At 42.5% G+C, this 57671-nt stretch carries 41 protein-coding genes, 1 tRNA gene and 1 pseudogene; 35 read left to right on the forward strand and 8 right to left on the reverse strand.

Going from position 1 to position 57671, the window contains the following annotated elements:
- The 11 genes and pseudogenes from I6E84_RS11595 to I6E84_RS11645 form a co-directional block, all read left to right on the forward strand.
- A pseudogene (locus I6E84_RS11595) lies at nucleotides 1-91 on the forward strand (elongation factor Tu); the annotation flags it as partial.
- A 381-nt stretch (nucleotides 92-472) separates the two neighbouring features.
- Nucleotides 473-548 (forward strand) — tRNA-Trp (locus I6E84_RS11600).
- Between the two features lie 51 nt (nucleotides 549-599).
- On the forward strand, nucleotides 600-1085 hold the full coding sequence (gene secE / locus I6E84_RS11605; protein WP_110924117.1) for a preprotein translocase subunit SecE: 486 nt from the start codon (nucleotides 600-602) through the stop codon (nucleotides 1083-1085).
- A gap of 94 nt (nucleotides 1086-1179) precedes the next feature.
- Nucleotides 1180-1710 carry a transcription termination/antitermination protein NusG gene (gene nusG, locus I6E84_RS11610; protein ID WP_110924116.1) on the forward strand — a complete coding sequence of 177 codons (531 nt, stop codon included), beginning with the start codon at nucleotides 1180-1182 and terminating at the stop codon, nucleotides 1708-1710.
- 90 nt (nucleotides 1711-1800) lie between these two features.
- Nucleotides 1801-2232: a 50S ribosomal protein L11 gene (gene rplK, locus I6E84_RS11615; RefSeq protein WP_110924115.1), complete on the forward strand. Its 432-nt coding sequence runs from the start codon at nucleotides 1801-1803 to the stop codon at nucleotides 2230-2232.
- Nucleotides 2233-2934: a 50S ribosomal protein L1 gene (gene rplA, locus I6E84_RS11620; RefSeq protein WP_110924114.1), complete on the forward strand. Its 702-nt coding sequence runs from the start codon at nucleotides 2233-2235 to the stop codon at nucleotides 2932-2934.
- 432 nt (nucleotides 2935-3366) lie between these two features.
- Entirely contained in the window at nucleotides 3367-3894 is a 528-nt protein-coding gene (gene rplJ / locus I6E84_RS11625; RefSeq protein WP_110924113.1) for a 50S ribosomal protein L10, read from the forward strand.
- Nucleotides 3895-4020: 126 nt separating this feature from the next.
- Entirely contained in the window at nucleotides 4021-4392 is a 372-nt protein-coding gene (gene rplL, locus I6E84_RS11630) for a 50S ribosomal protein L7/L12 (RefSeq protein WP_011514491.1), read from the forward strand.
- Between the two features lie 706 nt (nucleotides 4393-5098).
- Nucleotides 5099-9217 carry a DNA-directed RNA polymerase subunit beta gene (rpoB, locus tag I6E84_RS11635; RefSeq protein WP_197102260.1) on the forward strand — a complete coding sequence of 1373 codons (4119 nt, stop codon included), beginning with the start codon at nucleotides 5099-5101 and terminating at the stop codon, nucleotides 9215-9217.
- Nucleotides 9218-9405: 188 nt separating this feature from the next.
- Entirely contained in the window at nucleotides 9406-13623 is a 4218-nt protein-coding gene (rpoC, locus tag I6E84_RS11640) for a DNA-directed RNA polymerase subunit beta' (RefSeq protein ID WP_110924111.1), read from the forward strand.
- Nucleotides 13624-13914: 291 nt separating this feature from the next.
- On the forward strand, nucleotides 13915-14442 hold the full coding sequence (locus I6E84_RS11645; RefSeq protein ID WP_197218134.1) for a DUF6586 family protein: 528 nt from the start codon (nucleotides 13915-13917) through the stop codon (nucleotides 14440-14442).
- A 166-nt stretch (nucleotides 14443-14608) separates the two neighbouring features.
- Here the strand turns inward: I6E84_RS11645 and I6E84_RS11650 are convergent, their stop codons facing one another.
- Nucleotides 14609-17221 carry a penicillin-binding protein 1A gene (locus I6E84_RS11650; protein WP_197218135.1) on the reverse strand — a complete coding sequence of 871 codons (2613 nt, stop codon included), beginning with the start codon at nucleotides 17219-17221 and terminating at the stop codon, nucleotides 14609-14611.
- Nucleotides 17222-17414: 193 nt separating this feature from the next.
- Between I6E84_RS11650 and I6E84_RS11655 the strand changes: the two genes are divergently transcribed.
- The 11 genes from I6E84_RS11655 to I6E84_RS11705 all read left to right on the forward strand — a co-directional run bounded on the left by I6E84_RS11655 (nucleotide 17415) and on the right by I6E84_RS11705 (nucleotide 34173).
- Nucleotides 17415-18470 carry a pilus assembly protein PilM gene (locus I6E84_RS11655; protein WP_110924108.1) on the forward strand — a complete coding sequence of 352 codons (1056 nt, stop codon included), beginning with the start codon at nucleotides 17415-17417 and terminating at the stop codon, nucleotides 18468-18470.
- Entirely contained in the window at nucleotides 18470-19123 is a 654-nt protein-coding gene (locus tag I6E84_RS11660) for a PilN domain-containing protein (RefSeq protein WP_197102256.1), read from the forward strand. Before I6E84_RS11655 ends, I6E84_RS11660 begins: the two co-directional genes overlap by 1 nt.
- Nucleotides 19120-19839, forward strand: a complete 720-nt coding sequence (locus I6E84_RS11665; protein ID WP_197218137.1) for a type 4a pilus biogenesis protein PilO — start codon at nucleotides 19120-19122, stop codon at nucleotides 19837-19839. The genes I6E84_RS11660 and I6E84_RS11665 overlap by 4 nt, the downstream gene beginning before the upstream one ends.
- Nucleotides 19839-20372 (forward strand): pilus assembly protein PilP, encoded by a 534-nt coding sequence (locus I6E84_RS11670; protein ID WP_110924105.1) that lies wholly within the window; start codon nucleotides 19839-19841, stop codon nucleotides 20370-20372. The genes I6E84_RS11665 and I6E84_RS11670 overlap by 1 nt, the downstream gene beginning before the upstream one ends.
- Nucleotides 20373-20398: 26 nt before the next feature.
- The gene (gene pilQ / locus I6E84_RS11675; RefSeq protein WP_197218138.1) at nucleotides 20399-22708 is read left to right on the forward strand and encodes a type IV pilus secretin PilQ; all 2310 of its coding nucleotides are present in this window, start codon (nucleotides 20399-20401) and stop codon (nucleotides 22706-22708) included.
- A 191-nt stretch (nucleotides 22709-22899) separates the two neighbouring features.
- Nucleotides 22900-23466 (forward strand): shikimate kinase AroK, encoded by a 567-nt coding sequence (gene aroK, locus I6E84_RS11680; protein WP_197102250.1) that lies wholly within the window; start codon nucleotides 22900-22902, stop codon nucleotides 23464-23466.
- An 86-nt stretch (nucleotides 23467-23552) separates the two neighbouring features.
- Complete coding sequence (gene aroB, locus I6E84_RS11685; protein WP_197218139.1) at nucleotides 23553-24656, forward strand: 3-dehydroquinate synthase; 1104 nt, start codon at nucleotides 23553-23555, stop codon at nucleotides 24654-24656.
- A gap of 129 nt (nucleotides 24657-24785) precedes the next feature.
- Nucleotides 24786-25868 carry a hypothetical protein gene (locus I6E84_RS11690; protein ID WP_197218140.1) on the forward strand — a complete coding sequence of 361 codons (1083 nt, stop codon included), beginning with the start codon at nucleotides 24786-24788 and terminating at the stop codon, nucleotides 25866-25868.
- 876 nt (nucleotides 25869-26744) lie between these two features.
- A complete protein-coding gene (gltB, locus tag I6E84_RS11695) occupies nucleotides 26745-31208 on the forward strand; it encodes a glutamate synthase large subunit (RefSeq protein ID WP_197218141.1) in 4464 nt (1487 codons plus the stop codon).
- A gap of 140 nt (nucleotides 31209-31348) precedes the next feature.
- A complete protein-coding gene (locus tag I6E84_RS11700) occupies nucleotides 31349-32770 on the forward strand; it encodes a glutamate synthase subunit beta (protein ID WP_197218142.1) in 1422 nt (473 codons plus the stop codon).
- Between the two features lie 188 nt (nucleotides 32771-32958).
- Nucleotides 32959-34173, forward strand: a complete 1215-nt coding sequence (locus I6E84_RS11705) for an FUSC family protein (RefSeq protein ID WP_197218143.1) — start codon at nucleotides 32959-32961, stop codon at nucleotides 34171-34173.
- An 86-nt stretch (nucleotides 34174-34259) separates the two neighbouring features.
- Here I6E84_RS11705 and I6E84_RS11710 read toward each other — a convergent pair whose 3' ends face one another.
- A complete protein-coding gene (locus tag I6E84_RS11710) occupies nucleotides 34260-35393 on the reverse strand; it encodes an ABC transporter substrate-binding protein (protein ID WP_265090869.1) in 1134 nt (377 codons plus the stop codon).
- A gap of 315 nt (nucleotides 35394-35708) precedes the next feature.
- Here I6E84_RS11710 and I6E84_RS11715 point away from each other — a divergent pair, with 315 nt between their 5' ends.
- The 3 genes from I6E84_RS11715 (at nucleotide 35709) to I6E84_RS11725 (ending at nucleotide 38764) form a co-directional block, all read left to right on the forward strand.
- Nucleotides 35709-36515 (forward strand): 3-oxoacyl-ACP reductase, encoded by an 807-nt coding sequence (locus tag I6E84_RS11715; RefSeq protein ID WP_227681485.1) that lies wholly within the window; start codon nucleotides 35709-35711, stop codon nucleotides 36513-36515.
- A 53-nt stretch (nucleotides 36516-36568) separates the two neighbouring features.
- Nucleotides 36569-36832, forward strand: a complete 264-nt coding sequence (locus I6E84_RS11720) for a hypothetical protein (protein WP_197218145.1) — start codon at nucleotides 36569-36571, stop codon at nucleotides 36830-36832.
- Nucleotides 36833-37144: 312 nt separating this feature from the next.
- Nucleotides 37145-38764 carry an AbgT family transporter gene (locus I6E84_RS11725; protein WP_197218147.1) on the forward strand — a complete coding sequence of 540 codons (1620 nt, stop codon included), beginning with the start codon at nucleotides 37145-37147 and terminating at the stop codon, nucleotides 38762-38764.
- Nucleotides 38765-38868: 104 nt separating this feature from the next.
- Here the strand turns inward: I6E84_RS11725 and I6E84_RS11730 are convergent, their stop codons facing one another.
- Nucleotides 38869-39705, reverse strand: a complete 837-nt coding sequence (locus tag I6E84_RS11730; RefSeq protein WP_197218148.1) for an HAD family hydrolase — start codon at nucleotides 39703-39705, stop codon at nucleotides 38869-38871.
- 310 nt (nucleotides 39706-40015) lie between these two features.
- Between I6E84_RS11730 and I6E84_RS11735 the strand changes: the two genes are divergently transcribed.
- The 4 genes from I6E84_RS11735 to I6E84_RS11750 all read left to right on the forward strand — a co-directional run bounded on the left by I6E84_RS11735 (nucleotide 40016) and on the right by I6E84_RS11750 (nucleotide 42760).
- Entirely contained in the window at nucleotides 40016-40522 is a 507-nt protein-coding gene (locus I6E84_RS11735) for a hypothetical protein (protein WP_197218150.1), read from the forward strand.
- Between the two features lie 440 nt (nucleotides 40523-40962).
- Complete coding sequence (locus tag I6E84_RS11740) at nucleotides 40963-41442, forward strand: BLUF domain-containing protein (RefSeq protein WP_181416323.1); 480 nt, start codon at nucleotides 40963-40965, stop codon at nucleotides 41440-41442.
- Between the two features lie 250 nt (nucleotides 41443-41692).
- A complete protein-coding gene (locus tag I6E84_RS11745; RefSeq protein WP_197218152.1) occupies nucleotides 41693-42157 on the forward strand; it encodes a BLUF domain-containing protein in 465 nt (154 codons plus the stop codon).
- Between the two features lie 123 nt (nucleotides 42158-42280).
- Entirely contained in the window at nucleotides 42281-42760 is a 480-nt protein-coding gene (locus I6E84_RS11750; protein WP_197218154.1) for a BLUF domain-containing protein, read from the forward strand.
- Nucleotides 42761-42845: 85 nt separating this feature from the next.
- Here I6E84_RS11750 and I6E84_RS11755 read toward each other — a convergent pair whose 3' ends face one another.
- The 3 genes from I6E84_RS11755 to parC form a co-directional block, all read right to left on the reverse strand.
- Nucleotides 42846-43373, reverse strand: coding sequence for a DUF805 domain-containing protein (locus I6E84_RS11755; protein ID WP_197218156.1), 528 nt, complete (start codon nucleotides 43371-43373; stop codon nucleotides 42846-42848).
- Nucleotides 43374-43457: 84 nt separating this feature from the next.
- On the reverse strand, nucleotides 43458-44315 hold the full coding sequence (locus tag I6E84_RS11760; RefSeq protein WP_197218157.1) for a hypothetical protein: 858 nt from the start codon (nucleotides 44313-44315) through the stop codon (nucleotides 43458-43460).
- Nucleotides 44315-46621: a DNA topoisomerase IV subunit A gene (parC, locus tag I6E84_RS11765; RefSeq protein ID WP_197218158.1), complete on the reverse strand. Its 2307-nt coding sequence runs from the start codon at nucleotides 46619-46621 to the stop codon at nucleotides 44315-44317. The genes I6E84_RS11760 and parC overlap by 1 nt, the downstream gene beginning before the upstream one ends.
- A gap of 266 nt (nucleotides 46622-46887) precedes the next feature.
- Here parC and I6E84_RS11770 point away from each other — a divergent pair, with 266 nt between their 5' ends.
- The 6 genes from I6E84_RS11770 to I6E84_RS11795 all read left to right on the forward strand — a co-directional run bounded on the left by I6E84_RS11770 (nucleotide 46888) and on the right by I6E84_RS11795 (nucleotide 55756).
- A complete protein-coding gene (locus I6E84_RS11770) occupies nucleotides 46888-48696 on the forward strand; it encodes a vWA domain-containing protein (RefSeq protein ID WP_197218159.1) in 1809 nt (602 codons plus the stop codon).
- Between the two features lie 349 nt (nucleotides 48697-49045).
- Nucleotides 49046-50773, forward strand: coding sequence for an AMP-binding protein (locus I6E84_RS11775; RefSeq protein ID WP_197218160.1), 1728 nt, complete (start codon nucleotides 49046-49048; stop codon nucleotides 50771-50773).
- Between the two features lie 691 nt (nucleotides 50774-51464).
- Nucleotides 51465-53237 (forward strand): AMP-binding protein, encoded by a 1773-nt coding sequence (locus I6E84_RS11780; RefSeq protein WP_197218161.1) that lies wholly within the window; start codon nucleotides 51465-51467, stop codon nucleotides 53235-53237.
- A 275-nt stretch (nucleotides 53238-53512) separates the two neighbouring features.
- Nucleotides 53513-54229, forward strand: coding sequence for a ribonuclease PH (gene rph / locus I6E84_RS11785; protein ID WP_110924083.1), 717 nt, complete (start codon nucleotides 53513-53515; stop codon nucleotides 54227-54229).
- 124 nt (nucleotides 54230-54353) lie between these two features.
- Nucleotides 54354-54845, forward strand: coding sequence for a hypothetical protein (locus I6E84_RS11790; RefSeq protein ID WP_197218162.1), 492 nt, complete (start codon nucleotides 54354-54356; stop codon nucleotides 54843-54845).
- Nucleotides 54846-55108: 263 nt separating this feature from the next.
- On the forward strand, nucleotides 55109-55756 hold the full coding sequence (locus tag I6E84_RS11795) for a hypothetical protein (protein WP_227681487.1): 648 nt from the start codon (nucleotides 55109-55111) through the stop codon (nucleotides 55754-55756).
- A gap of 159 nt (nucleotides 55757-55915) precedes the next feature.
- On the opposite strand, the gene hemJ is transcribed toward I6E84_RS11795, so the two are convergent.
- Together hemJ and bioB are read right to left on the reverse strand one after the other, a co-directional pair.
- On the reverse strand, nucleotides 55916-56350 hold the full coding sequence (gene hemJ / locus I6E84_RS11800; RefSeq protein WP_197218164.1) for a protoporphyrinogen oxidase HemJ: 435 nt from the start codon (nucleotides 56348-56350) through the stop codon (nucleotides 55916-55918).
- Between the two features lie 146 nt (nucleotides 56351-56496).
- Entirely contained in the window at nucleotides 56497-57648 is a 1152-nt protein-coding gene (gene bioB / locus I6E84_RS11805) for a biotin synthase BioB (RefSeq protein WP_197102224.1), read from the reverse strand.
- Nucleotides 57649-57671: the final 23 nt, after the last annotated feature.

Genomic DNA, 57671 nt, shown 5'->3' on the forward strand with positions numbered 1-57671 from the left:
CCCAATCGCTATGGACAAAGGTCTTCGCTTCGCTATTCGTGAAGGCGGCCGTACTGTAGGCGCTGGTGTTGTTGCTAACGTAAACGTTTAATACTGACCCTAGTATTTAACGCGTTAGTCAAAAGCCGTTCTCTTTATTGAGAACGGCTTTTTTTATGGGGGTTTATAACTAAAGAAAAGTTATGGGTTTAGCTATATATAGACATACTCATTACAGAATTGAAATTCTAGATAAAATCGATCGATTGCATACAGAATTAATTTATTTCTATTCTAGACTATTGTAATCTGCAGTATAGCTTGATATATTAACGCAGCTTCTTATCAGCTACTCACATTATCAGCCTAATTAAATGGTCGGTTAATGGAGTAGGTATGCTGAATAAGAGCAAACTAGGTAAAAGCAACAATTTTACCGCTAAAGGCTTGCATTTTATGCTCAATATTGTATAATGCTGTCCTTTACACCCATAGGCGATTGGCTCAATTGGTAGAGCATCGGTCTCCAAAACCGAGGGTTGTAGGTTCGAGTCCTACATCGCCTGCCATCTTCTTATCACATCTTTGTTGTACCCCACCATCTCCGAAGCGAGTTCTTTATGAGCAATAATCAAGATAACCTCGAGACTAAGTTATCTGATGCCAAGGCGGTTGCTGGTGGAATGCTGTCTAAAGATAAGCACATCTCAGCGGTCAATACTTCTGCTGTTGAAGTTGCTAAGACTGGCTCAATCAAAGATTTGATCTTGTGGCTACTTGCTGCAGCAGTTTTAATTAGCGCGACTCTGGTCAACCAGTATTTACCTGGCTATTGGCAACCTGCCAATGATGTTTGGGTACGTATTAGTATCATTGTCGCTCTTATTGTATTTGCATTAGTATGCTTGGCATTAACGCATCAAGGCCGCGCTTTTAAAATATTATTAAAAGATGCCGCTGTTGAGCTACGCCGAGTAACATGGCCAGGTAAAGACGAAACCTTTCAATACACATGGCAAGTTATTGTCGTGATTGGTATTGCTGGGCTTTTTGTTTGGCTGTTAGATAATTTTTTCAATTGGTTCGTTGGCATATTTATCGGTTAAATGTTTGAAGTTGAGCACACTATCGTGTATTACGATTCGCTCTAACTTAAATATTGTAACTCAACATTTTACTTATAACGATTAGGAGCGTGACATGCGTTGGTATATTGTCCAAGCGTTTTCAGGATATGAAAAGCAAGTACAGCGTTCATTAACTGATCGTATCAATCGTAGTGACTTCGCTGAATCATTCGGTGACGTATTGGTTCCTACTGAAGAAGTCGTCGAAATGAAAGACGGCAAAAAGCGTAAGAGTGAGCGTAAATTCTTTCCAGGATATGTTTTGATCCAAATGGAAATGAATGACAATACTTGGCACATCGTTAAAGAGTGTCCACGTATTATGGGTTTCATTGGCGGTACGCCTGAAACACCAGCGCCGATTACGCAAGTAGAAGCAGATCGCATCTTAAATCGTTTGAATCAGACTGAAACTGATCCACGTCCTAAAACATTGTTTGAGCCGGGCGAAGAGTTATTGGTTATCGACGGTCCGTTCACTGACTTTAAAGGTATGGTGGAAAAAGTCGATTACGAAAAGTCTAAACTACATTTGACCGTAAACGTATTTAATCGACCGACTCAGGTTGAGCTTGAGTTTAGTAAAGTTGAGAAGCTAGACTAAACCCACACAAATTCATCAACCGGGGAGCTTTTAGTTAATAAGCTTATATAGCATATTGATTTAGCGTTATTACCCATTTAGGAGAGTATCATGGCTAAGAAGATTGATGGTTACATCAAACTGCAAGTGCCTGCAGGCAAAGCAAATCCTTCACCACCGATTGGTCCAGCATTGGGCCAAAAAGGCGTGAACATCATGGCGTTCTGTAAAGAATTTAACGCTGCGACCTCAAACCAAGAGCCGGGTCTACCGATTCCTACTGAGATCACTGTATACAGCGATAAGTCTTTTACCTTCATCATGAAGTCACCACCAGCTTCATACTTACTACGTAAGGCTGCTGGTGTTGCTAAAGGTTCAGGTACACCTAACACTGCTAAAGTCGGTAAAGTTGACCGTGCACAGTTAGAAGAAATCGTTAAGACCAAAGATAAAGATCTAACTGCAGCTGACCTTGACGCTGCTGTTCGTACCATCGCTGGTACTGCACGTTCAATGGGTATTACCGTGGAGGGTGTGTAAATGAGCAAGCTAACCAAACGTCAAAAAGAAATTCAAAGCCGTGTTGATAACGAAAAACAATACACTATGGAAGAAGCCGTTCAAATCTTAAATGATTTGCCTGCGCTAAAATTCAAAGAGTCTATTGATATCGCAGTAAACTTGGGCGTTGACCCACGTAAATCTGATCAAGTAGTTCGTGGCGCTACCAACCTACCTGCTGGTACTGGTAAAACCAAACGCGTTGCTGTATTCGCTCAAGGCGCTGCTGCTGAAGCCGCTAAAGAAGCTGGTGCTGACATCGTTGGTTTTGAAGACCTAGCAGAATCAATCAAAGCCGGTAACATGGACTTTGATATCGTTATTGCTGCTCCTGATGCAATGCGTGTTGTTGGTCAATTAGGTACTATCCTAGGTCCACGTGGCCTAATGCCTAACCCAAAAGTTGGTACAGTAACGCCAAACGTTGCTGAAGCTGTGAAAAATGCTAAAGCTGGTCAAGCACAGTATCGTGTAGACAAAGCAGGTATTATTCATACTACTATTGGTCAAGTTGGTTTCACTGCTGAGCAAGTTATTCAAAATGCTGAAGCACTAATCACAGATCTAAAACGTGCTAAGCCTGCTACTTCTAAAGGTACTTTCATTAAGAAAATCACCTTGTCTAGCACTATGGGTCCAGGTATCACTATTGATGCTGTTCCTTATCGCACTGCTAAATAATTAAGTATTCACTCTTCAAATATTTTGAATAATGAGTACAAACAAATTCTAAAAAATTAGGTCAGCGTAGCACATGCTACGCTGTCTAAGACCGTAGGTAGAGAGTGGTTTAGCGTCATAGATAGCAATTTTCGAATGGTTACATATGATAACAAGCTGCTTTTTTTAATCGGCTACAGATGAAAATCTCAGTTGTCCTACGCAGACGGTGATCCACCCAGTTGTTGATAAGAGCCGATAGTTCAATCTATCACTTGATGTCATTCTGATAACGGTGCCGTAATCAGTCGTTACTAATAAAATCTATTGCTATAGAGTTTAGAAGTAACGTGTCGTATCAAGTCAGTCTAATTTAGTCGTTTAATAATTGAAAATTTCGGTTTTTAAGAATTAAAATACTGAGTAGATTGATAAGATTAAAGGAGTCAACTTATGGCATTAACGCTAGAGCAAAAACAACAAGTTGTGGCTGAAGTGTCTGAAGTTGCTGCTAATGCTTACTCAGCAGTAGCTGCCGAATATCATGGTATTGGTGTTGCAAAGCTTACTAAGCTACGCGAACAAGCCCGTGAAAAAGGCGTTGTTTTGAAAGTGGTAAAAAATACACTAGCAAGACGCGCTTTTGAAGGCACTAAGTTTGAGAGCATGTCAGACCGTATGACTGGTCCACTACTTTTGGCTTTCTCTATGGAAGACTTGGGTTCTGCTGCTAGAGTCGTTTTCGACTTCAGTAAAGAAAACAAAGCTTTAGAGACCAAATTGGTATCAGTTGGTGGTGTTGTTTATGGTCCAGAAGAGCTAGAGCGCGTATCGAAGCTACCAACTCGCGACGAAGCACTCTCTATCTTGATGGCTACTATGAATGCACCAGTGACCAAGCTTGTCCAGACTATGAACGCAGTTCCTGGCAAGTTCGTTCGCACTGTCGCAGCAATCAAAGACGCAAAAGAAGCTGCTTAATTGCTTGTTTTAACGTAACTTTGACATCGTTGATTGCACTTTATTGCCAACACTATTTGAAAATTTGGCAAGCAATCCAAGCGATATTAAAATCAATTAATTTTTATCAGATAACGGAGAGTTCTCATGGCACTATCTAAAGATGATGTGTTAAACGCAATCGCTGAAATGTCAGTAATGGATATCGTTGAATTAATCAGCGCTATGGAAGAAAAATTCGGCGTAACAGCTGCTGTTGCTGCTGCACCTGCTGCTGCTGGCCCTGCTGCTGCTGCTGCTGAAGAAAAAGACGAGTTTGACGTAGTTCTTGCCAGCTTTGGCGAGAAGAAAGTTGGCGTAATTAAAGCCGTACGTGAAGCTACTGGTCTTGGCCTGAAAGAAGCGAAAGATTTGGTTGAAAGCGCTCCAGCTCCAATCAAAGAAGGCGTTAACAAAGCTGAAGCTGAAGAGTTGAAAAAGAAACTTGAAGAAGCTGGCGCAACTGTTGAACTAAAATAAGTTTAACAGCTGTACGAAAAAAAGCTGGTAATGCCTTGCATTGCCAGCTTTTTTTTACTATAATTCGTAGCTTGACCTTTTGTGTCTGCCAACATACGTATGCAACAACACGGTGGATACCCATCAAAAGGACAGACGATATACATGCAAGCACACATGCCAGTTATTAAAATCAGTTAATATGAGCTAAACGTCCGTAGATGTTTGGCATTTTTTTGTGTCTGCATGCTTTCCTATTAACACTATAGTTTATACTGATTCTGAAAGTTATAGTTACCCCGATTATTGTTATTTCTGAAAAGCTATTGATCTTAGGTTATCCATATAGAATGATTTTACTGTCAGTATGTAGGCTCGTAGACGGTATATATCAGCGACGATAACAGTTTTGATGATGAATTTTAAACCGCAGTACAAGATATTTTAAGTGTATTTGTAAATTGAGCCATAAGGGCAATGTATTGTAGATTATATGATATTGAAATTGTCAGTTTGAGTAGGCATATAGACTGACCTAGACACCAATTCCAAGATTGAATGAAGTGTGCTAAATAAGCATTGATTAGTAAAGTAGTAGTTGACCAAAAGACATGAACTGAACACGAACACCCGTTTTATATTATCGTTTACGTCGCCAAGATACATAATATCTATGCATCCTGGCCTCGATTTTAATTTGTTTCCACGTTTACTGTAAGGACTCTCGATGGCATATTCTTATACTGAAAAAAAGCGTATTCGCAAAAGTTTTGCTGAATTGCCCACTGTGATGGACATTCCCTACTTATTGTCTATTCAAGTAGATTCTTACGAGCAATTTTTGCAAGAGCACAAAAAGCCAAAAGCTCGTGAGAATACTGGTTTGCAAGCTGCGTATTCCTCTATTTTCCCAATTGAGAGTCACTCTGGTAATGCTGAGTTACAATTTGTTGAGTACTATTTAGGCACGCCTGAATTTGATGAGCGTGAGTGTATCTTACGTGGTTCAACATTTGCTGCGCCGATGCGTGTCAAAATCCGTTTGATCATCAAAGACAAAGATAGCAAAGATAAAGACAGCAAAGCTGCGATCAAAGATATCCGTGAGCAAAGCGTCTATATGGGCGAAATGCCATTAATGACGGCTAACGGTACCTTTATTATCAATGGTACAGAGCGTGTTATCGTATCACAGCTACATCGTTCACCTGGTGTATTCTTTGACCATGATAAAGGTAAGTCACATTCAAGTGGTAAAGTGCTTTATAACGCACGTATCATTCCTTATCGTGGTTCATGGTTAGATTTTGAATTTGATGCAAAAGATTTAGTATTTGCTCGTATTGACCGTCGTCGTAAGCTACTTGCTTCAATCATTCTACGTGCTCTAGGTCTGACCACTTCTGAAATCTTAGATCTTTTCTTTGATAAAGTAGCTGTGTATAAAGGCGAAGAGACGTTTGAGATTGATCTGGTTGCTGATCGCTTGCGCGGTGAGATGGCTCAGTTTGATATCGTGTCGCCTGAAGGTGACGTCATTGTAGAGCAGGGCAAACGTATCAATGCACGTCGTATCCGTCAGCTAGAAGAAGCTGGTATGACGAAGATTGCTGTACCTGATGAATACTTATATGAGCGTATCTTAGCTGAAGATATCGTGGTTAATGATGAAGTTATCGCTCGTGCTAACACCTTAATTGACCATGAATTATTGGTTAAATTGAGTGCATTTGAAGCCAGCGAATCTATCAAAGAATTCAGCATTCTATTTACCAATGATATCGATCAGGGTAGTTATATTGCTGACACGCTACGTGCTGATAGCACGTCAAGCCGTGAAGAAGCATTGATCGAAATCTATAAAGTAATGCGTCCAGGTGAGCCTCCAACGGTCGAAACTGCTGAAAAACTGTTCGAAAGCATGTTCTTCAATGCAGATCGTTATGACTTGTCAAACGTTGGCCGCATGAAGTTTAACCGTCGTCTAGGGTTAGATTTTGATAATACAGATGATCCAGACATTCAGCGTGCACGTAGTGTCCTGACCAATGCTGATATCGTGAACGTATTAAAAGAGCTGATTGAGATTCGTAACGGTCGCGGTGAAGTCGATGATATCGATCACTTAGGTAACCGTCGTATTCGTTCTGTAGGCGAAATGGCAGAAAACCAGTTCCGTGTTGGTCTAGTACGTGTAGAGCGTGCAGTTAAAGAACGTTTGAGCTCAGCAGAATCTGATAACTTGTCACCACAAGATTTGATTAACTCAAAGCCAGTAGCGGCTGCGGTTAAAGAATTCTTTGGTTCAAGCCAGTTGTCACAGTTTATGGATCAGAACAACCCGTTGTCTGAAGTTACCCATAAACGCCGTGTATCAGCACTAGGACCCGGTGGTCTAACTCGTGAACGTGCAGGCTTTGAAGTACGTGACGTACATGATACCCATTATGGCCGTGTATGCCCGATTGAGACTCCTGAAGGTCCAAACATTGGTCTTATCAACTCATTGGCAACATTTGCTAAAACCAACAGCTTTGGCTTCTTAGAAACGCCATATCGCCGTGTGGTTGACGGTAAAGTAACGGATATCATTGAATATCTATCAGCCATTGAAGAAGTTGGTACGGTCATTGCACAGGCTGACTCACCATTGACTGAAGATGGTGCACTAAGTGACGAGATGGTCAGTGTCCGTAGCTATGGTGAATTCGTCCGTATGCCGCCAGAAAAAGTGACGCATATGGATGTGTCGCCAAGTCAGGTAGTATCGGTAGCAGCAGGTTTGATTCCGTTCCTAGAGCATGATGATGCTAACCGTGCCTTGATGGGCTCGAACATGCAGCGTCAGGCTGTTCCTACGCTACGTGCTGATAAGCCGTTAGTAGGTACTGGCATGGAGCGCTATGTTGCTCGTGATTCTGGTGTTTGTGTGATCGCTAAGCGTGGCGGTGTGATTGAAGATGTTGATGCATCACGTATCGTTGTTCGTGTAAACGAAGACGAGATGACTGCTGGTGAAGCGGGTATCGATATTTATAACTTAGTTAAATACACGCGCTCTAACCAAAACACTTGTATCAACCAACGTATCATCGTTAACCAAGGCGATGAGATTGCTTTGGGTGATATCTTGGCTGATGGTCCGTCAACGGATCTTGGTGAGCTAGCACTAGGTCAGAACATTCGCATCGCATTTATGCCATGGAATGGTTACAACTTCGAAGATTCGATCTTGTTATCTGAGAAAGTGGTTAAAGAAGATCGTTTCACCACCATTCATATTCAAGAATTGACGTGTGTGGCACGTGATACCAAGCTAGGTACAGAAGAGATTACTGCTGATATTCCAAACGTTGGTGAAGCAGCACTATCAAGCCTTGACGAAGCAGGTATCGTCTATATTGGTGCTGAAGTTGACGCTGGTGATATCCTAGTTGGTAAAGTGACGCCAAAAGGTGAAACGCAACTAACGCCAGAAGAGAAATTGCTCCGGGCTATCTTTGGTGAAAAAGCAGCTGATGTAAAAGACACGTCTTTACGTGTTCCTACATCAAGCAAAGGTACGGTTATCGACGTACAAGTCTTTACTCGTGATGGTGTCGAGAAAGATGCACGTGCAAAAGCGATTGAAAAATCACAGCTTGATAGCTATCGCAAAGATTTAAAAGAAGAGCTACGTATCTTTGAAGAAGCAGCACGTGGTCGTATTGGTAATCTATTAGATGGCCAAAAAGTCAGTGGTGGTTCTGGTCTAAAAGCCGGTACGGTTATGGCATTGGCTGATATGAAAGATATGAGCCTTGAGACCTTGCTTGACATTCAGCCAGTTGAAGAAGAAATCTCTGAACGTCTAACGCAAATCGCTGAATACTTAGTTGATAAGCAAAAAGATATCGATGTTAAGTTTGCTGAGAAAAAACGCAAATTGACCGCTGGTGATGATTTACAACATGGTGTCCAAAAAATCGTTAAAGTTTATCTAGCGGTTAAGCGTCGTATTCAGCCTGGTGATAAAATGGCTGGTCGTCATGGTAACAAAGGTGTGGTATCACGCATCATGCCAGTCGAAGATATGCCTTATGATGAAAATGGTAATACCGTTGACATCGTATTGAACCCACTTGGTGTACCATCTCGTATGAACATCGGTCAGGTTCTAGAGACGCATTTGGGTATGGCAGCCAAAGGTTTGGGCGAGAAAATCGATGGTATGCTCAAATCTCAAGCAGCGATCAAAGAACTACGTGGTTTCTTAGACAAAATTTATAACCAAGTAGGCGGCGAGCAAGTTGATCTTGATAGCTTGAGTGATGATGACATCATGGCATTATCAGACAACTTACGCGGCGGTGTACCAATGGGTACTGCAGTGTTTGATGGTGCAAGAGAGAGCCAAGTCAAAGACTTGCTAGAGCTTGCTGGTATGGACCGTGATGGTCAGCAGACATTGTATGATGGTCGTACTGGTCAGAAGTTTGACCGTAAAGTGACCGTTGGTTATATGTACATGCTCAAACTTAACCATTTGGTTGATGACAAAATGCATGCACGTTCTACCGGTTCTTACTCACTAGTTACGCAGCAGCCATTGGGCGGTAAAGCTCAGTTTGGTGGTCAGCGCTTCGGTGAGATGGAAGTCTGGGCACTAGAAGCTTATGGCGCGACTTACACGTTGCAGGAAATGCTGACTGTGAAGTCGGATGACGTTGAAGGCCGTACACGTATGTATAAAAACATCGTTGATGGTGAGCAGTATATGGATCCAGGTATGCCTGAATCGTTCAACGTACTGACCAAAGAAATCAAATCATTGGGTATTAATATTGAGTTAAAGCAAACCCATTAAGCACGGCTGGCTGAGGCTACCTTTAACATAGCTTCAGTTAATTATTATCCTTAGTGGTCAATCTAAAAGCAGTACGCGCATAGCTGCTGCTTTTAGTGATTTGTCTCAACCCTATTCATTGCCTTCATTCATCTTATTTGCGTCAACTATACGCTATCAGATGATTATAAAGATAACGGAGAAGCAACTTGAAAGATTTACTCGATATCATGCAAAGCCCTACCGGCAACGGTAACCAAGAGTTTGATAGCATTCAAATTACTTTAGCCTCACCTGACGTCATCAAGTCATGGTCACATGGCGAAGTGAAAAAGCCTGAAACTATTAACTATCGCACGTTCAAGCCTGAACGTGATGGTCTTTTTTGTGCCAAAATCTTTGGCCCAGTAAAAGATTTTGAGTGCTTATGTGGTAAGTACAAGCGCCGTAAGTTCCAAGGCGTTATCTGTGAAAAATGTGGCGTAGAAGTTACGACTGCTAAAGTTCGTCGTGACCGTATGGGCCACATCGACTTGGCTAGCCCAGTTGCGCATATTTGGTTCCTAAAATCATTACCAAGCCGCATCGGTCTATTGTTAGACATGACGCTACGTGATATCGAACGCGTTCTATATTTTGAAAGCTATATCGTGACTGAGCCTGGTTTAACTAGCTTAGAAAGATATCAGTTGCTTGATGATGAAGATTACTTTAAAGCCCTTGAAGAGTTTGGTGATGAGTTCACTGCTAAAATGGGTGCTGAAGCGGTTCAAGACTTATTAAAAGATATCGATTTAGATATCGAGATTGATGAGCTACGTGAAGCGATTCCGCAAACAGGTTCTGAAACTAAGCTTAAAAAGATGTCTAAGCGTCTTAAGCTATTAGAAGCATTCCGTGATTCTAATAACAAGCCTGAGTGGATGGTAATGAACATTTTACCAGTACTGCCACCAGATTTGCGCCCACTAGTACCACTAGAAGGCGGCCGTTTTGCGACTTCGGATCTAAACGATTTGTACCGTCGCGTCATCAACCGTAACAACCGTCTAAAGCGTCTGCTTGAGCTTAGTGCACCTGATATCATCGTACGTAACGAAAAACGTATGTTGCAAGAGTCAGTTGATGCGTTGCTTGATAACGGTCGTCGCGGTCGTGCCATTACTGGTAGTAACAAGCGTCCATTGAAATCTTTGGCTGATATGATCAAAGGTAAGCAAGGTCGTTTCCGTCAAAACTTACTTGGTAAGCGTGTCGATTACTCTGGTCGTTCAGTTATCGTTGTAGGTCCAACACTACGTCTACATCAGTGTGGTCTACCGAAGAAAATGGCACTTGAACTGTTCAAGCCATTTACTTATAACAAACTATTGTCTCATGGTTTAGCAACGACGATTAAAGCTGCCAAAAAGATGGTAGAGCGTGAAGAGCCACAAGTGTGGGATATGCTGGCCATGGTTATCCGTGAGCATCCAGTGCTTCTTAACCGTGCACCAACACTTCACCGTTTGGGTCTACAGGCATTTGAGCCAGTACTAATCGAAGGTAAAGCAATCCAATTGCATCCGCTCGTTTGTACCGCGTTTAACGCCGATTTTGATGGTGACCAAATGGCCGTTCACGTGCCATTGACGCTAGAAGCACAGTTAGAATCACGTGCGCTAATGATGTCTACCAACAACATCTTGTCACCTGCGAACGGTGATCCAATCATCGTACCATCACAGGATGTTGTATTGGGCTTGTACTACATCAGTCGCTCGTCTATCAATGCCAAAGGCGAGAGCATGGTTTTTGCTACCGTTAATGAAGCATTGCGTGCGATTGGTTCAAACGATCTACATGTAAACGCTAAAATCAAAGTACGTGTCACTGAGACGCATATTGATGAAGAAGGTAACCAAACCAAAGAAATCAGTATTAAAGATACGGTTGCTGGTCGTTTACTTATCTGGAACATCATGCCTAAAGGTATGACGTTTGATGAATGTAACCAAGAAATGACGAAGAAAAATATCTCTCGTTTGATCAACTCTTGCTACCGTAAAGTAGGCGTCAAAGAAAGTGTTATGTTTGCTGACCAATTGATGTATCTTGGTTTTGCTCAAGCGACACTATCAGGCGTATCTATCGGTATTGACGATATGGTCATTCCACCACTTAAAAAGCAAATCATCGAAGTGGCAGAAGGCGAAGTTCGCGAAATCGAAGATCAATTCGAGCAAGGCTTTGTGACTGCTGGTGAGCGTTATAACAAAGTAGTTGATATCTGGTCACGTACCAATGACAAAGTCGCTAAGGCGATGATGGATAACTTGGCAACAGATAAGATCTTGAATGCCAAAGGTGAAGAAGAAGAGCAAAAATCGTTCAACTCTATCTTTATCATGTCAGATTCTGGTGCTCGTGGTAGTGCGGCACAGATTCGTCAGTTGGCTGGTATGCGTGGTTTGATGGCTAAGCCAGATGGCTCAATCATCGAAACCCCAATTAAAGCTAACTTCCGTGAAGGTTTGACCGTACTACAGTATTTCATCTCAACTCACGGTGCACGTAAAGGTCTAGCGGATACGGCATTGAAAACGGCTAACTCAGGTTACCTGACTCGTCGTTTGGTTGATGTGGCACAAGATTTAGTTATCACCACTGATGACTGTGGTACTGAGCAAGGCTTGCTCATGAAACCACATATTCAAGGTGGCGAAATCATTGAGAAGTTGGGTGAGCTAGTACTTGGTCGTGTCACTGCACGTGATGTGAATTATAACGATGATGCTGATAAAGTATTGATTCCAGCAGGTACGTTGATCGATGAGCATTGGGTAAATGTGCTTGACGAAAACGCTATCGATGATATCTGGGTACGTTCAGTTATTACCTGTAATGTTGAGCACGGTGTTTGTTCACAGTGCTATGGCCGTGATTTGGCTCGTGGTCATAAAGTGAACATCGGCGAGTCAGTTGGTGTTATGGCTGCACAGTCTATCGGTGAGCCTGGTACTCAGTTAACCATGCGTACTTTCCACGTGGGTGGGGCTGCAAGCTCTGCATCTGTGGACAATAGCATCTCTGTACGTAATGCTGGTCAAGCGCATTTCGAAAACATGAAAACAGTTCAACATACTGATGGCCATTTGGTTATCGTATCGCGTTCAGCTGAAATTGCATTGACTGATGATCTTGGCCGTGAGCGTGAACGTTATAAAGTACCTTACGGTTCTAGCGTTCTTGTGAAACACGAAGATCAGGTTGAAGGCGGTCAGACCATCGCTAAATGGGATCCGCACACGCATCCAATTATCACAGAATTTGCTGGTACAGCACGCTTCAGTGACATTACTGATGGTATGACTGCAACAGTGAAAGTTGATGATGCGACTGGTATGAGCTCATTTGAGATTCTAGCTACTCGTGACCGTTCAAGCTCAGCAAAAGACTTACGTCCTGCTATTATCTTGAATACTGATGAAGGTAAAGAAGTAGTTTACTTCCTACCTGCTGAAACCATCATTCGCGTTAGCGATGGTGAAAAAGTAGCAGCTGGTTCGATCCTAGGTCGTGTACCACAGGCATCATCAGGTACTAAAGATATTACTGGTGGTCTACCACGTGTTGCCGATCTATTCGAAGCACGTCGTCCAAAAGATCATGCGATCATGGCAGAAATGACAGGTGTCGTAAGCTTTGGTAAAGAGACCAAAGGTAAGAATCGTTTCATCATCACCAATGAAGATGGTGAGATTCATGAAGAGCTAATCCCGAAATGGCGTCAAATCAACGTCTTTGAAAACGAGACAGTAGCACGTGGTGAAGTTATCGCTGATGGTCCACAAAATCCACACGATATCTTGCGTCTGAAAGGACAAACTGCCCTTGCTGATTATATCGTTAACGAAGTACAGGACGTTTATCGTCTGCAGGGTGTAAAAATCAACGATAAGCACATCGAAGTTATCATTCGCCAGATGTTGCGTAAAGTTGAAATCACTGACGGCGGCGATTCAAACCACTTTAAAGGTGATCAAGCAGAGTATGCTGATATCAAAGCATTGAATGAAAAACTGGAAGCGGAAGATAAATTCCCAGTACAGTTTGAGCGTCAATTACTGGGTATCACTAAAGCAAGTCTGGCAACAGAAAGCTTTATCTCAGCTGCGTCATTCCAGGAAACGACACGTGTACTAACTGCGGCTGCCGTTACTGGTAAAGTGGATGAGTTGCGTGGCCTGAAAGAAAACGTCGTTGTTGGTCGCTTGATTCCTGCAGGTACTGGTCTTGCTTATCATAAAGCACGTAAAGAAAAAGCAGATCAAAAGCTACAAGATAAAGATCTTAATGCAGCATTTGACATGACTGCTAGCACTGATAGTAAAGACTTTGCTAGCTTTGATGAAGCTTTTGCACAAGAGCTGAACCAAGATAACTAATAGTATTAGACATCTTTGATTCATTCTTAACTTAATAAAAAAGCCAGCCTAAGTTGCTGGCTTTTTTACGTTTATAGATAAGTAAGGCAATGAGAATAATTCGTCTAAGGCTATATCTGGTCAGCTAATAAGTCTTAATATAGCGCCGCTATTTTTTAGCTGATATACTTTCTAGCAAGGTTGTTCCAGTTAGTAGTACACTTAAAACAGCAGGACACTCAAAAATTCATATCATAATTTATGAATGTGCTAACTGGTCATATTTATGATTAATATAAGGATAAGTAGAAAATGGCAGGTAAAACCCGTGTTGCCAAGTATCAAGCTGATCGAACCAATCAAAAACTTTATTTTTGCCGTCTCTTTTGCCAATCAGCAGGAAGTACCAATGATAAGCAGTTGTATCAAGCACATTGTGAGACTGCTATTTTTCATCTATACGGTGCTTTTCTTGCATTTACTCAAGAGCTTGGTTATTTCTATAATTTGAATATGCCAGCACCAACATTATCAGATATCGAACAAGCCTTGAGTGAAAGTACGCAAGTATCTCCTGAGATTCAGCGTCTGCAACAGCTACAGCAGCAAGGGTTTTTGGCCAATATAGAGCGTGCTTATCAGCGCTGTCTTTATGCGGTACCACCAGATACAGTCGTTGATGAACAATTAAGTAACGATACGAAGCAGTCATCGGATCTTATTGTCAATGTGGTTACTTTATCGAACCAATGGTTACCAGATGAATCGACAATACGCGAATGGCGTCAGCAGTTTTTAGAGCTGATTGAACAGCTTCGTGCTGGAATGGTTGAGTTTTAGCAAATCTACCAGTAGGGTGGTATAAGTTTGGTGTTGATAGTAAAGCTAACTCATAAGTCTCGTGAAGCGGAACAACATTTTTATAGCCTCCATACATAAAAAAGCCTGTTTAGTAGATACTAAACAGGCTTTTTTATATTCAACATCAGTTAATATTTTAGATAGTTTATTCTGGCATCGGTGGAAGCGTTTCAACTGGCGTTACTGATAGTGGATTTTGCGGTACGACATCATTATTACGGCGACTTTCGGTTCTTGAGGTCTGTGAGTTATTTGATTCTGCAGCAGGTTCAGCTGACAATTGCGTCCGCTGTTGTGTTTGCGTAGAAACTGGTTTCTCAGATGTATTGTCGTCAGCCTTATTGGTTCTTGCCGTTTTTTTCTTTTGTCTGGTAGATGTAAAACCTTTATCATTAGGCACCCACTGACGAGGTGTATCCTTAAGCTGGGCTCTCATAAAATCCATCCAAACAGGTAATGCTGCTACACCACCGTATTCGTGACGACCCATAGTCGTTGGTTGATCAAAGCCCATCCATACAACCGTTGCATTGGTAGGGTGGAAGCCTGCAAACCAAGCATCTTTAGCATCGTTAGTAGTACCTGTTTTTCCGCCAATATCATCGCGTCCTAGTGCTTTTGCACGTACTGCTGTACCACGCTGAACAACATCACGTAAAATATCTGCCATATCAAAAGCAACTCTTGGTTTCAATATTCGAGGAGCTTGTTTGGCCAATGCATACTGAACCGCAGGTGCCTTTAAACGATCGGCTTGTGGGCTAGCATCATAGACACTTAAGTCGATGGCTTTATCATTTTGTTCAGTATCTTCTACATCTTGTTCTGCAACAATTACTTCGCTGTTGGCCGCTTTGCTCTCGTCTTCAATCGACTGATTATAATTTTCGATTGACTCTTTATTACGCTTTTCGAGATCTTTATTGAAGCATTTGGCACATGCTTGTTGTGGGTTCGCCTGAAATAATAGGTTATTACTATAATTATAAATTTGTTCGATGAAATAGGGTTGTACGCGATGGCCACCATTGGCAAAAGTTGCATAGGCAGTCGCCATCTGTAAGGGTGTTGCTTGCCCTGCACCCAGTGCTAACGATAAAGTGGTTGGGAGCTTCTCTTTATCAAGGCCGAACTGATCTAATAAGTTACGGGTATCAGCGATACCAATGGCTTGTAATAGACGAATAGATACTAGGTTACGAGACAAATAAAGGCCACGGCGTAGAGTGATATCACCCAAGAAGCGTTGATCGGAGTTTTTAGGTTTCCATTCACCGACTTGAATAGGACTATCTGAAACAATAGTATCAGGACGATAGCCTTTTTCTAGAGCCGCTGTATAGACAAGTGGTTTAATGATGGAGCCTGGTTGACGCCAGCCTTGTAAAGCTCTATTGAACTTACTATGATTAAAATCAAAGCCACCAACTAAAGCATTAACGGCACCAGTCGCTGGGTTCAATGAGACTAGACTGCTTTGGATTTTGGGCACTTGCGCTAGCTGCCAATTACCATTGCTAGTTGGAATTAGGCGAATAATATCGTTCTTATTGACTATTTGGCTGGCATTGCTAGGAGCATAGCCAATACGATTAGCAGAGATGTATTTACTTGCCCAGCGCATGCCTGACCAATTAATGGTTACATTCTCACCTGAAGGCATGACGGCATCAAAACTACGAGAGTTCACCTTAGTCACTTTGGCGGGCGACATATTGCTATAGCGACGGAAGTTTTCTAGCGGTTCATCATTCGCTTCAGCACCTCGCCACCCATGGCGATGATCGTAAGCAACGAGACCTTTGAGGACTGCCGATTCCGCATCTGTTTGTGCTTTACTATCAACCGTAAGACGCACACGCCAACCACTTTGCATGACTTGTTTGCCGTAGCGTTGAACTAAAGTAGAGCGCGTCATTTCTGCCAAATAGGGCATATTGACGTCCAGCTTCTCTTTATAAAGGTTAATACCAATAGGAGAGGCAATCGCTTCATCACGCTGTGCTTTAGTAATATAACCTAACTCATGCATGCGCCCGATAATCCAGTTACGGCGAGTTAATGCACGTTCAGGATTGGCCACAGGGTTGTATTTAGAAGGTGCTTTTGGCAGACCAGCTAACATTGCCGTCTCAGCAATAGTGAGATTATCTAGTGATTTACTATAATATTTTTTGGCAGCGGCACGGACACCGTAGGCACCTTCACCTAAATAGATTTTGTTGACATAAAGTGTCAGAATGTCATTTTTGCTTAGCTCGTCTTCAATCTTACGCGCTAAGAACAGTTCAGTTAACTTACGATTTAAGGTGCGCTCTGAACTTAAAAAGTAGTTTTTGGCAACCTGCATCGTGATGGTAGAACCACCTGTTTGACTATTATCATCTGTGACTGCTTCAGTTACAGCACGGCCTAAACCTTTGATGCTAATACCACTATGTTGAAAAAAAGAGGCATCTTCTGCTGCTAGAAAGGCATGAGTAAGGTCTTCAGGAATATCTTCAAAAGTAATCGGTAGTGATAAGCGATTGCCATACTGACCAATTAGTTTGTCATCACTACTATATATTTGTAGTGGCATTTCTAACTTCGCCGTCTTAATCTCTTGAGTGCTAGGCAACGTTGGCGATAAATACATCGCCATACCGTAAAAACCGATAGGCACAGCAAGGGCTAAGATAACGGCTAATGCTAAACAGGCGACAAAAAGCCCTACCAAAAAATGAATGAGTCGGGCGGTAGCATTTTTTTTGATCATAAGAAGACTTATCAATTAAAATTTGCAACAGATAATGTATTATACCTTGAACAAAATAGGCAGGTCATAATAAATGTGTAAGTTAGACTGAATAACTTATTTAAATGCTTGAATCTATCTATTAAGTAAAGTATTGTATTCAATTATTACAAATAACTATCAGATTGTACACTTAATATAAGGTATAGAGTTTGTGAGGCTATTTACTTCCAAAAGTCAACATTTGATTGGTGTGGATATCTGTGCCACTTCAGTGAAGTTGGTTGACATACAGCGCCAACAAGGCATGTTTCATCTAAAATCTTATGGCATTGAGAGACTGCCGGAAGGTGTAGTCGTCGATAAACTTCTCTTAGATACGGAAGCGGTTGGTAATACGATTACCAGCTTAGCTAAACGTTGCCATGTTACTGGTGCTGACGCTGCTACTGCGGTCTCAGGATCAGCTGTGATTACCAAAATCATTGACATGGATACCACGTTAAACGATGTTGAGCGTGAAGCTCAAATACGTTTAGATGCTGATCAATACGTGCCTTATCCGTTAGAAGACGTTAACTTGGACTTTGAAGTTTTAGGTCCTTCTTTGGCCAGTGATGAGATGGTGCAAGTACTACTTGCCGCATCTCGCTCGGAAAATGTTGACCAACGAGTTGACGCATTAACCTTTGGTGGCTTGAAAACCAAGGTTATGGATATCGAGTCTCACGCCATTGAACGTGCTTTTGGGCTTATGGTAGATAACTTACCAAGTAACCCAGAACTGGTTGCATTGGTTGACATTGGGCATAATCAAACGACTCTATATGTCGCTAAAAATGGTGAATTCATATACAGTCGTGAGCAGTTGTTTGGTGGTGTTCAGTTGACAGAAGCGATACAAAATCGTTATGGACTATCTGCTGAAGAGGCTGCGATTAGTAAGCGTGAGCGTACATTACCTGACGATTACTACCTCGATGTGCTGACTCCTTTTATGGAAAATACCATTCAGCAAATCACTCGCTCATTACAGTTTTATTTCTCCTCAAGTCAATATAGTAGTATCGATCATGTAGTGTTAGCTGGTGGCAGCAGCTCTATCGCTGGTCTTGCAGGTATGGCACAACAAAAACTGGGTGTGACGGTTAGTATTGCTAATCCTTTTGCCAATATGACTATTGCGCCAAATATTGATAATGAGCAATTAACTATTGATGCACCAAGCTTAATGGCCGCGTGCGGTCTTGCGTTAAGGAGCTTCGACTAATGGCTCGTATTAACCTCTTACCCTGGCGACAAGAAGAACGCGAACGTCGCAACAAAGAATTTATAACGTTGGTAGTTGCGGTGATTTTGCTTAGCCTATTGGCTGCATTTGCTTCATGGAGCTACTTTAACAATGCACTTGCTGAGCAGCGTGATGCGAATGCCTTGATAGAACAAGAAAACGTTCTTTTGGATACGGCATTGGTTGAAATTGATAGCTTAGAACAGCGCCGTGAAGATATCATCTCACGTATGCAGGTTATTCAGGACTTACAAGGACGACGTCCTGTACCTGTACGTCTATGGGACGATCTTGCTAAAGCTATGCCGCCTGCGCTTTATTTAAACAATCTAAAACGTGAAGGTGACACACTTACTTTAACAGGTCGTGCTGATAACCCTTATGTTGTGTCAAGATTGATTCTAAATCTTGATAATAGTAAGTGGATGGGTGATTCTGCAGTGAGCAACATTCAACAGAATATTAGCGCTTATGAATCCGCACCAGTGCTTAACAATACAGTCACTAGTGGTGAGAGCTCTCGTCCTGTTTATCCTGAAGACAGCTATGTTCAGTTTGTGGTAACGACTAAAGTTCAGTCGGAGACCGCCGCACCTGATGATGCCAGTACTGGGCCTGGAGGTGAGTTATGAAACTTAGCCGTAAAAAAAGCCTAATCAAAACCAAAAAAACTGCCTCGAAATCACAGAAACAGTTTGATTTACAGGAGTTTCGTCGCAGTTTCGAATCGTTAGATTCAGACAACTACGGCAGCTGGCCGCTACCCGTAAAAGTCACGGTAATTGGTCTTATCATTACGCTTATAGCAGCATTGTCATGGTCTCTACCGATTAGTAGTAAAATTGATGAAATAACTGCTGCTGAAAGCCAGCAAAATACGCTGCTTGAGAGCTACCGTGAAAAAGAATCACGTGCGCGTCATTTAGAAGCCTATAAAGCACAAGTTGTTCAAATGGAAACAGAGTTCAATACTTTATTGGACCAGTTACCAAAAGATACTCGTGTGTCAGAGTTGGTAGAGGGTATCAATATGACAGGTGTTGGCAGCAATATACGCTTCCAAGATATTTCTGTAGAACCTGAAATTGAGAATGAGTTCTTTATTGAGCAGCCTATTCGTATTGCAGCTTTAGGTGAGTTTCATCAGTTTGGTAGCTTTATCAGTGGTCTTGCAGCACTACCACGAATCATTACGATGCATGATTTCGAAGTCAGCAACCCACAGCCAACCTTAGATGTCTTACCAGAACTTAATTTGGTACTGAACACAAAGACGTATCGCTCGAAAGAAGCTGATCCTGAAGCTGTTGATACGGTCGCTACTACTGATAATGCAGGAGGCAACTAATGACTATTCAAAAACTGCCTATGCTACTGGCTTTAAGCGTTGCTGTTTTATCAATGACAGGATGTGCTGATCGTATTGGTATGGCAGAGCAGGCAATGACGGACATCCGTAATAAGCCTGCAAAGCCCATCGATCCACCGCCCAAAGCTGAGCTTGTAGAAGACTTTGTCTATAGCGCCAGTGCACAGCGTAGCCCATTTTTGCCACCTAGTCTGGTCAATACACAAGGTCCTAGCACTTCTATCGATGGTGTTCGTCCTGACATTACCAGAGTAAAAGAGCCACTTGAGCAATATGAATTGTCACAACTGGTCTTTCGCGGCGTCGTTGTTTCACCTGAAGGTCAGCGATATGCGTTAATACAACGTCCTGATGGTTCAGTCGCGAGCGTTAAAGTAGGTGATTATCTTGGAGTAAATGACGGCCGTATTGTTGAAATCACGCCGACTCAGATTAACTTGATTGAAATTGTGCCAGACAGCCGCGCAGGGTTTGTTGAAAAACCCCAGTCGCTGGTTTCCCCTATAAGCTAAGTCGGCAGATTTTTGAGGAATAAATAATGACAGTACGCAATAACAAGGTAATGATGATGAGCAACCGCGTAACTTCTGCTTTTGCCATTTCAGCATTGGCAATCAGCATGGTAGCAGTGAGTAACAGTGCCAATGCTGCACAGCGCATTAATAACGTCTCTGTGGTACAAACTGCTCCAGCAGTAACGCAAATACGTTTAGGATTTGCAGGCGTGCCAGTACTGCCTGCAGCCTATCAGCTTGATGATCCTAGCCGCTTGGTACTAGATTTTGAACAAGTGCAAAATGGACTTGCAAGCCGCTTTAGCGAATATAATATCGGTATGGTAAATGATGTTACTACCTTAAGTAGTGACAGTACCACGCGCCTTATTGTTGGTTTAAAACAGACAGGCACTTATACGACGACGATTGACGGTAATGATTTAGTATTGACCATTACTGATCCTAGCCGTTCATTGAGGACCAATGACCCTGTTCAAGAAGTACTTAATAATACAATCACAACGACACCGATTGTAGAGACGAGTAGCGCATATACCGCTGTTGATACAACCAATAAGACTGTGACTAAAAATCAAGTACCAGCCGATACGATGGTTGTCAGAGTGAATCCACTGCTAAGTCCACAACTTGCTGCGTCGCAAGTAAGAACGCAATATAGCTATGATGGTTTGAGTGCGGTTAATTTTGCAGCAGGAAAAGATGGTGGTGGTAACGTCAGTATCGCCCTGACTAATGAGGCCATTCCAGTTGACGTACAACGCCAAGGCAATAAATTGGTAGTAAACCTAACTGGTAGTACAGTGCCAAGAAATCTATTACGCCGTCTGAATATTAATAGCGGTCTTGTTAATAGTATTGATACCAAAAACCAAGGTCAAAATGGTGTCATTACTATCAATATGACTGAAGATTATGAGTATCAAGCCTATCAGTCGGGCAATCAACTAAATATTAGCATCAATAAGCCGGCGTTATTACGTGAGCCGACGCTTGAAGAGCGAGTATATAGTGGTGAGCCTTTGTCTATGGAGTTCCAAGACGTTGAGATTCGCAGTGTCTTAGATATCCTAGCTCAGTTTACTGAAATGAACATTGTGGCTAATGATTCAGTCTCTGGCAATATCACTTTGCGTCTTATCAACGTACCGTGGGATCAAGCGCTTGATATCATCTTGAAAAGTAAGAATCTAGGTAAGCGTGAAAATGGCAATGTAATTTTGGTAGCACCTGCTACTGAACTGGCTGAGCAAGAAGCGAAAGAGCTTGAAGCACAGCAAGCAGTTGAGTCATATTCGCCACTGCGCACTGAATACATTCGTTTAAGCTATGCCAAAGCGCAAGATGTTTTGACGCTGATATCTCAGGGTAAAGGCTCATCTAGTAGTAATTCTACTAGCAATACGAATGACAATAATACTTTATTGTCCAATCGTGGCACAGTAACAGTTGATGAGCGTACCAATACTTTAATTATTAAAGATGTGGCTGCCAGTATTGAAAATATTCATAAACTGATTGCAAAGATTGATGTTCCAGTTCGTCAAGTCATGATTGAAGCGCGTATTGTCAGTGCTTCGGATAGCTTTAGCAAAGAAATTGGGGTAAGTTGGGGTATCTTGTCTGATGGTGCTGCTAGTAACAGCAGTTTATTGGTTGGTGGTAGCGATCAAACCTTATGGGATCTCAGAGATTTTGACATAGACAGTGATGCTGGTACGGTTTCATACGATATTACTCGTCCTGATAATTTAAACGTTGATCTTGGGGTTTCTAATCCTGCTGGTAGTATTGCGTTTGGTTTGCTTGGTTTGTCAGGTTATACACTAGATCTTGAGTTATCAGCCATGCAAGCGGATAATCGTGGTGAGGTGATCTCTACGCCTAAGATTTTGACCGCAGATAAGCAAACGGCCAAAATCTCTTCTGGTACGCAAATTGCCTATCAAGAAGCATCGGCAAGTGGTGCGACCACAACTAGCTTTATAGAAGCTGCACTTAGTTTAGAAGCGACACCGAACATCACACCTGATGGCAAAATCAGTCTAAACTTAAACATCAAAAATGGCGCGCCAACGGTTTATAATGGCGCCGTGGCCATTTCTGAAGATTCTATCTCTACTAATATCATCGTAGAAGATGGCCAAACAGTTGTACTTGGTGGTGTCTTCAAAAACCGTATCGCTGACGGCGTAGAAAAAGTACCATTCTTAGGTGATCTGCCTTATGTTGGTCGCTTATTCCGCAAAGATACCCGTAGTAATGAAAAAGAAGAGTTATTGATTTTCATCACCACTAAACTGATTAATGATGGTGTTAGTCGTTTAGACTAATGATGATATTAGGTGTGTGAAGCAAAATTAATACTTTGTTATCTCACAAAAGAAAAAAGCAAGCCTAAGCGCTTGCTTTTTTCTTGCCCTATTTTTACTATTAGCCAAGTTTGACTGGTAATAATAAGGCCTCATTACTAGCCAGAATATCGATGACGTTGTATGATAGCTAATTTAACTGAGTAAGTATTATGGTTGAGGAATTGCCATCGGTGTTTTTAGTAGGACCGATGGGAGCAGGTAAGACGACTATCGGTAAATTGCTTGCTAAGCAGTTAGGTCGCACCTTTGTAGATAGTGATTGGTATGTTGAATCGCAAACAGGCGCTGATATTGCTTGGATATTTGCTAAAGAAGGTGAGGCAGGCTTTCGTGAGCGTGAGACACGGGCTATCGATGAGCTGACCCAAAAAAACCAAATCGTATTAGCGACTGGTGGCGGTGCCGTTATGTGTGCTGAAAATAGAGCGTTTTTACAGCAACGCGGTATTGTGGTTTATTTAAATGCGCCCGTTGATGTGCAGATGGCCCGTACTGCTAAAGATAAATCACGCCCATTACTACAGCAGCCTAATCCTAGAAAAATACTGCAAGACTTATATAGCAAACGCGATCCACTATATCGTCAAGTCGCCCATATTATTATGCCAACCGGACATACTTATCCCCGTCATATGGTCAGTCAGCTCTTACAGCAATTAGCGTCGTTTAATAACTCTGCGACGATAACGCCAGAACATAACGAAAATGAATCATAAGTCATAAGAAACCAATAGCACCTCAATTATGATTACTCACATTTAGCGACTTTCATCTCATTCACAATGCTTAAGGAGTGTTGGCAATGCCACTGTTTCATGATGGTTTGACCGTTCATACGCAAAGTCATGACTATCCAATTGTCATTACTGAAAACACTGCGATAGATAATAGCAGTATGGCAAAACAGGTAGCGCCATATATTAGTGGTCGCCAAGTACTGATTGTCACCAATGAGACGGTAGCGCCTTTGTATCTAAGTGCGTTAGAAGAAGCGTTGACAGAGCAGTTTACGGTTAGAGTCTGTGTACTGCCAGATGGTGAGCAATATAAAGATCAAGCCAGTATCAACCAAATTTATGATGCATTGATGGCGGAGCATTTCAATCGAGACGTCACGCTTATTGCGTTGGGTGGCGGCGTCATTGGTGACATGACAGGTTTTGCTGCAGCAAGCTTTATGCGTGGGGTGGATTTCATCCAGATTCCAACGACGCTTTTGTCGCAAGTGGATTCAAGTGTGGGTGGCAAGACGGGTATCAATCATTCTCAGGGTAAGAATATGATTGGCGCTTTTTGGCAGCCCCAAATGGTGCTTGCTGACATGAGTACGCTCAAAACTTTGCCTGCTCGTGAGCTATCAGCAGGGTTGGCTGAGGTCATCAAATATGCGCTCATTATGGATGAGGCATTTTTAACCTGGCTTGAGGAAAACTTACCTGCAATGATGGCATTAGATTTGGCTGTACTTGGCGAGGCGGTCAAGCGTTGTTGTCAGTATAAAGCGGACGTGGTTGCACAAGATGAGAGAGAGTCCGGTGTGCGTGCGTTGTTGAACTTTGGTCATACCTTTGGTCATGTGATTGAAACGCATCAAGGCTATGGTAATTGGTTGCATGGTGAGGCTGTTGCTGCAGGTATGTTACAAGCTGCCGAGCTGTCACAAAAAATTGGCTGGTTAACGGTCGAGGAAGTCGCTCGTATTAAACGTATTTTAACATTGGCAAATTTACCCACTACCGCACCACCTATTGATACACAGACTGCTTTAAATCTGATGGGGCATGATAAAAAAGTGAAACAAGGACAAATTCGCCTTATTTTGTTAAAATCACTGGGTAAGGCTGTATTGACCGATGATTTTGATGCCCAGCTTCTGACAGAAGTGTTATCGCAATCGAGCGTATAATGTATCAAAAAATCAGCTTTCATAAGTGCATACTGAAATTAAGCGCTTATAAGAGCTGATTCACAGTAATGCTAATGACCTGTGCATCTATTTAATGCAGTCAATTTTATTTTTACCAAGGATATTCCCATGGCAGCATTAAGACCGACGCCGCATAGCGCTAGCCAATCTTATCGACGTCAAGCATTGATCTGGCTGGTAGTCACTTTGTTATTAGGCGTGCTAACGGCTCTGATTTGGATGTTTAGTCAAACGCCAGCGATGGGTGCCAAAATTGAAAATGCGCCGATATCTGCACCGGAAACACTGAGTACTGAGCTTGAGCAACCTTTAAAAATTGAATCGTTGCATGAGCTAGATACGGATGTACAGCCACTCAGTTTTGATGCAGCGATTCAAGATTTGCGTAATTATCCCGATGAGTTCAAAGACAAGGGTTATCTGCTGGCCAATAAAGGTAAATGGACTGTACAGGTGATGAATGTCGCTGAAAACGATGTGATTATTAGTTATCTAGAAGGTCGCAAAGACCGTAACAAATTTGCTTATTTCCGTTATCTCGATGATGAAAAGCAAATGCGTTATATGCTGACTTATGGACTGATGAGTAGTCCACAGGAAGCGGTTGGAGCAGCCAAGCTTATCGACTTTAGATTACCTGCTGATGTGCGTGTGTTACCAGAAGAAATTAATCGATATGTTGGTATTATCGATAACTACACGCGTGCTGATCCAATGAAAGATTTGAGCACCAAACGTACTCGCTCTATTGACTTAAAACCGACTAAGCGTGAAGTACCAGTACGTCAGAAAAAACCAGTTGCTGAAACCGCAGAAAGCAATACAAATGGCACTGAAAGCATTCGTCAGTCAGCGGATACCTCTGACACCTTATCTGTTAATGAACAGCGTACTGTGGTGAACGAAGAGCAGTCATCGTCTGTTACGACGACGAAAGATGACGGTGCTACTAGCAAAGCTGAACAGGATAACAAAAAGCCTGCATCAGGTGCTGACACCACTCCTCCAAAACCTCCAGTAGTGCCAACACCGAAACCACCAGCTGCTACGCCAAAGTCACCAGTAATACCAGCAGCTAAGACGCCGAGTACGGCTAATAGTGCAAATTCTAGTAACACAACTGCTAATGCCAACACTCCTAAAAATGGTAATGACAGCATAAAAGCACTGATAGAAGCCAAAAGTAATTAATATTTCATTATCATTATCATTATAATTTAAAAACCCACTAACGAATAATTAGTGGGTTTTTTATGGCGCGTTATATAGCATTCTATTAACATCAAAAATAAGGGCTTTGATGGGATAAGCTCAAATTAATTACTTCAGCCAAACATAGTAATAGCTACTTCACATTAAGTTTTGCACACAGTTTTTAGTTGTCTTATAACCAATAGTAATAAGTTCTCTTACAAAATATGGTTGATGAATCCGTAGAAAAGACTAGATTTTTTGGTCATCATTAACTAATATAACTGTGGGCGACGTTCTGTATAGTTATCGTAAAAACTACTTATTTAACAGTCAATTAGTAAAATCCCACTATTTATAAAATAGGTTACTAATTATTTTGGCTCAAGCGCTGCTACTTGTTATGCATATTCAAGCGATCACAAGTGTAGCAACCTCTCTTATTGTCACCCTTTATTAGGGTTGATAACGCGCTTGAATACAGAGCGTCAGATATTCAAGATTAATCAAATGCATTGTTATTAACTATTCAGCTAATTGGTTTTAAGTGCTGGACGGGGTTTAATAACAAGCGATACTCAAGATAACGATATGACGTTATTGGTAACTAGGTAATTGGTATACAGGGCAGTACTTTCTCTCGCTGCCAACGGCAATTACTTACTATCTATTAAGACGCTAATTATTTATTGAGACAGATGCTATCCGTTAAAAGAGTCGAAGGTTTGACACTCTTAACGCATTATGTCTATGAGCGTTGCATCATTTATTGAATCCGATATACGAATATTAACTATCAGCCCGTTCTGCTTACGGGGACTAGCTTATGTGCCGCATTGGATATATAGGCAACCCGTTTACTCAAAAGGACCAGCTATGTCAATGATCTCCTCGCAAACTCACCTGGCTACGCCAGATGACTTTTCTGATAACTGTGGTTTTGGTTTGATTGCTCATATTGAAGGGCAAGCCAGTCATGATTTGGTAAAAACAGCTATTCATAGTCTAAGCTGTATGACCCACCGTGGCGGTGTTGCTGCTGATGGTAAAACTGGTGATGGTTGTGGTTTATTACTGGCCACGCCTACTGAGTTTTTTAGAAAGATTGCTGCTGAGCAACAATTAGCAATTACTGAAAACTTTGCCGTTGGTATGGTGTTCGTCAATTTAGATGAGGCTAAAGCCAAGCATAGCCAGCAAGTGCTAAGTGATGAGATTGCAGCACAAGGATTAGAGGTTGCTGGCTGGCGCGACGTACCGCTTGACCTTAGTATCGTTGGTGAGATTGGCCGTGAGACATTACCGGATTTCAAACAGATATTCGTCAATGCCCCTGATGATTTGGCTGCGGATGACTTTAACCGTAAGCTGTTTGTAGCACGTAAAAAAGCAGAGCAGCAACTGATTGATGATGAACTATTCTATGTTTGTTCATTGAGCTGTCAGACTATTATCTATAAAGGTTTGGTGATGCCATCAGACTTGCCAGCGTTCTTTTTAGATTTGCAAGATGCGCGTTTGGCGTCACATATTGTGGTGTTCCATCAACGTTTTTCGACCAATACTTTACCGCGTTGGCCATTAGCACAGCCATTCCGTTATCTCGCTCACAATGGTGAATTGAATACCATTACTGGTAATCGTAACTGGTCTGAAGCCCGTACGCCAAAGTTAAAATCAGACAAACTGCCTAACTTGAATGAATTGACACCGTTGGTAAATAGCAGTGGTTCTGATTCATCAAGTTTAGATAACATGCTTGAAGTGCTTATGTCAGGTGGTATGAACTTATTCCATGCAATGTCGATACTTGTACCGCCAGCATGGCAGAACGTCGATAGCATGGATATGGACTTGCGCGCCTTTTATGAGTTCTATTCGCAGCACATGGAAGCGTGGGATGGCCCTGCTGGTCTGGTCATTCAAGATGGACGCTATGCCGTCTGTATGCTCGATAGAAACGGTCTACGTCCGTCACGTTGGGTAACGACTAAGAATGGCTATATCACTGTCGCCTCTGAAGTTGGCGTTTGGGATTATGACCCTAAAGATGTGCTAGCAAAAGGGCGTGTCGGTCCAGGTCAGATGCTGGTCATTGATACACTAACAGGTCAGATTTTAGATACTAGAGCCATTGCTACCTTGCTCAAAAAAGCGCATCCATATCGTAAATGGTTACGCGAAGAAGCGACCCGTATCCGTGATGACGAGCGCCTAGAAGAAGAGTTAGCAGCGCAATCATGTCGCGGCGATCAGCTAAAAACATTGCAAAAAATGTATCACATCACCAATGAAGAGCGTACTGAAATCATTCGCCCTAACGCCGAAAATGGTCAAGAGCCTGTTGGTTCGATGGGTGATGATACGCCAATGGCAGTGCTGTCACAGCAGATTCGTCATGTCGGCGATTTCTTCCGTCAGCAGTTCGCGCAGGTGACCAATCCACCGATTGATCCATTACGTGAATCCATTGTCATGTCGCTACAGACTTGCTTGGGTGCTGAGACCAATGTGTTTGCGCCGTCAGCGCGAGACGCTCATCGTATTATCTTGTCATCGCCAGTATTGTCAGCCAGCAAGATGCAGCAGCTCGAAACCTTGGACGATCCAGCGTTCAAGATGGCTCGTATTGATTTGAACTATGACCGTACTCTAGAGTTATCAGAAGCCATCACCGCTATTTGTGAGCAAGTGGCAACTACTATTCGTGCTGGTAATACTTTAATCGTGTTGTCTGACAGAGACATCGATGCGGATAAAGTGCCGGCCAACGCCATTATGGTAACGGGTGCCGTGCATCATTATCTTATTGGTCAAGGTATCCGTACCGATGCTAACTTAATCATCGAGACAGGTCTGGCTCGTGACTCACATCAAGTAGCGGTATTGATTGGCTTTGGCGCGACCTGCGTGTATCCATACTTGGCTTATGATGTTATCGATGATTTGGTGGCAACTGGTGAGCTGCTCGGCGATCCGATTCAGGCGCGGGTTAATTTCCGTAAAGGCTTGGATAAAGGATTGCTAAAAATCTTATCAAAAATGGGTATTTCTACCATTGTTTCTTACCGTGCTGCTCAGTTGTTTGAAGCAGTTGGCCTCTCAGAAGAAGTGGTCAGCTTATGTTTCAAAGGCGTGCAAAGCCGGATTAAAGGAGCTACCTTTGCTGACTTGGCCGCAGATCAAGCGCAATTGGCAGCCAATGCCTTTAAGCGTCGTGCACCGCTCGATCAAGGTGGTCTACTCAAGTTTGTCTTTAATAAAGAGTACCATGCCTTTAACCCAGACGTGATCAACAGCTTACATACGGCTGTACGCACTGGTGACTATGAAAACTACCGCCGCTATGCAGATCTGGTCAATAGTCGTCCAGTCGCCACTTTACGTGACTTGTTAAAGTTAAAAACTGAGAACTCTATCGATGTAAACGATGTCGAAGATATCTCTAAAATCCTGACGCGTTTTGACTCCGCTGGCATGTCACTAGGTGCATTGTCACCTGAGGCGCATGAATCAATTGCTATGGCAATGAACACCATCGGTGGTCGCTCAAACTCTGGTGAGGGCGGTGAAGATCCAGTACGTTATGGCACGTTGCGTAACTCGAAGATTAAGCAAATTGCTTCTGGACGTTTTGGGGTAACACCTGCGTATCTACGCTCAGCAGAAGTCATGCAGATCAAAGTTGCTCAGGGTGCTAAGCCGGGCGAGGGTGGTCAGCTGCCTGGTGGCAAGGTCAATGCTCTGATTGCACGTTTGCGTTATTCAGTGCCGGGCGTCACATTGATTTCACCGCCACCGCATCATGACATTTATTCTATCGAAGATTTGGCGCAGCTGATTTTTGATTTGAAACAAGTCAATCCTGATGCCTTGGTATCGGTTAAGCTTGTATCACGTCCGGGCGTTGGTACGATCGCCACAGGCGTGGCAAAAGCCTATGCTGACCTAATTACCATCTCAGGCTATGATGGTGGCACAGCAGCCTCTCCGCTGTCTTCTATCCATCATGCAGGCTCACCATGGGAGCTAGGTCTGGCAGAGACTCACCAGTCGCTACGGGTCAATGGACTACGAGATAAAGTACGTGTGCAAACCGATGGTGGTCTAAAGACAGGACTTGACGTGGTCAAAGCGGCCATTCTTGGTGCAGAAAGCTTTGGGTTTGGTACTACGCCGATGATTGCGGTTGGTTGTAAGTATCTACGTATCTGTCATTTGAATAACTGCCCAACAGGCGTTGCTACTCAAAAAGCTAAGTTACGTGATGAGCATTTCATTGGTGAAGCTGAGATGTTGATTAACTTTTTCAAGTTTGTGGCGACCGAAACTCGTGAGTGGTTAGCGGCACTTGGTGTTAGTAGTATGGAAGAGCTGGTCGGGCGTACTGACTTACTTGAAGTGCTAGAAGGCAACACTGATAAACAGCGTCATCTTGATTTAACGCCGTTATTGTTTAGTCATCCAGCGAGTGCTGGTAAAGCACAAACCTGTCAGGTAGAGCGCAACGAGCCATTTGATAAAGGTTTGCTAGCTGAACAAATGGTTAGTGATATGCTACTCAATATTCGTCAAGGAATAGGCGGTGATTATAGCTATTATGTTGGTAACTGTGATCGCTCTATCGGTGCCCGTATTTCTGGTGAAATCGCGCAAGTATGGGGCAATCTTGGCATGAGTGACATGCCGGTGAGATTGCATCTAACTGGTACTGCAGGGCAGAGTTTGGGTGTTTGGAATGCAGGTGGTCTAAATATTGAGCTCGAAGGCGATGCCAATGACTATGTCGGTAAAGGCATGGCAGGCGGTGAGATTGTCATTTATCCACCAAAAGACTCAGTCTTTACAGCGCAAGATACCGCCATCATTGGTAATACCTGTCTATATGGTGCAACAGGTGGTAAGTTGTATGCAGCGGGTACGGCAGGCGAGCGCTTTGGTGTTCGTAACTCTGGCGCGCATGCTGTCATCGAAGGCACTGGCGATCATTGCTGTGAATATATGACAGGTGGCATTGTCACCATCCTTGGACGTACAGGCCTTAACTTTGGGGCGGGTATGACGGGCGGTTTCGCTTATGTACTAGATATGGATGGCGATTTCTTTGACCGTTGCAACCATGAGCTGATCGATCTTAACCGTATCTCAAGTGAGCAAACTGAGGAACATCGCATCCACTTGCAACAAGTGATTGAAACGCATGTAGCTAAAACAGGCAGTGCATGGGGTCAGACGATATTAGATGACTTTGAACACTACGTTCGTAAGTTTTACTTGGTAAAACCAAAAGCGGCGAACATTGCAAGCCTTCTTAAAACGACAATGGCTGATCCGCAATAGTACGATAGCCGATATATTTTAAGATACGTTTTAACTCACAAGTTTTAAGCAGGTAAGTGACAGCAATGATATTCATATCTTATATGTCAAATGAATCAGTCATCAAAGGCTGTCACCGCCCACTATAGAGAGATAGCATCATGGCAAAACGCTTAGAAAATAGTTTTCAGTTTTTAGATGTACCACGTCTTGAGCCAACCAAAAAAGACATCGCAACCCGTTCGACAGAGTTTGTCGAAATTTATAAACCATTTGAAAATGAAGCGGTGGCACAGCAGTCACATCGTTGTCTTGAGTGCGGAAACCCGTACTGTGAATGGAAATGCCCAGTACATAATTACATTCCTAACTGGCTGAAACTGGCAACTGAAGGCCAGATATTTCAAGCTGCTGAGTTATGTCACCGTACCAACACGTTGCCTGAGGTATGTGGACGCGTCTGTCCACAGGATCGCTTGTGTGAAGGTGCCTGTACATTGAACGATGGCTTTGGGGCTGTGACGATTGGTAATGTCGAAAAATACATCAATGACACGGCGTTTGCCCTTGGCTGGCGTCCAGATATGTCTGATGTGGTTTGGACAGACAAAAAAGTCGCTATCATTGGTGCAGGGCCAGCGGGTCTCGGTTGTGCAGATATCTTAGTAAGAAACGGTGTGAAGCCAGTTGTGTTCGATAAGCGTCCTGAAATTGGCGGCTTGCTTACATTTGGTATTCCAGAATTTAAAATGGAAAAAGATGTCATGCGCAATCGTCGCGTCATCTTTGAAGGCATGGGGATGGAGTTCCGTCTTGAGACAGAAATCGGTACTGATATCAGCATTGATGAGCTATTAAGCGAGTACGATGCCGTGTTTATGGGTATGGGCACTTATACGTATATGCGTGGCGGTTTTGCTGGAGAAGAGTTAGAAGGCGTATATGATGCGCTAGACTACCTAATTGCTAATGTGAATCGTTGTAATGATTGGGAAAAGAACCCTGAAGAGTATATCGATTTTAAAGGCAAAAAAGTGGTTGTGCTAGGCGGCGGAGATACAGCGATGGACTGTAACCGTACCAGTATTCGTCAAGGTGCTGAAAAAGTGGTTTGTGCGTATCGCCGTGATGAAGAAAATATGCCAGGCTCACGCCGCGAAGTGGTCAATGCTCGCGAAGAAGGTGTCGAGTTCTTATTTAACCGTCAGCCAACTGAAATTATTGGCTTGAACGGTAAGGTTAATGGGGTGAAGGTCGTCACTACGCATCTAGGTGCACCAGACAACCGTGGTCGTCAACGTCCTGAGCCGATTCCTAATTCAGAAGAAATCATCCCTTGTGATGCAGTTATTATGGCGTTCGGCTTCCGTCCTAGCCCTGCTGATTGGTTTGAAGCGCAGCAAGTCTCAATGGATAGCTCAGGTCGAGTATTGGCAGCAGAAAAGCAAACCTTTAAGTTCCAAACCAACAATCCTAAAATATTTGCAGGTGGTGATATGGTACGTGGTTCTGACCTAGTCGTGACCGCTATTTGGGAAGGTCGTGAGGCTGCTGAAGGTATATTGGATTTCTTAGAAGTGTAGTTAGCTTTATCTAAATTCAGTTAGATATCAGTGAACTCTGAACGTGAACGTCTTTTGTCTTTCGATAGGCAAGAGGCGTTTTTTTTGATTATTACTTTGTAAATAGAGTCGCGGCTGCTAGCATGTCCGTTAGTAACTTATGGTTTTTATCATTCATCCTGCCTATCAACTAAAAAGAGTAACCTTGCGTGAAATCAATCCTTTGGCAGCGTGTGTCTGCTCCGTTTGTTGAGCCTTACGTCCGTTATCAATATGCAGATGTTTTGCATGCTATACGCTTAGGTGTGGCTGTAATATTGGCCTTGCTAGTCAATGTCCTTACTGGTTTTCCACATGGTGAATGGACGACCATCACCGTATTCATCATTTTAGGTCTATTGCAGTATCAAGGTGCTATTTATACGAAAGCTAAAGAGCGGATACTTGGTACGCTATTAGGTATTGTCGCCGCTTTTAGTATTCTGTGGTTTAGCGACAGTGTGAATGCATGGACATGGGTCTATTATGCGCTGATTGGTTTGGTGAGTGGCTTCATCGGTTATTTAGCCGTCCGAAAGCTTGGTTATACAGGTCTACTGACGGGTATCACGATGTTGATGATTGTCTCAAATTTGGGGCAAAGCAATATGAGTCAAGACGGGATTTATCGTGCGCTGAATATCTTATTAGGTACGGGCGTTTCGGTAGCCGTGACACTTATCTTGCCACTGAAATCGACGTTGATGTGGCGATTTCTATTGAGCAGTAATCTCGATGCCTGTAGCAACTTGTATGCTGGTGTGGGCAAGCATATTGATGACGCGACTGATGATATCCCAGACAACGTGAATACAAAGCCCAACTCCGTTGTCTTTCCTGATGACGGTGTACCTGTAAATCAGACGTTGGTCAACGCATTACAACAGATTAATAAGCGTCTGTTAGCCGTTCGCCCGCATATCGCGGCGACTGCCAGTGAATCAGGCATTAACAAGACAACGCTGGAGACCATTCAACGTACTCACCGTAATATCATCGGCACCATTGATTTGTTATTGAGTGCCGCTCCACGTTTGGCAAACATTGAAATCGATGATGACAATCATATCTTATTGATACATTATCAGAGTGAACTGACACAAGCCATGCAGCACATAGCAGCAGTATTGCGCAGTCCCAGTGATGAAGTGTTCCGACCCATTACTCGTATTGCTGTTTCAGAATATCCAAGTGTCAAGCATCTAGCGTTTGAATGGCAGGGGTACTTTTGGTTGACTCAAACGTTACAGACTCAACTACAGCAGATGAGTGAGTTGTTACAAACGACTAAGCCACAATGGTATGCGGCATCTGGGCTTGGCTATCAACGCCGTGAGCAGCGTAGAATGAAAGAGCAGGGCGGAGAGGGAGATTTGCATTTATAACGCAAAAAAACGCTGACTATCTAAAGTCAGCGTTTTTTTGATCTTATTTATCTTTTCGATCTTCAGAACGAAGGAGAAAACAGTAACTAACGTCCCGTTTTTAGCTTATCCCAATACTGCTGATAAAGCTGCAAGGCATCATCACCGACATCTTCTTGAAACTCAGCTTTGGCCAATACTTCTTGAGGAGGGTATATAGTTGGGTTGTTCTTCACATCATCTGGCATCATTTCACGTGCTGCAATATTTGGTGAGGCATAACCAATCTCTTCACTAACGATTTTCGAGTTTTCAGGGCGTAATAGGTAGTCGATAAATTTATGCGCGGCATCAACGTGTTTGGCGTTTTTTGGAATGACAAAGTTGTCCATCCATAAGATTGCGCCTTCGCTAGGATATTTATAAACCAAGCTGGTTAGACCTTCATCATTGGCGATTACCGCTTCGCCATTCCATGTCATACCCACTGAAGTTTCACCCTCCATATACGGCATACGTGAGGCATCTGAGTTGAAGGTTTTTACATTTGGCATTATGGTCGTGAGCTTATTATAAGCTGCTTCAATCTCTTTAGGATCGGTGCTGTTGCCCGAGTAGCCAAGCGTGAGTAGTGCCATGCCAAACACTTCGCGCATGTCATTCATCAGCATGACTTGACCTTTAAACTCAGGGCGCCATAAGTCATTCCAACTATTTACCGTCGCAGGATCGACGCTATCACCATTAATCGCTAGACCAGTGCTGCCCCACATATAAGGGATAGAGTACTTGTTCTCTGGGTCTACTTTGGTATTGGTAAATGATGTATCTAGATTTTTAAAGTTGCTTAATTTAGATTTATCTAGCTCTTGTAATAGGCCTTCTTTTGCCATTTTTTCGACATAATACGTCGATGGAATAGCCAAATCATATTGGCTAGAGTCATCGAGAAGTTTCAGCTTGGCATACATCGCTTCGTTAGAATCAAAAGTGGTGTAATTAACCGATATACCAGTCTCTTCCTCAAAGCCATCAAGAATTTCTTGCGGCATATACTCTGACCAGTTGTATAAGTTAAGAGTCTCATTGCTCGCAGTGGTACTGCCATCAGCAGCTGCATTGTCAGAGTTGCTACAGCTGGCAAGTGCAAAGCCGACAGCCATGGTCAATAGTGCTTTTGGTACGATACGGCCAATACGAGCCGACATGCTCGATGACGAACGGGGTGATGAACGGGTCAAAATATCTCTCCTAAACAAAGAATGATGTCAATCAGTGAAAAATACCGATTGATAAATGCTACTTAATATAGATAGTTACACTATTATGGCTATTTGTTTCAGTGATTTAAAGGGCAATTAAGGCAATCGATGCGAGTCGCTGTGATGAAGCGCTAATTTTCCGTTAATAATAGAGGCTTGATACGAGATATAAGGTTAGGTTTGCTCAACCTAATGACGGTATATAATCATGCTATGATAAGTGCGAATTTATAATGACTGTGCCATAAAATATCTTCTCATGGCGCGCTACATAATAATAAAGGATGTAACCTTATGACTCATAGCCACTCAACAAATGCAGCGATTCCAATGCTTCTCAAAGACAAAGTTGCTATTGTCACAGGTGCTAGCCGTGGTCTTGGCGCACAAATCGCTAAACAGATGGCCGCAGCAGGGGCCAATGTGTGTGTCAATTACCTGAATAGTAAAGATGCCGCCGAAGCGGTAGTGGCTGATATTAAGGCTATAGGCGGGCAAGCTTTTGCTTATCAAGGGGATGTGACTGATGCAATTCAAATGCAAGCAATGGCAGCGGCAGTGATTGAGCATTTCGGTGCGATTGATATATTGGTCAATAATGCATTACCGAGTTACCAGTTCAATCCTAGTGCGGATTACACCAGTATAGAAACGGTTAACTGGGCGCACTTCTCTCAGCAGATGGATGGCATCGTTAAGGGTGCAGTCAATACGGTGCAAGCGGTATTGCCACAGATGAAAGCGCAGAAAATGGGCAAGATTATCAATATTTCAACCAACCTTGTCTATAATCCAGTGGTCACCTATTACGATTATACTACTGCTAAATCAGCGCTAATCGGGCTGACACGTAACTTAGCATCTGAATTGGGGCAGTATGGTATCCGTGTCAATCTGCTGGCAGGCGGACTCTTAAAGACGACTGATGCGAGTAGCTTGACTACAGAAGAGGTATTTGATTATATCGCTACTACGACACCACTGCGTCAAGCGACCTCAGTAGCTGACTTTGCCAATTCCGTATTGCTAATGGCGTCTGACTTGAGTTCAGCCATCACAGGGCAATCCATCGCTGTTGACGGTGGCTTGACCATGCCTTAACTGACGCCTTAACCGATGCCTTAACGTTTGATTGGGTTTGTAGAAGGGATAAAATGAATACTCGTCAAGGTGCTGGAGTCGTTACCGCTACGCTGGCTATAGTTGCCTTTATAACATTGCTTAATTCTGGCTCACCGATACCGATGGTGAATTGGCCTGTTGAAACCTATATGGGTCTGACATTTACGATTGGTTGGTTGAGTGGCGTGCCTAATTGGCTGGCTTACGTACTAGCAGCAGTAGTGCTTATTTTTATCGTTGTAGGGTTTTATAAGATTGGTAGCTGGGTTTATGGTTTGGTAGCAGGTAAGTCTTAAGTACTAAAATGCTAGTGTACATTGCTCATAATTTTATAGTCGATGATGTGGTTTTAATGCTTGTTTAATTTCTATATATTACTTATTAGCGATAGATTGGATGTATTTCGATCTATCGTTTTTTTATTCTTGCTAATCCATTTTTAAACGCTTGTGATTTGTTTGTTGCACATAGTTACAAACTTTTTGTTTGGTAATACAAAAATGTTTGTTTCTAATTCCCAACTATGTTTCAATCTCATTCTTTTATCAATTTTTTCATATACCTTAAGTACATCCACTGTGCTTAAATTTTGATTGGAGTAATGGGCTATGCAAGGAAGTAATTCGCCAAATGGCAGTCCGCCACACGATAATTTTGATGCAGCAGAACAAAACTCTCGCATGCAGCGATTTTTAAAAGGGGTGGAATGGCTCGGTAATCTATTACCACACCCTGTGATTTTATTCGTATGGATGTCAGTATTTTTGCTAGTGCTGTCATCCGTATTGTCTTACTTTGGTGTATCGGTAATTGATCCACGACCAGAAGGCGCTAAAGGGCGTAGCGTCGATGGTATGATCGAAGTTGTCAACTTGTTAAACGGTGAAGGTTTAGCACGTATTGTTGAAAACTTAGTGACCAATTTTACAGGATTTGTACCACTCGGAACGGTGCTAGTCGCTTTGCTCGGTGTCGGCATCGCTGAGCGTTCTGGCATGATATCCGCTGCACTACGCGGACTGGTACTAAATGCACCAAAAAAAATGGTGACCTTTACCATTGTATTCGCAGGTATTATGTCGAACACAGCCGCTGAGCTTGGCTATGTAGTGTTGATACCGCTTGCAGCAGTCATCTTTCACTCACTTGGTCGACATCCTTTGGCTGGTATAGCTGCAGCATTTGCTGGCGTGTCTGGCGGTTACAGTGCCAACTTATTACTCGGCACGGTTGATCCTCTATTATCAGGGATTACCCAAGAAGCGGCACGTATTATCGATCCAGCTTATACCGTTGGAGCAGAAGCGAACTGGTATTTCATGGTGGTCAGTACTTTTTTGATTAGTGGTCTGGGTTATTTCGTGACCGAAAAGATCGTTGAGCCAAGTTTAGGTAAGTATAACCCGACTGATGCTGATGATCCTTCGGTGCTAGATACCAAAGCTGAGCACATGTCTGCCATTGAGAAAAAAGGCCTTATGTGGGCTGGTATTAGCATGTTGATATTCTGCTTATTACTTGCTTGGACGGTAGTACCAGTAGACGGTATCTTGCGCAATGCCGAGACAGGTCTAATATCAGGCTCGCCATTTTTAAAAGGGATTGTCGTTTTTATCTTTGTTTTCTTTGCCATACCAGGTTACATATACGGTAAAATCACTGGTAGCATGAAAAACAATCAAGATGTCGTTGATGCGATGAGTCATGCGATGAGTTCGCTCAGTATTTATATCGTCTTAGTGTTCTTTGCCGCACAGTTCACCGCATTCTTTAACTGGTCAAACCTTGGCTCTGTGATGGCTGTATCTGGTGCGACTTTCCTAAATGATATTGGTTTGACTGGACCATTCTTGTTAGTGGGTTTTATCTTGATATGTGCGGTAGTTAACTTGATGCTAGGTTCGGCGTCTGCGCAGTGGGCAGTGACAGCACCGATATTTGTGCCAATGCTGATGCTAACGGGTTATGCGCCGGAGATGATACAGGCAGCGTATCGTATTGGTGATTCGACCACCAATATTATTACGCCCATGATGAGCTATTTTGGCTTAATTATGGCAGTTGCGATTCGCTATAAGAAAAATACGGGTGTCGGTACATTGATGGCAATGATGTTGCCTTATTCTATTGCATTCTTAGTTGGTTGGATTATTCTATTCTGCATTTGGGTGTTTGTACTTGGTTTGCCAGTTGGTCCAGGTTCAGAGACGTTTTACCCAGCACAATAATTAGATGATTATAGAAAATATACTGACAATAAAAAGCCCTTACTAGTGACCTAGCAAGGGCTTTTTTTAAATAAACGTCAATGGCTTTATTTACATAGGTACTCTTATGACGCTGTTTTCAACTGATCAAGCACTGTCTGTATGCCATATTCTTCAATCGTCCCAGTGACGAAATCAGCACGTTCTATCAGCGCGGGTTGCGCATCGCCCATCGCCACGGCAAACCCGACCAGATCAAACATCTCTAGGTCGTTCATACCATCACCAAATGCCATGCACTCGCTTGCATCTACACCATAGTATTTGCACACATCTTTAATACCTCGTGCTTTGGATGCTTCTATTGGCAATATATCGGCGCCAATATGATGCCAATGTACCAGTTTTAGATCGTATTGAGCAAAGTCAATGTCTTGCATTTTGTCTTCTTGACTATTGAAGAAAACAGAACATTGATACACCGTGTTTGATTTATAGTAATCAGGGGCAACGATAGAGTTGGGCGTGATGGCATTGAACTCACGCAAACGCTCGTTTTCACCTGACCAAGCGATATGAGTCGCTGAATCAAATTTATGGATAAAGTCGCCTTTTAGGCACAGGTTTGCAATTTTATCCGTTTGTTCTGTGGACAGCGGGTAATGGCTAATTCGGCCATTATTATCGAAGCTATATTGTCCATTCATACAAATAATAGCATCTAGCATATTTGACGCTAGCAACGCTAAGATGTCATCTGGCAATATTGCTTTGGAGCGTCCTGTTGATATCACTAGTTTGATATCAGTCTCAGCAAGCTGCTTCAACGTCGCTTGGTTATGCTCAGCGATAATACCGTTGCGGCTGAGCGTATCATCGATATCAAAAAATATGATTTTGGGCATAGGTATGGGTGTGCTCTGAGCCATAATTTCTGTGGCCGTTTTATCTTCAACAAACATGATGATCCTATTATTTTTTATTCAGGGGTCAGTGACCTAAATACTACTATAACCACGTGAAGGAAGACCATAGCTATAAGGTAACGTACCCATAGATGATCTTGCTTGGTGAGCTGAGATAGGTCTACTACTCTGAATCTTATTTCTTTTTAATTCAAAGGATTAACAAAACTCTTTAAAAGATACAAGCAACTTAACAATAATTATCTATTATAAAGTTATCATTAATTATGTTTTACAAGTTTTATGATTGGTCAAAGAATGACATTTCTTGTCTGCGCTAATACACCAACTGTCTAAAGGAATGCTTATGAAAGTTTTTACCTTAAAAAAAGTGGTCGCCTTAAGTGCAGTCGCTTTGTCTACCAGTACCTTTGCGATGGATGTTACGTTCAATGATAAGATGTGGAATGCTGATCACATACCTGAAGGCCAACAGTGTCTAGATTATGGTGGCAAAAGCCCAGCCACGCCGAGTATGACGGTCTCAAACATTCCTGATGGAGCTGATAGCTTAGTCTTTGTCTATAACGATGTGAGTAACAAACGTATGCAAAAGGGCGGGCATGGAATTGTCAGCTACGCATTGTCAGAGGGCAAAACCAGTGTCGAGGTGCCACGCGTGTTTGGTCACACTTATGAAGTGCCAGTCGGTGTAGAGATGGTGGCTGAATACCGTAGCCGTCAGGGCGATATCCGCGGCGCATACAAGCCACCCTGTTCAGGCGGTAAAGATCATTTGTATACGATAGATGTGCAGTCATGGCAGGGCGATATGATGACTGCTGAGACGACAATTGAGATGGGTCGGTATTAGTCGATTGGGCACTTTAGTCAGCGTAAAAAGCCGTCTATGTAGTGTGTAGGCGGCTTTTTCATGGTAGTAAGCTAAGTGCCATCTATCTATAAGATGTGCTAGCTTAGTCAATAGACAACGATTGGCCTGATACTTGCAGCATTTGACGCAATTCATAAGTGTAGGTCAGTCGTATGCTAGGGTAGAGGCAGGACTATAGGAAAATACAGATTAGACATTATAGTTATTAGAATAATGATATTGCACTGGTTGAGTCTGGTTTTATAGTACAATTGTACTCTGATAGATGCCGGTATATTATCTCACTAAAATCTCATGTCATCACAGAAAAAAGTCATGATAGATTATAAAGAGTCATTGGAAGCTAAAAATATTATTGATTGTATTTTATTTTAAAGTATCTATCAATTTGGATTAATTTTTTATAAATGGATTTTCTTATGCATATAACGACAAGCCAACCTCCAGAAAATAGAAAAAGACATGGCGAGCATATTCTTATCCATATGACATATATCGCCAAAAATGTCGACCTAGATTCGGGAATTGAGCTGACTCGCGCACTTGAGTATTGGCGCAGATATTTTGAAGAAAATAATATAGTTTCAGCCTTGGTTATTAGTGAAGGTTATTTCGTTCAAAGTTTTCAAGGAACAAGGCCTGCTATTAATACTGCTTTAGAAAAAATACTTGACGAGCATTCAAGCATCTTTCCTAACATTGTTAATATAGAGGAAATAGAGTCGCGTCAATGGAATGGGTTTTTAGTCAAGCATCTAACATCAAGCATTGAAGATGAAGAGTATGCTCTAAAAAGCTTCTCGGCAGGTTCTGACTACAATCCCTATCTCATGAAAAGTACTCAGATTGAAAGCTTTTTGAAGGCGGTATTTGAAGATACTGAATCTAATAAATTTTAAATGCGCTGCATTTATTTCCTAGATATTTATTTCTTAAGTATTTGTCTCTTAGGATAGTTATTTATTATAGTTAGAATAAAAAAGCCGTCTATATATGTGTGTAGGCGGCTTTTTGGTGATTCCTATTTTTGTCGTATTATTTTAAGGTGTAGACGATAAGAAACGGGTCAATTACCAAGAGTTTTATTGATTACACCTTATAATAGAGTGTATATTAATTTATATAACTATTATATAAATGGATTTTCTTATGCACATAACGACAAGTCAAACTTCAGAAAATAGAAAAAGACATGGCGAGCATGTTCTGATTAGCCTAACGTATATCGGTAAAAACATCGAAATGAAAACAGGTATAGAATTGACTCGTGCTCTTGAGCAGTGGCGAAGATACTTTGAGGAAAGTGGGTTAGTTTCAGCGCTTGTGATCAATGACGGTTATTTTGTTCAAAATATTCAAGGTTCAAGACCAGCTGTCAATACTGCTCTAGCGAAGATAGTTGATGAGCATTTCAAGATTCTCCCTAATATTGTTAAGCTGGAGGAAATAGAAGCGCTTCGGTGGGATGGGTTCGTAACCAAACACCTGACGGAAAGTGTCGAAGATGAGGAATATGCCCTAAAAAGCTTCTCAGCAGGTTCTGACTTTAATCCTTATCTAATGAAAAGCACTCAGATTGAAAGCTTTTTTAAAGTGGTTTTTGAAGATGGTTAATTCAGAAAATTGTAAACGCGTAGCATGCGCTCAGTATAAAGGCCATCTGCTCTAACTAACATAAAAAAGCCGTCTATAAAGTATCTTTTGATTTAGATAAATTTTTTATAAATAAGGTTTCTTATGCATATCGCTACCAGCCAACCTTCAGAGAATAGAAAAAGACATGGTGAGCATATTATTCTCAGCCTAACGTATATTGGCAAAAATAGTGACAGTAATAATGGAATAGAATTGGCTCGCCTTCTTGAGCAATGGCGAAGAAACAATGAAAAAAGTGGTGTAACCTCAGCGCTTGTGGTTAATGATAATTACTTCATTCAAAATATCGAAGGTCCAAGACCTCTTATCAATGAAATATTAGTAAAATTGATCAATGAATATTCTCACCTAGGACCTCATCTCAGTATGGTTGAAGAAGTAGAAGTACGTAGATGGGACGGGTTTTTATTAAAATATTTAACATCAAGTGTAGAAGACGAAGAATATACCCTAAAAAGCTTCTCAGCAGGTGCTGACTTCAATCCTTATCTAATGAAAAGTACTCAGATTACAAGTTTTTTGAAAGCGATCTTTGCGGATACCGAATCCAATAAGTCTTAGATAATTTCTCTATTTTGATTGGCGTAAAAAAGCCGTCTATACGTGTGTATAGGCGGCTTTTGGGTGGGTAGCGTATACTTTATACTTACTGAGTGATTTGGCTCTGTGTAGATTCAGACTGATAAGTGGGTATAGCAACTGAAGCAATAAAGATAATCATAAAGATTATTGTAATAGGCATTAATGATGCTAGGATTTTATGCACTAATGAAGGAGGTTTGGCAGGTGCGCCATAATTATTGATGCCAATATCTCCTTTAACAAATACAAGGCATAGCCACAATATTATATTAATCATTGGGATGAACCACAAAAGAGATACCCAGCCCGATTTATTCAAGTCATTAAGCCTGCGTTTGCTAGGTGTGAGTAAGATATAGAAATATACTAAAAACGTTAAAATACCAATCAAAAAAATTAAAGTATTAGCAATTAGGCTGTCGCTACCAAGTAAGTATGAGATAGCCTCAAATAGTCCACCAGCAATTAAAACTAGAGGTATGAGCATGATATTAAGCAATAGGCTGTACGCTAAGAAGCGAATGCGACCTATTCTTCCATGAACTGAATAAATTGACTCTTGATTATAATCACTTGATACTTGCTCGTGCATTTCTACCCTTAGAATCTAGTTGTTAATGAGATGATATTTAATGTGCATCTCTCGGATTATAGCTCACCCCCTACAATAAAAATATTAATCAGAAATAACAATTTCAGGGAAACTACTATCTATATTTACTAACGTATTATCCACCTGCACTAAAATCCGTGAGCCTTTTTTAGTAGGCTCATCTCTAAATAACCAATTCGGAAAAACAAGTTCCAGTATGTCTTTAGTTGATTTAAGGTTTCTCTGCTGCTTCAAGTTTTCAATACTGGTTTGTGCTTCAGTATTTTTATATGCAAGCGCAATGACTTGTTGCCATATTGCCCAACCATCGTCTCGCTTACATACTTGATATGCTTCCTCAAAAATATTAGCAAGTTCATTGATAGCCATCAGTTCTAAAGAGATGTCTATATGGTGTTTAACTAAATTTATCTTTACTACGAGTTCATTTTTTAGTTTCTCTAGCAAATATTCGGCATTCTTGTATTCAAGCTGCAAAATTTTCAAAACCTCATCGTTAGATTTTTTGCTATTAGACTCTGGGTTAGAATAATAACTTTCAATATGATGAGTAAAATTATTTCTATCAATTATTACTTTTTGAAATAGGTTTTGAACTTTTTGTCTATCGATAACTCCATGCGACATTCTAACTGAAAATTTGAGCTCATTGCTATCTTCAAATTCTTCATTTTCATCCATATTCTGGAGGTCGAAAAGTAAACTAACTAAGCTTCCCATAGTCTTTTTTGTAGTATCTGTGCTAGGGGTAAATTGCTCTTCAGGTGTAGAGGAAAATGATACAGTGTAATTCGAAAATTCAATGAGTTTTTTAGCAATTTTTTCTATTTCTTGATATTTGAGCGTATTCAAACCCATCTGATAAATAACTTTATCATGTGGGGCGCTTAAAGATTCAGGTATGGTCATCATTTTACTCATCACCCAACCTCAACACTCGTCACATTCTGAAAGCCTCTTGGCAATTGACCACCGCGATTGCCGCGCACACCCGTATAGTTAGCCAAATCATTTGGCTTGAGTGTCACATGGCGTTTGCCAGCGGTAATGACAAGGCTGTCTTGCTGACTGAGTGGCGTGATAGTAAGTACCTCTTCGCCGTCTTTTAACTTGATAAGTTTGTTGCCTTTACCGCGCGCCTGTTCAGGCAAATCATCGAGGCCAAATATCAGTAAGTATCCTGCATTGGTCGTGACGGCGACATGGTCAGGTGCCACACTTGTATTGCTATTTTCACCGTCAGTATTGGCAGTCGAATCTACTGGCGCATCGATACGCGCAACAGGGAGCAAGCGACTATCAGCCGCTAGATTAATGATATTTTTACCTGCTTTTTGATTGCTATCTAGATTACCAACGGTATTGATAAAACCATAACCTGCCGAGCTGGCGAGTATGATGCGTTGATCGTCAGCACCCGTTAGTAGCTGCTCAAAGCTGGCACCTGCTGGTGGCTTTAACACACTGGTTAGTGGGTCGCCTTGACCACGAGCCGATGCGAGATTGTGCGCGTCAATGCTATAGCTGCGACCAGTGCTGTCGAGCACGTAGATTTTTTCATTGGATTTACCGCGCACGTGTGCTTGATAGCTATCACCTGAACGATAACTCATGCCAGCAGCATCGACATCATGGCCTTTGGCTGCGCGAATCCAGCCAGCCTTCGATAGGATAGCGGTGACAGGCTCGCTAGGTACGAGGTCTGACTCTTTTAATGCTTGCGCTTCTTCGCGCTCTGCCAATGGTGATACGCGCTCATTGCCATGTTCTTTCATATCGGCTGTCAGCTCGTCAATCATCAGATTGGTCAGACTGTCTGGGTTGTCCAAATACTCTTGAATGATGGCGCGTTCAGCAGCCAGTTCATCTTGCTCGCGGCGCAGCTCAATCTCTTCTAGCTTTGCCAGTTGGCGCAGACGAATATCCAAGATAGCATTTGCTTGAATATCAGTCAGATCATAATCCTGCATCAATGTTGCTTTTGGATCTTCCTCTTCACGAATGATGCGAATCACTTCATCAATATTAAGATAAGCAATCAGCAAGCCTGCCAAGATGTGTAAGCGTTTATCAATTTTATCGAGGCGATATTGCAAGCGGCGCGTGACCACTGAACGGCGACAGACGAGCCACTCTTCCAATATTTCTTTTAGGTTTTTGACCTGCGGCTTACCGTTTAGGCCAATCATATTCATGTTGACACGGTAATTACTCTCAAGCTCCGTACTAGCAAACAGATGGCTCATGACGCGAGCGACATCGACTCGGGTTGATTTTAGCTCAAGCACGATACGGCAGGCATTTTCGTGATCTGACTCATCATGAATATCGGTAATCCAAGGCAGCTTTTTATCGGTCATGAGCTTGGCGATTTGCTCTTGGATTTTATTACCTGAGACTTGGTAAGGTAGCGCATCAATGATGACGAGATTCTTTTCTTTAGAGTCAACATGGAACGTCGCGCGCATCTTATAGCTACCACGACCAGTCTCGTACATCGCTTGTAAGTCTTTTTTACTGGTAATAATTTCAGCAGGTGTTGGCAGATCAGGTGCTGGTATTGACTGCGTAAGCTGCTTAACCGACAGTTCAGGGTTTTTGAGCAGACGAATGGCCGCGCGTACCACTTCATTAAGGTTATGCGGTGGAATATCGGTTGCCATACCGACCGCGATGCCTGTTGTACCATTTAATAGTATGTTAGGTAGGCGGGCAGGTAGGGTGGTTGGCTCTTGCATCGTACCGTCAAAGTTATCTTGCCAATCGACTGTACCTTGACCTAACTCTGCGAGCAACGTATTGGCATAAGCTGACATTTTGGCTTCGGTATAACGCATCGCCGCAAAGGATTTTGGATCATCAGGGCTACCCCAGTTACCTTGACCTGTGATGAGCGGATAGCGATAGCTGAACGGCTGCGCCATGAGCACCATCGCTTCATAACAAGCGCTGTCACCATGCGGATGGTATTTACCCAACACGTCACCGACCGTACGTGCCGATTTTTTGGCTTTGGCAGTTGATTTTAGGCCTAGCTCGCTCATCGCATAGACGATGCGGCGCTGTACTGGTTTTAGACCATCAGCGATATTTGGCAGCGCCCGATCCATGATGACGTACATGGCATAGTTGAGATAGGCCTGCTCAGTGAACTCTGCGACTGAGCGGGTATCCATTGGTTCAGTGGGAATGATTGGGGCAATCGTATTATCAATAACATCAGACATAAAATAGGATTCACTTATCAGTTTTAATAGGTATAAATAATTGGTTCAAGCGTGCAAATAAGATAGTGCTATCGTAAAGGAAATTGGCAGAATTAAAAAGGTATAAGTCAGAATAGACGACAGGTCGTGACGTGCTTCATTGGGTTTCTGTATAGCATTTTGGTTGATAGCTTTTACAAAACAGGTGAAGTATAGTTAATTCAACTTTTGATGACTGTGTTGTCTTTGAAAATTTTGCCATCTGTCTATTATACGGAGTAGTTACTATGTTATCTGCGTCATCTGTCTATCCATCAAGTGCGTTATCGCGTGCGTGCACTTATCATTTAACCAAGCACACGCTGCTGTTGGGTATTATCGCCAGTGTTGGATTGAGTGCTTGTAGCTCACAGCAGACAGTATCTAAGCAGATAGCACCCAAGCCGATGGTAGAAACCTCAAGTAGTACTACGATGAAAAAACCACGCCGTGCAGTTGCAGTATCAAATACGTCACTAGTCTCTGAGATGAGAGCTCCTGACCCTTTCATAATACTGAGAAGCCCAGCATCACCCTCTTCAATATCACCATCTATGGTCAGACCTGAACCCATCGGTATCACGCCAGAAGCCAATGATAACTATCAAAAAAATGAGGCCAATCCTGTACATCGCACGACGGATATGGCGGTCTCTACTTTGTCTATCGATACCGATACGGGCAGCTATGCCAATGTGCGCCGCTATCTAAATGAAGGTCAGTTGCCACCCGTCAATGCGGTACGGGTAGAAGAGTTGATTAACTATTTTAACTATCAGTTTGATGATGGTAAACGCCTCGGTAATGCACCATTTGTCGTCGCCACTGAAGTGGTCGATTCGCCTTGGGATAGAGCCGATCAAGACAACAAGATTGTCAAAGTGGGTATCAAAGCCGTGGATAACAGTTGGTCTAATAAAAGTGCCAATCAAGCCATGCCCGCTGCTAACCTAGTGATTTTGGTAGATGTATCAGGCTCTATGTCATCGCGCGACAAGCTACCATTGGCGCAGTCGTCTCTTAAACTATTGACGGAGCAAATGCGCGCTCAAGACAGCATCAGTATCGTTACTTATTCGGGCAGCACCAGTGTGGCATTGCCTGTGACCAGTGGTGATCAAAAAGCAAAAATACTCACCGCGATTGAGGGGTTAAATGCCTCAGGTTCCACCAACGGAGAAGACGCGTTGAAACTGGCTTATCGTCAAGCTGAGCAAGCGATGAAGAAAGACGGTATCAATCGTATCATGATGCTGACCGATGGCGATTTTAATGTCGGTATCAGTGATGTCGATGATATGCTGGATTTGGTCAAATCCAATCGTGAGCGTGGTATCTCACTATCTACCGTTGGCTTTGGGCGTGGCAATCTCAACGACCATATGATGGAACAAATGGCTGACAATGGTAATGGTAACTACAGTTATATCGATAGTCTGACCGAGGCCAAAAAAGTCTTTGGTGATGAGTTGGCTGCGACCTTTAATACGGTCGCCAAAGATGTAAAAGTACAAATCGAGTTCAACCCTGATGTCGTGAGTGAATGGCGTTTGATTGGCTATGAAAATCGCGTGCTTAATGAGCAAGACTTTAATAATGATAAAGTCGATGCAGGCGAGCTAGGTGCAGGTAAAGCGGTTATCGCACTATTTGAAGTGACACCAAAAGGACAAAAAGGTCTATACAGTGATCGTCGTTATACTGACAGCAATGCCACTGTTAAGGTAAACAGCAAACAGCAAGCCAATGAGCTTGGTTATCTAAAAATTCGCTATAAAGCGCCTACAGGTGATACGTCTAAACTGCTTAGTCAACCAATTAATAATGACAGCCACTCTCTGGACAAAGCCAACGCTGATACTCAGTTTGCAATGGCGGTGGCAGGTTTTGGTCAACGCTTAACTCAAAGTGAGTACATTAATGAGTGGCAATATAATGACAGTACTAAGCTAGCGACAAGTAGTCTCGCCCGTCAGCTAAGCAGTGATAAGGACGGCACTCGCCGTAACTTTGTGACTTTAACAGAACTGGCTAGCGCCCTTGACAGTACAAAGTAATGAACGAGTAACAAACCATAGGGTTTCTATGGATGAATGTTCGCCAATAGAACGCTAAAAACTCATTGGTTTTTAAAGTTAAACATTTGATATAAAACATTTTATTTTCCGTCAAGCCTGTTTGCGAACTCAAGCACCAATCTTTTGTATTGAGTAGTTTGTACAAAGTGTGTATGTTAATAAACAAAGGGCTATTTACCGCTATATTGTTTGCTCAGCACTGTACGATTACGCCGTAGCCTTTGCTTACCACCGTAATGGTCAGCAAAGGCTTGGCATTTCGTATGTTTATCACACTGTGATTAGTATACGCTGACGGTAATGTACTATTACTAGGAGAAAAAAGATTATGGAAAATCAAGTAAATTTTACCCGTCGTGATGATAAAGTTTGGCTAAAAACATATGAAGAGCTTGGGCTGAATTACAACATTGAAATGCCAGCTGACGATACCTCACTCATTGATGTTTTTGAAAAAAGCTTTGCGGATAATAGTGACAAGACTGCCTATATTTGCATGGGTTCATCATTAAGCTTTAAAGAAGTGGATTTGTACAGTCGCCAAATGGCTGCCTATCTACAGTCATTGGGACTGGTCAAAGGTGATAAAGTTGCGGTCATGATGCCCAATATTTTGCAATTACCAATTTCCGTCATTGCAGTACTGCGTGCAGGTTTCACCCTAGTCAACGTCAACCCGTTATATACCACCAGAGAGCTTGAGCATCAACTGACCGATTCAGACGCCAAAGTGCTGATCATGGTCGAAAACTTTGCCAAAACCTATCAAGACATCGGCCGTAGTCTAGTCGATAAAGTCGTGATTACAGGTATGGGCGATTTGATGGGTACGCTCAAAGGATTCATGGTCAATACAGTCGTTCGCCATGTGAAAAAAATGGTGCCTGCCTATAGTATTAGCAACAGCATCACCTTCAAAAGTGCGCTGAGTCATAGCGCTGCGAGTAAATATAAACGCCCAAGCAATATCACGCTCGATGACATCGCCGTCCTACAATATACCGGTGGTACGACCGGTGTGGCAAAAGGCGCGATGCTAACGCACAAAAACTTAGTGGCAAACTTAATTCAATCCAATACCTTTTTGGGCACCGCTTTTGATGATTTCGATCAAAGAGGTGAGCAGCCTGTCATTATGACAGCATTGCCGATGTATCATATTTTCTCATTTACTGTGTGCGGTATGTTTGGTCTATATCGCGGTTGTGTGGTGCTATTAGTACCAAACCCACGTGATCTTGATAGCTTATTAAAAGCATATAAAGCCAATCCACCAGCATTCTTCCCAGCAGTCAACACGTTGTTCAACGCGCTTGCCAATAACGAAGAATTTATCGCGATGGATCATAGCAAGCTGCGTCAGTCAATGGGTGGCGGCATGGCAGTACTGAGTCCAACCGCCGAAAAATGGCGTCAAGTGACAGGCAATATCATTATCCAAGGTTATGGATTGTCTGAAACAGCACCGGTAGCGACCTCTAATCCTAGCAATAGTAAAACATTCACAGGTACTATTGGTGTGCCAATGCCAGCGACTGATGTTGCCATCTTAGATGATGCTGGTAATGAAGTAGAGCTTGGTGAGCGCGGTGAGATTAGTGTTCGTGGCCCACAGGTTATGAAAGGCTACTGGAATCGTGAAGATGCTACCGCCGAAGTGATGACCGCAGACGGATTCTTCCGTACGGGCGACATTGGTATCATGGCTGACAATGGCTACGTGACCATCGTTGATCGTAAAAAAGACATGATTTTGGTGTCTGGCTTTAACGTTTATCCTAACGAAGTCGAAGAAGTCATGGCGGGTCACCCTAAAATTCTAGAGTGCGGTGTCATTGGTATCAGTGACGAAAAGAGCGGCGAGACTCCTAAGATTTATGTCGTGCGCAACGATCCTAGCCTGACCGCTGAAGAAGTATTGGCTTATGGCAAAGAAAACCTAACTGGTTACAAACGCCCTCGTCATGTTGAGTTTATCGATGAATTGCCAAAATCTAATGTGGGTAAAATCCTACGCAAAGATTTGCGATTGCTTGAAGAAAAGAACCATGGCTAATTGATTGATACTCAATACTCGAAAGCTAGTTATGAGTGCTTACAAAGACTCAATGCTCATATAGACTCAGTGCTCATAACTAATCGTAATACAGAGTAGGGTCACCACTAAAAATGATAAGATTGCGTATATGCTATCTTGTCATTTTTTTACGTCTATTTTGTCTTTAAGATGTTGCTAGGGTGAGTCTTCATTGCAAAGCAGTAATCAAATAATAGATATTAAAGTCAAAATAAAACAATGACGCCGACAATATCGAGATATTCATCAGCTATTCGATACGGTTTGGCGAAACCTAGCCACCATTAGCCTAGTCATCGTTAGACTGGATAGATAGTCATCGATTGAGTTGAGGGTAGGCTTTAGTATAGATAGAGAATTTTTGGCAAAACTGCTATAGTGCTTATCAGCGTATAGTTATATTTAACTATAATACGATATGATTTTCGCTCTATATTTCTTGTAAAATCAACTTGGTAGATGTGATTGTTGATTTATCCTTGTTGAGTTATTACACCACTTATCATAGATATAACATTGCGCTTTGATTTACAAATCTTGTGAATAACGAATGCTATTACCTTATCATCGTTTCTTATTCACAAGTTTTTGCTGTCATTGATCAACCACAAAATAATGGTGTTTCCATTAGATTATTCTACGTTTTTAACGGCAACATTTAGGAAAAGTTATGACCGACAGTACCAATAAAAAGACCACAAACAATAATGCTGCGACTAATAATAACGACAGCGCATTTCCTACTATGCCGATGATACCGAGTGATAGTCCATGGTTAGGTACTTATGAGCGCTATGGTATTGCGGCTACTATCGATATGCCGGATGACAGTACTTCTTTACTGGAGGTGTTCGAGCGTAATTTTAGCCGTTATGGCCAAAAGCCTGCTTATATCTGTATGGGTGCATCGATTACCTTTAAGCAATTGGATTTGTTTAGTCGTCAAATTGCCAGCTACTTACAGTCGTTAGGATTGGTCAAGGGTGACAAAGTCGGGGTGATGATGCCTAACCTCCTGCAGTATCCAGTGGTTGCATTGGGTATCATCCGCGCAGGTATGGTGCTGGTCAACGTCAACCCTTTATACACGAGCCGTGAGTTATCGCATCAGCTGCATGATAGTGGCACAAAGGCTTTATTTATCGTAGAGAATTTTGCAAAAACGTATCAAGAAGCAGAAGATAAAGGTCAGGTCGAGCACGTCATCGTTTGTAAGATTGGCGATATGTTAGGCACGATCAAAGGAGCAGTGGTCAACCTCGTTGCGCGCCATATCAAAAAAATGATTCCTGCTTATAGCTTGCCAGAGAGTGTGAGCTTCAAGCACGCCTTGAATGCTGTTTCTGCTAGTAAATATAAGCGTCCTGATTTGAATTTAGGTGACGTGGCATTGCTGCAATATACAGGTGGTACTACAGGTGTGGCTAAAGGGGCAATGCTGTCGCATGGTAATTTAGTGGCTAACATGCTACAGATTAGTGCGTTGATGAACAGTGCATTTGACGATGATGCTGATGCCGATGAGGTTATCTTAACAGCGTTACCGCTCTATCATGTATTCTCATTTATGGTTTGCGGTATGTATGGTATGTACCAAGGCTATGCGGGTTTACTTATCCCGAATCCACGTGATCTTGACGGTCTGATTAAAGAGATGGGCAAATATAAACCATCATTTATTCCTGCGGTAAATACGTTATTCAACGGCTTGGTACACAAAGACAGCTTTGCGGATTTAGACTTTTCTAATCTAAAAGCCTCTATCGGCGGCGGTATGTCGGTACTACCAAGCGTGGCAAAAGAATGGCATAAAATCACAGGTTTGCCTATCGTCGAGGGTTATGGTCTGTCTGAAACCTCGCCAGTGGTTGCTTTTAACCCCATGACCATTGCTGAATTCACAGGCAAGATTGGTATTCCTGCTTCTAGTACAGACGTGATACTGATTGACGATGATGAAAAAGAAGTCGCTCTAGGTGACCGTGGCGAGATCTGTGTCAAAGGCCCGCAGGTGATGATTGGGTATCAAAACCGTCCAGACGAAACAAAGGAAACCTTTACTGCCAATGGTTACCTTAAAACCGGTGATATCGGTATCATGGATGAGAAAGGCTTTATTAAAATCGTTGATCGCAAAAAAGATATGATCTTAGTCTCTGGTTTTAATGTTTATCCAAATGAGATCGAAGAGGCCATGAGCGAGCATCCAGCAGTGGTTGAGTGCGGTGCGATTGGTGTTCCTAACGAAAACCGCGGTGAAGAGCCAAAGTTATTTGTGGTCAAAAAAGGTGAAGTGACAGAGCAAGAGTTACTCGATTTTGGCAAAAAGCAACTGACCGGCTATAAGCGTCCGCGTAGTATTCAGTTCGTTGATGAATTACCAAAATCAAACGTGGGCAAAATCCTGCGTAAAGAATTGCGTAAGATAGAAGGTTTAGAATAAATTTAACACCAAACTTTACTGAAGCAGCGGCGTAATAGCGTGAGTGAATCTTGCTATTGCGCCGCTGTCACGTTAGGATATCTCCATATTTGCGTCTACTAAGGCACGCAGTCGCTATTTGTATTCGAGTTATATTCCTGTATGTCAGTTTTTATGAATTGATATGCGATTAATAAATATACGATAATAAATACTGGTCTGCCATGTAGCGACAACCTCTTATTTTAAGACCATTTTTATCACCCTGCTTTTCAAACATTGTACTAGGAATTTTTATGCGTAATGACAATCGTGAGCTTGACCAACTTCGCTCTATCAGCTTTGAGCGCCATTATACTAAGCATGCCGAAGGGTCAGTGTTAGTGAGCTTTGGCGATACCAAAGTACTATGTACTGCTAGTGTCGAGTCTGGTGTACCGCGCTGGTTGAAAGGCAAAGGCAAAGGTTGGATTACCGCTGAATATGGTATGTTGCCACGTGCGACCAATACCCGTAATCAACGTGAAGCGGCACGCGGCAAGCAATCAGGTCGTACCCAAGAGATTCAGCGTTTAATCGGTCGTAGCCTACGTGCGATGATTGACTTGAGCAAGTTGGGTGAAAATACCATTTATCTTGACTGTGACGTACTGCAAGCTGATGGTGGTACTCGTACCGCTAGCGTAACTGGTGCAGCAATTGCCCTTATTGACGCATTAGAGACGGTTCAAAAAGCCAAAAAACTAAAAGCAGATCCATTGATTGGCTTAGTTGCTGCTGTGTCTGTCGGTATGAAAGATGGTGAAGCGTATCTAGATTTGAATTATGAAGAAGACTCTAGCTGCGATACCGATTTGAACGTCGTTATGACTCAAAAAGGCGAGTTTATCGAGCTGCAAGGTACTGCGGAAGAGAAACCATTCACTCGCGCTCAAGCTGATGACATGCTGATTCTTGCCGAAAAAGGTATTGCCGAATTGATTAAAATGCAGCAAACCGCTTTAGGCTGGTAGTCTGCTTTTGATCTATTATAAACGGTGCTAGTTTTTTAACACTACGACGAGCTCTGACAGATAGTTGGCTTTTAATAGCCCGCTATCTGTTGCCAACTAGATATCTCGCAACAGGTAATGATGCATGCTTAAGCTGACCGACGATGGCGCCAAAATCACCTTACAAGGTCAGTCTCAAACGACTGATAACGGTATGTTTTGGTTTGGCTCTGCCTTATTAGTCGGGGCAGTTGCGGTCGCCTTTGCAATGAGTGTGCTACCTGAGCGCTTGGCTATCGGTGCGTTAGCGTTGCTAATTATTGGCAGTTTTATTTTTAATCGACAACGCCAAAGACATAAAAAAGCCATGGTTGGCGCTATCAGTAGCGGCACACTGTGGGTACGTGCTGGTGAGATGGTGCATGACAATCAAGGTAAGCGCGAGCATATCCATTTGATCGATAGTGACAAGATCACACTGATTGGCGATCAGTTACAGATTGTCGATAGCAGTGACACACGTAAGTACAATATTAGTGGTTTTGAAAGTATCCAAGAAGCAACTGCTGCCAAAGCTATTTTACAAGGCCAAGCATTATCTAAGCGCCATGTTAATATTAAGATGAGTGATAATTAAAAACTATCTCTTTCTACTTGTCCAAATCAAACCTTTCTAAAAGCATATATATTACCTGCCTAGCTTTTAGTGCTATTTTGATTTATCCCTTCTAAATTCGCGTTGTAACGCTACCATCAATCTATAATTTAATACCTTCTGTCATCTATTCAAAATGAATAGTGCTTGCAGACTCACTTCTAAATAGTTTATAAGTAGGGTTGGAAATTCATCCACTACTATTTTTATGCTGTCATTTATATTTTATTGACAAGGAGTCAGTCATGTCGCGTTTGCCTATGTCTAGATCGTCGTCGGTTACCGCGTCGTGCAGTCTTTTATTATTGACCTTTGGTTTGGTTGGCGCAGCTCATGCAGATAGTATGAGCACACTGATCGCTCAAAAATCTGCTCAATCAACGAGCAATACTTCCTATCGTTATCCAGACGTATCTCGTCAAGCGCCCACAGTGCTCCCTGCATTTTTATCCGGTGATTATGACAATATCGATAGTGAATATTTACCGCTATTGAGTAGTGCGGAGACCCAAAGTAGTCTGGCCGCACGTGAAGTTGTCAGTACTGCACGCAAGATGGCCCTAAACGAGCGCACTATCATTCAAGGTGGCTGCTGGGACTATCTGAATGCGGTATTCAAACGGGCAGGAGTGACGCGCGATACCATTCACAAAGGCACTTATGGTCAAGGCCCTTATGCCAATAGTGGCGAGATTGAGGTTGGAGATTGGCTCTATTATATCAATCATGGTTACAATGGTGTCGAGCACAGTGGACTGTTTGTGGGCTGGGTCGATGAGCGTGCCAAGCAAGCGCTAATATTAAGTTATGCGGGAGAAAACCGCCGTGAGCCAGCTCGTTACCGTGTTTATGACTTGAGTAATGTTTATCAAATCATGCGCCCTAGTGTTTAGTATTTAACGTTTGATACCAACTTCAGAAATAGGGTCAGCGGTTTCAGAGTTGTTCAAGCTACTAGAGATAATAGGTCAAAAAAAGCGTCCGTCACTGATAAAGCGGCGGACGCTTTTGGTTTGCGGGTATCAATTATTCTGCTAGTGTTGGCGCTAATTTTAGAAAGGTTTTACCACAACTAAGATGACGATAAATATCAACGCAAACACTGGTATTTCATTAAACCAGCGCCAAAATTTATGGGATTTATAGTGTGGATTATCAATCAGTTTTTTGCGATACAAGCCGCATGCACCATGATAGCCGGATAGTAATACCACTAGCAAGAGCTTAACGTGCAGCCAACCTTGAGTTTTATACACGTCCCAACCTAGACCTAACATCCATAGGCCAAAGACCCATGTCGCTATCATCGATGGCGTCATAATGCCACGATACAGCTTACGCTCCATAATGGTAAAGCGTTCTTGGCTGATAGTGTCATCACTCATCGCATGATAGACAAACAGGCGCGGCAAGTAGAAAATTGCAGCAAACCAGCAAACCATAGAAATAATATGTGCCGCTTTAATCCAGTTAAAATAATCTGCCATTACTTAATCTCTTGTTATCAGCCATTTGAAATGAGGACACACCCTAGGCTTATTTTCATACGCTTTCTATAAGGGCTAATTGATGACACAGCACAAACGCAAGTGCAATGCAGATTATTAATAAATAGTCGCTGCACACCGCCAAACTAGTCAGCCAATACGACTTGTGTTTGATGACCATTCATAGCGTCTAATACAGGCAATACTTTAGGTGCTCTTGGTGCAGCAAACTGCTTTGTTAGGCCAAGCTCACGCATGAGTCTGTCATCGCCTGATTGACTGGCGTTCCCAGTTGTCAGCAGTTTATCACCATAAAAGAACGAATTGGCACCCGCCATAAAGGCCAAGGCTTGCTCAGAATCAGAGAGACTTTCGCGGCCAGCAGATAGACGCACATAGCTAGTCGGGCAGCAAATACGCGCCACGGCAATGGTACGAATCCACTCAAGTACAGACAGCTGACCTTCGGCCAATACTTTGTCGCCGATAGGAGTGCCGGCGATAGGCACGAGCAAGTTGACTGGGATTGACTCTGGCGCTTTTGGCATTTTTAGCAGTTCATGTACCCAATCGATACGGTCATCACGGCTCTCGCCCATACCAACGATATTACCGCTACAGACATTGATGCCTGAGTTGCGTACATTGTCTATCGTATTTAATCGCTCGTCATAGCTGCGCGTGCTGACGACTTGTTCATAATAGCTGCGTGAGGTATCTAGATTATGATTGTAGTAGTCTAATCCGGCATCCGCCAACTGCGTTGCTTGATTGGTATCTAACATACCAAGCGTCATACAGGTCTCAAGCCCTAGCGCTTTTACTTCTTTAACTAATTCAACCACGTAAGGCATGTCTTTTGCACTTGGATGTTTCCATGCTGCACCCATGCAGAAGCGTGACGAGCCACTGTTTTTGGCACGTTTAGCAGCGGCAATGACTTTGTCCACTTCTATGCGTTTTTCTGCTTGTAGTTTTGTTGTATCGCGATGATGACCTGATTGTGAGCAGTAGCCGCAATCTTCAGGGCAGTTACCTGTTTTGATAGATAACAAGGTGCTGATTTGTACTTCATTGGCAGTAAAGTTCGCCCGATGTATCGTTTGTGCTTGTAACAACAAATCCATCAACGGCAAATCAAACAGTGCGGCGATTTCTTCGCGGCTATGCTTATGTGGAGTCGGTTGATTGGCATCGGTGGCTAAACTGGCCAAAAAATCATCGCTACTGTTTTGATGATTGAGTGTCTCAGTGTGGCTATCGGCATTGGGTTCTGAGATGTTAAGTAATCCTGCCATGAGATAAATCCTTTTATAACGGT

Source organism: Psychrobacter sp. SCQQ22 (assembly GCF_015864605.1).
GTDB classification, from domain to species: domain Bacteria; phylum Pseudomonadota; class Gammaproteobacteria; order Pseudomonadales; family Moraxellaceae; genus Psychrobacter; species Psychrobacter fozii.

Excerpts from the sequence above, each read along its gene's own strand:
- secE (WP_110924117.1), top strand. The coding sequence starts at position 600 with ATGAGCAATAATCAAGATAACCTCGAGACTAAGTTATCTGATGCCAAG.
- nusG (WP_110924116.1), top strand. The coding sequence starts at position 1,180 with ATGCGTTGGTATATTGTCCAAGCGTTTTCAGGATATGAAAAGCAAGTA.
- rplK (WP_110924115.1), top strand. The coding sequence starts at position 1,801 with ATGGCTAAGAAGATTGATGGTTACATCAAACTGCAAGTGCCTGCAGGC.
- rplA (WP_110924114.1), top strand. The coding sequence starts at position 2,233 with ATGAGCAAGCTAACCAAACGTCAAAAAGAAATTCAAAGCCGTGTTGAT.
- rplJ (WP_110924113.1), top strand. The coding sequence starts at position 3,367 with ATGGCATTAACGCTAGAGCAAAAACAACAAGTTGTGGCTGAAGTGTCT.
- rplL (WP_011514491.1), top strand. The coding sequence starts at position 4,021 with ATGGCACTATCTAAAGATGATGTGTTAAACGCAATCGCTGAAATGTCA.
- rpoB (WP_197102260.1), top strand. The coding sequence starts at position 5,099 with ATGGCATATTCTTATACTGAAAAAAAGCGTATTCGCAAAAGTTTTGCT.
- I6E84_RS11645 (WP_197218134.1), top strand. The coding sequence starts at position 13,915 with ATGGCAGGTAAAACCCGTGTTGCCAAGTATCAAGCTGATCGAACCAAT.
- I6E84_RS11650 (WP_197218135.1), bottom strand. The coding sequence starts at position 17,221 with ATGATCAAAAAAAATGCTACCGCCCGACTCATTCATTTTTTGGTAGGG.
- I6E84_RS11660 (WP_197102256.1), top strand. The coding sequence starts at position 18,470 with ATGGCTCGTATTAACCTCTTACCCTGGCGACAAGAAGAACGCGAACGT.
- I6E84_RS11665 (WP_197218137.1), top strand. The coding sequence starts at position 19,120 with ATGAAACTTAGCCGTAAAAAAAGCCTAATCAAAACCAAAAAAACTGCC.
- I6E84_RS11670 (WP_110924105.1), top strand. The coding sequence starts at position 19,839 with ATGACTATTCAAAAACTGCCTATGCTACTGGCTTTAAGCGTTGCTGTT.
- pilQ (WP_197218138.1), top strand. The coding sequence starts at position 20,399 with ATGACAGTACGCAATAACAAGGTAATGATGATGAGCAACCGCGTAACT.
- aroK (WP_197102250.1), top strand. The coding sequence starts at position 22,900 with ATGGTTGAGGAATTGCCATCGGTGTTTTTAGTAGGACCGATGGGAGCA.
- aroB (WP_197218139.1), top strand. The coding sequence starts at position 23,553 with ATGCCACTGTTTCATGATGGTTTGACCGTTCATACGCAAAGTCATGAC.
- I6E84_RS11690 (WP_197218140.1), top strand. The coding sequence starts at position 24,786 with ATGGCAGCATTAAGACCGACGCCGCATAGCGCTAGCCAATCTTATCGA.
- gltB (WP_197218141.1), top strand. The coding sequence starts at position 26,745 with ATGTCAATGATCTCCTCGCAAACTCACCTGGCTACGCCAGATGACTTT.
- I6E84_RS11700 (WP_197218142.1), top strand. The coding sequence starts at position 31,349 with ATGGCAAAACGCTTAGAAAATAGTTTTCAGTTTTTAGATGTACCACGT.
- I6E84_RS11715 (WP_227681485.1), top strand. The coding sequence starts at position 35,709 with ATGACTCATAGCCACTCAACAAATGCAGCGATTCCAATGCTTCTCAAA.
- I6E84_RS11720 (WP_197218145.1), top strand. The coding sequence starts at position 36,569 with ATGAATACTCGTCAAGGTGCTGGAGTCGTTACCGCTACGCTGGCTATA.
- I6E84_RS11725 (WP_197218147.1), top strand. The coding sequence starts at position 37,145 with ATGCAAGGAAGTAATTCGCCAAATGGCAGTCCGCCACACGATAATTTT.
- I6E84_RS11730 (WP_197218148.1), bottom strand. The coding sequence starts at position 39,705 with ATGTTTGTTGAAGATAAAACGGCCACAGAAATTATGGCTCAGAGCACA.
- I6E84_RS11735 (WP_197218150.1), top strand. The coding sequence starts at position 40,016 with ATGAAAGTTTTTACCTTAAAAAAAGTGGTCGCCTTAAGTGCAGTCGCT.
- I6E84_RS11740 (WP_181416323.1), top strand. The coding sequence starts at position 40,963 with ATGCATATAACGACAAGCCAACCTCCAGAAAATAGAAAAAGACATGGC.
- I6E84_RS11745 (WP_197218152.1), top strand. The coding sequence starts at position 41,693 with ATGCACATAACGACAAGTCAAACTTCAGAAAATAGAAAAAGACATGGC.
- I6E84_RS11750 (WP_197218154.1), top strand. The coding sequence starts at position 42,281 with ATGCATATCGCTACCAGCCAACCTTCAGAGAATAGAAAAAGACATGGT.
- I6E84_RS11755 (WP_197218156.1), bottom strand. The coding sequence starts at position 43,373 with ATGCACGAGCAAGTATCAAGTGATTATAATCAAGAGTCAATTTATTCA.
- I6E84_RS11760 (WP_197218157.1), bottom strand. The coding sequence starts at position 44,315 with ATGAGTAAAATGATGACCATACCTGAATCTTTAAGCGCCCCACATGAT.
- parC (WP_197218158.1), bottom strand. The coding sequence starts at position 46,621 with ATGTCTGATGTTATTGATAATACGATTGCCCCAATCATTCCCACTGAA.
- I6E84_RS11770 (WP_197218159.1), top strand. The coding sequence starts at position 46,888 with ATGTTATCTGCGTCATCTGTCTATCCATCAAGTGCGTTATCGCGTGCG.
- I6E84_RS11775 (WP_197218160.1), top strand. The coding sequence starts at position 49,046 with ATGGAAAATCAAGTAAATTTTACCCGTCGTGATGATAAAGTTTGGCTA.
- I6E84_RS11780 (WP_197218161.1), top strand. The coding sequence starts at position 51,465 with ATGACCGACAGTACCAATAAAAAGACCACAAACAATAATGCTGCGACT.
- rph (WP_110924083.1), top strand. The coding sequence starts at position 53,513 with ATGCGTAATGACAATCGTGAGCTTGACCAACTTCGCTCTATCAGCTTT.
- I6E84_RS11790 (WP_197218162.1), top strand. The coding sequence starts at position 54,354 with ATGCTTAAGCTGACCGACGATGGCGCCAAAATCACCTTACAAGGTCAG.
- I6E84_RS11795 (WP_227681487.1), top strand. The coding sequence starts at position 55,109 with ATGTCGCGTTTGCCTATGTCTAGATCGTCGTCGGTTACCGCGTCGTGC.
- hemJ (WP_197218164.1), bottom strand. The coding sequence starts at position 56,350 with ATGGCAGATTATTTTAACTGGATTAAAGCGGCACATATTATTTCTATG.
- bioB (WP_197102224.1), bottom strand. The coding sequence starts at position 57,648 with ATGGCAGGATTACTTAACATCTCAGAACCCAATGCCGATAGCCACACT.